This is a genomic window from Peristeroidobacter soli (genome assembly GCF_004138485.1).
Classification (GTDB): Bacteria; Pseudomonadota; Gammaproteobacteria; order Steroidobacterales; family Steroidobacteraceae; genus Steroidobacter; species Steroidobacter soli.
Genome location: NZ_RYEV01000011.1, coordinates 230,687 through 276,326 on the forward strand (window position 1 = coordinate 230,687; position 45,640 = coordinate 276,326).

Consider the following 45,640-nt stretch of genomic DNA (forward strand, 5'->3'; position numbering starts at 1 on the left):
GATCAGCAGAAGAGGGAGCGCAGCGGCGGCAAAGCGTAGTGCGCCCAGGAGCATTGGGCCGATGTCATGCAGGCCGATCTTCATTACCACGAAGTTCAAACCCCAGATCACTACGACTGCCAGCGCGCGTAGAAGGTCGCCGCGAGACAGAGGCGAAGCATTCATAAGTGTCTTGATCGTTCAGCTGATGGGAACTAGTATTCGAATATAGGCACATCGTACGCATTATTGAAGCATACTCGTGCCAAAATACATCGCGCTGGGGATCGCGGCGCTGTTCGCGAAAGTCGCCAAAGGATAAATGAAGACATGTCGGGTCGCAGATTTCCACGCGTGGCGAGAGTCTCGGTTGCGACCCTCTGTGCGGTTGCCTTCGCGGGGAATGTAATGGCCAAGCCCAAACCATTGCGCCTTGGAACTCCGACGCCAGCGAGCGTTTATTCCGCAAATCTCATCGCCGCGCTCGAGCTCGGATATTTCCTGGAAGAGGGCATCGATCTGAAGCTCCAGCAGTTCCCGACCACGGTTCCCGTGATGCAAGCGGTGGCTGCGCGGACCATCGACATCGGTGGCGGGGGCGTGTTTCCTCTGGTCGTTGCCAATCAGCCCGGCAAGGATCACATGCTGCTGCGGTTCTTTTACAACTCGTTGCGGAAGTTCTCGTTCGAGATCGTCACCCGCCCGGACCGCCCATTCAATAGTATTGCCGACTTGAAAGGGAAGAAGCTGGGCGTGCTGTCATTAACCGCTCCATACACGCCGATCACCCGAGTGGTGTTGAAAGAGAACGGTCTGAAGCCGACCGATATTCAGCTGGTGGCCGTCGGCGAGAATCGCAATGCTTTCGCGCTGCTGGAGCGCGGCGAGATCGATGCCTATGAGACATTCATAGGTAACAGTGCGCTGTTCGAAGGCGAGGGCGGAAAGCTCAAAAGACTGCCGTACAGCGACCGTATCAACAATCTGCTGACGTATAGCTACTACGCTCACGAAGAGACGCTGAAGCAGGATCCTGCTGTGCTGGCTCGCTTCGGACGAGCGGTTGCCAAAGGCGTGCTTACTTGCAATATCGCGCCTGAGTGGTGTGTGAAGACTGTCTGGAAACACTATCCGCACCTGAAGCCCGCGCCGGAGGCATGGGACACGGAGATGACGCGTCAAGTCCGTCTGCTCCGGACGAACATGGCGGCGTATATGGCGTTCCCGTCCGATCAGCCGCGCCGATTCGGCGAGTATCCCCAGGATGCTTTCCAAAACCTGATCGATATCCTCAAGGAAGGTGGCGAACTGCCCGCGGCGGATATCGATCCGAACCTGTTCTATACCAATAGTCTGGTGGCTCAGATCAATGACTTCGATCCTGCTCGCATCGAGGCCAAGGCCCGCGATCTGAACTAGCGGGCATGCGCTAACCGGAGGCGATGTCAGTGTGCGGGCTCGCCGTCCGCAAAATGGGTGCCGGTCACCTTGAGTACCAATTTCAGCATGACCGTGTTGGCGCACAGGGTGGTCAGCTCCACGCAGATCGCGCGATCGAAACGAGCCGCCATACTGTCGAACACGTTATCCGTGACCCTTCCTGTCTTCAACAGCTGCGAGCAGAAGTCGTAGACGATCGCTTCGTCCTGCGTCATGCCCGTGGGGCGTCGGCCTTCCAATAAGGCCTTGATCTTGTCGTTCGTCAGTCCGCTGTCACGAACGTTGTCGCCGCGGAGAAAGATTTCAGCGTCGGCTGCTTTGTGGCGCGCGGCGGTCATCACCACCGCCATCAGTCGCAGCGGTTCCGGTAAGCGCAGGTTGAAGCGAAGATATTCCCACAACGGTTGTAGCAGCCGGGCTACGTCAGGCGAATAGAGCAGGGCGGCGTAAGGATCGCTGAGGCCCCCCGCCCGTTGCTTCGCAATTTCTTCTGCCACCTCGTGCTGACGCGGAGTCATCTGCACGGGCGTAAGGCGCGGATAGCGCATGAAGATGCTCCCTTACTCGGCCTGGTCTGGAAATGGGCGGCTTGCCACTGGCGCCGCGCTCACATTGAACACCCAACCGAGCGTTCCGTAGTGAGCGTAGATCGCGATCAGATCGATGATCACGGATTTTCCGAAGCGTTGTTCCACGCGATCGAAAATCGCATCCGAGACCTCGCCGGTATCGTTGAACTCGGTGAAGAAGTCATAGATGAGAGCTTCGTCGTCGTCGAGCTTCGGTGGTCTGCGCCGGTTGGCCAGCGCCTCCATCGACTCCTTGGCGATGCCGTTGGCGGGTTTGCCCCAGCGTGCCTCATCTCTTTTTGCGCTGCCGCCTGCCTCGGCAAGACGGGCATGAGCGCTGAAGACGCCAGGAGAGTTCATGTGACGTGCCGCGATAGCAATCGTCCATTCCCGCAGTTTTGGCGGAACGTTGGTGCTGTATCGGCAATGCTCACCCAGCATCTGCTGTCGATCGAGGATGCCGGGCGCATAGGACAGAGGCACGAAAGGCCCCACCAGTCCGCCATCCCGACGCTCGTTGACCGCTTCAGCGACTCGCCGCTGCTCGAAGTACATTTCTTCGGGCTTCAGCTTGGGAAAGCGCGGCTCAGCAGAATTCCCGGCGGGCTGGCTCGGGCTGCCTTGCGCACTACTGTCGGGAGCCGAAAGCGAAAGTCCGGCGAGTGCCGTTCCTGAAGCAATGAGTGCGTCGCGTCGCGAGAGGGACATGCGGCTCCACCTTGATCCGAGTTGCAGACACATGAACCAGATTTATAAATGAGAACGCGGTTCACATATGGGAGCATAAGCCGAGGGGGAGCTTTGGGCAAGGCCGCGATTGGACGGTCATCGATTCTGAGCCGCGGGTGCATGACTCGCGTCGAGTTCTACATATCTTCTGAGCTGCGAGAAAGGAGAGACACTGTGTCAAGGCGTGGTACTTCTGGTCGAGCGAAGGGTGTGGTGGCTGTTCTGTGTTCGGTTGCAATTGCCGCCCGGTAGCCGCGGCACAAAACATTACGTGTCGGACGCCCACACCAACCGGCGTCGGTACGGCCAGAATGACCGCCGGCATGGAGCTCAATGACTTGCGGAGGAGGGCTCGTGCTCCAGCTGCACGCATTCCCAACCACCGTGCCTGTAATGCAGGCAGTCATCGACAAGAAGATAGATATCGGTGGCGGTGGAGTGGCGGCGCGGGCCAGCAGCGGCCCCTCTGGAGTTCTCTACAATCACATTCGCGAGTTTGATTTTGAGATCGTGGTGCCTCCCGAGAGTCCGTTGAAAAGTATTTCGGACTTGAAGGGCAGTAAGCTCGGCATTCTCTCTGGCTGCTCCCTATGCTCCGATCACTCGCGTGGTGCTGAAGGAGAGCGGTCTGACGCCCGCCGATGTCCAGCTCGTTCCGGTCGGGGAGAATCGAGGCAGGTTCGATCGGTTCATGGAAGGCCAGATCGATGCCTATGAGACATTCGCAGGAAGCAGCGCCCGCTACGAGGCTGAGGGGAAGAAGCTGAAGCGGCTACCTTACAGCGAGCGCGTGGCAACCTTCTGACTTACAGCTATTACGCGCACGACGATACATTCAAACAGGAGCCGCAAGTGCTGGTCGGCTTCGGCCGAGCGATTGCAAAGAGTCTCCTCACCTGCAGCCTCGCGCCGCATTGGTGTATCCAGACGCTGTGGAAATGCTATCCGCATCTCAAGCCGAAGCCCGAAGAGATGGAGGTTCAGTTCGCCCGCCAGGTGTACATGCTGCAGTCGACGATTGGGGATACTTCTCCTTTGCGCCGGGCCAGCCCAGGCGCTTCGGTGAGTATCCGGACGATGTGTTCCAGAAGTTGATCGTCCTTCTTCACGAAGGCGGCGAGATCGCCGGCGCCGATATCGATCAAGGTGCCTTCTACACCAATCAGTTTGTCGGCGAGATCAATGATTTCGACGCCGCGGCCGTCGAGTCCAGAGCCGAGCGCTCGAATAATCAGGTTCTCAGTCCCCCATCGATGCAGGAGGAAATCCTTCTGCATCGAGGCCGCACGCATTACGTTTGTCGCGGCAGTGTGCCGGGCCGCGTGTGCGGGGCGGGCGGCGCGACTCGGCAACTCTCCGACAAATCGTAGCCATGATTGAGACGTGAGACCGTCCGGTCCCACTGACATCCTTACTCGCGTGATCCGCGGCAAGTTCAGGCACACGCCGATCCTTTTGCGCGGCGCTAGCTGCACTGGCCGCCTGTTGCGCGATCGTCATTTGTCATGTCATTTGAGACCGGCGCTTGCTTGTCGCCGGGTTTCCGTTCTAGGATCGAATATGTGAACGCGGTGCGCAATTGAGTAAATTCGCATATGCGAATGTGTTGTGGATAATTAGACGGGGAGATGCGTGATGCCTGTTCGAAAGCACGATGAGTTGGCCGCAAAGCGCAGACAGCGCAGCGCTGCGATGACCACGACCGCGATTTCAGGCACCTTGTTGCTGTGCGCTGCAGCAGGTGTCGCAAATGCGTCGGAGGCATCCGAGACCGCTGAGCCCGCGGCAGCGTCTAGTCTCGACGAGGTGGTCGTGACCGGTACGCGTATCGTTCGCGACGGATTCGAAGCGCCGACGCCGGTGACCGTACTCAACGCCGAGGACATTCATCGCGACGCCCCGCAGAACATCGCGGATTTCCTGAATAAGCAGCCAGCGTTCGCCAACAGCGTCAGCAACCGATTCAGCAGCAGGGGCGGCGTCAGCGGCGCCGGATCGGGCGTCAGCAACGTGAACCTGCGCGGTATCGGTGCAAATCGGACACTGGTGCTCCTCGATGGTGTCCGTATCGTGGCGGGCTCGATCGGTGGTTTCTACAGCAACGGTGGTGCTGTCAACACTAATGTGATTCCCGACTCGTTGATCGAGCGCATCGATGTGGTCACCGGCGGTGCTTCGGCGCCTTACGGCTCGGACGCGGTGGCCGGCATCGTAAACTTCATTCTCGACAAGGATTTCACCGGTCTCAAGGGCTCGGCTCAGGGCGGCGCGACCTCCGAGGGCGATGACGAGCAGTACTCGGCGTCTTTGGCAGGCGGTATGCCGTTTGCCGATGGCCGCGGCCACGTTCTGGTCAGTGCTGCCTACGACAAGATCGACGGCATCGAGGACGGCGCAGCTCGCGACTGGATGCGTGAGGGTTGGGGGCGAATGGTCAATCCGGCCTACACGGCGACGAATGGGCAGCCGTACTATTTGCTTCGGCCCAATGTGGGTAGTGCCACTGCCGCGGCCGGCGGACTGATTCCGTCTGGTCCGCTCCGAGGGACTACCTTCGGCGCGGGTGGCGTGCCTCGGGCCTTTAACTACGGGATGAGCGATGGCTCGCTGATGTCGGGCGGTGACTGGGAGTTGGGGTCTCAGGGTTTCGCCGATGCGAGCCTGGACTTGGAGCTCGAGCGTCGGACCTTGTTCACGCGCGTGAGCTACCAGGTCACTGACGATGCCGAAGTCTATCTGCAGATCATGGATGCCGATGCGGATTCCTCGGGTGCCTGTTGCGCGATGACGCGCCGGAACATCACCATCTCCAATCAGAATCCCTTCATACCGGCCAGTGTGCTCAGCCAGATGCAAGCAGCGGGCGTCACCTCCTTTCCGCTCAGCATATACATGAAAGAGCAGGGACCGACCGGCGTCGACATCAGCCGCGCCTTTAGTCAGTACGTATTGGGCACGCGCGGCAGCTTCGGCATGTTTGGGTCGTCGTGGTCCTGGGACGTGTATGCGACCGAGAGCACGTCCAGATCCACCGCCAAGCCCGAGAACGACATCATCAACGGCAATCTGACCCTGGCCCTGGATGCCGTACGGGATCCGGTCAGTGGCAGCCCGATCTGTCGCTCGACACTGACCAATCCCGGTAACGGTTGCGTGCCCTGGAACCCGATGGGCATCGGCATGAATTCGCAGGCCGCGATCGATTACGTTTATCAGGATCGCAGCTGGATGCGCCAAGACCTTACGCAGCGTGTGGCGGCAGCCTCGATTCACGGCGAGCCATTCTCGACCTGGGCGGGGCCGGTGTCGCTCGCGTTAGGTGCCGAGTACCGTCGGGAGGAAGTTGAGACTTGGACGACCGCGCTCGATGAGGCGTCGGCGTTCTACGTCGGTAACTACAAAGCGACCAACGGACATTACAACATCAAGGAAGCCTTCCTGGAGACGGTCGTGCCCCTGGCAAAAGACACGGCCTGGGCGCGGTCTCTGGACTTCAACGGCGCCGTACGTGCCACGGATTACAGCACATCGGGGTCGGTCGTTACCTGGAAGTTGGGTGCGACCTACAAACCCATCGACGACATCCGCTTCCGTGTGACTCGTTCGTTGGATATTCGCTCTCCCAACATGGGCGAGCTGTTCAATGCCGGATTGACGGCGGTCACCAACGGCCAGCGCGATCCTTTCCAGGGCAATCAGACCGTGACGGTCCTTTCGACACAGATCGGCAATCCCGAGCTGAAGCCGGAAGAGGCGGACACCTTCGGTATCGGTGTCGTGTTGCAGCCGAGATTCCTGCCGAACCTGTCCGCGTCGATCGACTACTATTCCATCGATCTTGAAGGAGCAATTACCTCGGTCACGACTCAGGACTTGCTGGACCTGTGCTACGCGGGCAATCAGGAGCTGTGCGGTTTCATTCAGCGCGATCCGAATGGCACCGTTCGCGCCACTTTGAAGCCGATCAATGCCGCCGCCTTGAAGACCGAGGGCATCGACACTGAAATCAGCTACGTGCAGCCGCTCTCTGAGCTGTTCCAAGGCTGGACGGGTAGTTTGACGGCGCGCGCGCTGGTTACACGAGTGATGGATCTGACCACTATCAGGCCTGATGGCACCAAGCTGCAGGGTGCCGGCGTCACGGGTGGTGCGATGTACCCGATCGTGATTGCACCGGATTGGCGTTACTCGTTGACGCTTGCCTACAACACCGATGCGTTGTCCATTTCGGCGACCGGTCGTGGTTTCAGCGATGGCGAGATGAACTCGCAGTGGATCGAATGCACTTCCGGCTGCCCGGCCGCAGTGATCCCGAACTACACGATCGACAACAACACGCTTCCTGGTGCGATCTATCTGGACTTGTCGATGAGTTATCGTCCGCAGACTTTTGCGAGCGCCTTCTCTCCGGAGATCTTCCTGGCGATCGACAACGTCAATGACAAGAATCCGATCGGCTATGAGGTCCTGGATTACGCGCCGGGCTTCCACGAAACCCTGGGTCGGGTGTACCGCGCGGGTATCCGGTTCAAGATGTAGTTGACGCGTTTTCGGAACAAACGGTTGAATGCGCGACATGGCAGGCATGTCGCGCGAGCTATAATAGAGAACGAACTATGGCGATGCAGATGAGCGGTGAGGTTGCGCTTCCGGCGACACGCGAAACCGTGTGGGAAAAGCTCAACGATCCTGAGGTGCTGAAAGCGTGCATCCCGGGCTGCGAGGAACTCGACGTAGTGTCGGAGACCGAGTTCGTCGCCGTCGCGACCAATAAGATCGGCCCGATCAAGGCCCGCTTCAAGGGGCGGGTACATCTGAGCGACATGAACCCGCCGTTCGGCTATCGTCTCGCGGGGGAGGGAGAGGGGGGCATCGCCGGATTTGCCAGGATGAGTGCGAACGTCAAGCTGGACGAAGCAGAGACTGGCACGGTGCTCTGTTACGACGTCGATGCGCAGTTCGGCGGACGTATGGCCCAGTTGGGCTCGCGGCTGGTCCAGAGTGCTGCCAAGAAGCTGGCCGATGATTTCTTCAATCGGTTTGCGGCCGTCATTCGAGACGGTGGTATCGAGGTGGTGAACGGGTAGTGAGCCGCCGTGCAGGAACACTATTCGCAACGTATCACCGCAGCGATGCACGCCTTGAGTCAGGACATGACGCGGCCAGTGCGAATGGACACATTGGCTCGCGCGACCGGGATGTCGTTGACGAACTTCTACAAGTACTTCAAGGCGGTGACCCTGGTCACTCCGTTGCAGTACCAGAAGCGATTGCGATTGATCGAAGCTCGTCAACTGTTGATGGCGGGGGCGACCACGGTGGAAAGCGTGGCTCTCAAAATGGGCTACAAGAGTCCTTCGCAGTTCAGCCGCGAGTACTCGCGGATGTTCGGCGCCCCGCCGAAGCGAGACGTCACCCAAAGCAGGGACGACTGCGATGAGGTAGCAGGCGTTGAAGCGTCCAGTTGAAGCGAGCTTCACCCGATGGGCCTGATGCAATGGAGCGTAGCGTCGCCGCCCGACATTCATGAGCTGAACTAATAAGGGCTATTGCAAATTGCCCGCTAGTGGCCGCGAGCTTCGCCGACTATAGTCATTCATCCCTGGATGGCCGTGCCGATGGATTGTGCTGAAGTTCATCCTCTGCCCCATTTGGAGATGGCCATGCAAAAGCGAAGACTCGGCAATTCGGGACTGGAAGTGTCGGCGATCGGCTTGGGGTGTATGGGGCTGAGCCACGGTTATGGTCCTGCCACTGACAAGCAGCAGGCTATTGCGTTGTTGCGTGCCGCAGTCGACCGGGGCGTGACGTTGTTCGACACCGCTCAGGCCTACGGTCCGTACACCAATGAGGAACTCGTCGGTGAGGCGCTGGCTCCCGTACGTCACCGCGTCGTCATTGCAACGAAGTTCGGCTTTACCTTTGGAGATGACGGTAAGCAGCAGGTGCTCGACAGCACGCCAGAGCAAATCAAGCGAAGCGTCGAGGCCTCCCTAAAAAGATTGAAGACGGACGTGATCGATCTGCTGTACCAGCACCGCGTCGATCCCGACGTCCCGATCGAAGAGGTGGCCGGCGCGGTACGCGAGCTTATCTACGAAGGAAAGGTACGTCACTTCGGCTTGTCCGAGGCAGGTGTGCAGACGATCCGTCGAGCACATGCGGTCCAGCCCGTGACGGCGCTACAGAGTGAATACTCGCTGTGGTGGAGAGAACCTGAAAGCGAGGTCCTGCCGACGATCGAGGAGCTCGGCATCGGTTTTGTTCCTTTTAGCCCTCTGGGTAAGGGCTTTCTGACCGGTGCCATCGATCAGAATACGCAGTTTGACAGCTCCGACTTTCGCAACGTCGTGCCACGCTTTGCGGCGGAGGCGCGCAGGGCAAATCAGGCGCTGGTCGATAGGCTTGGCGAGATCGCGAAACAACGGCACGCCACCTCGGCGCAAATCGCCATCGCCTGGCTGCTTGCACAGAAACCATGGATCGTACCCATTCCCGGTACCACGAAGCTGCGGCGCCTCGAGGAGAACCTTATCGCTGCGCAGATCGAGCTGACGGCGGGCGACTTGAGAGATATCGCAGAGGTACTCGGCACAATTCCAGTGCAGGGAGCTCGCTATCCCGCGCACCTTCAGGCTAGAGTCGGTCGTTAAGTTTGCTGGCGCGTTGTCGCCTGCTTCGGTGGCAGGCTGCTGCGCCGATGCCTTCTGGGGAAGGCACGACTCATGGTGCGAACTTGTGCGTGGCGAAATGCCGATCACGCGGCAGTCGGCGTGTGGAAGAGGCCGGAGCAGTCCAATCGCCATGCAAAGTGATTGAGATTCGCGGGCTGATCTGCAATCGTGCCGCATTGCTCGACAGGCGTCCGACCATTCAGTCCAGCATGAACGCGTCGCTGGTTGTAATAGAGGGCGAAACAATCCAGCTTGCGATGGAGGTCGAGGCCGTTCCAGAAGAAGGTTTGGTCGAGATATTCGCGCCGGAGGGTTCCGATGAGGCGTTCGATAAACGGCTGAGAGCGAGGCGCGAAGGGGACAGATTTGAGTTCCTCGATGTCGAGCACCCGCAGGTTGGCTCGCCAGCGATGAAATCGAAACAGCGGGTCATGATCGGAGCTGAGTTGCTTGGGAAGTGGCTGACCGCACCGGGCCTCATTGAACATGTGACAGACGCTGATGCCAGCGATATGCGCGGGTTCGACGCCGAATCCGACGATACGACGCGAGAAGACGTCCATCACGACCATCACCCAGAAGCTCTTGAGCAGGATCGACTCGCAGCGAAACAGGTCGACGCTCCATAGGCTGTCGCGGGCTTCAGCGATAACAGAGAGCCACGACGGACCGTTGCCTCCAGACTTTGGAGTAGGGTGCGTCGCCAGAATCCGGCGCACCACGTCCTTGTCGATTTCCAGGCCGAAGGCGTGCGAAATCTGCTGGGCAATGCGCGGACAGCCGAAGCGTGGATTGAGGCGCTTGATCTCAAGGATGACGGCGATCAGTTCGTTGGGCGGTCCCTTGGGGCCGGGCCGACGCCGGGCGCTCGCTGAAAACAGCCATTGATACTTGCGCCGGATCAGCGCTCGGTGAAAGCGCAACAGTGTCGCGGGCCTGTGTGTGGCGAATTCGAATTTATCGCATAGGTACCGCGACGATCCAAGTCTTGCGCCGCCGACTCGGATCGCTAGCATGGTTGGATGCGTGACCTGGCTATTCTCGCCATTCATCTCATCGCGACGATCGCCAGGCTGCTGCTGCCCGGCGGTGCGCGATCGATCGTCTCGGAATCGCTGTTGCTGAAACACCAGCTCTTGATTCTGAATCGGTCAGGTGCCCGAGCACCGAATCTGCGACCGATCGACCGCATCATCGCCAGTCTCTGCGCGGGCCTGATGCGTCCCTCTCGTCTGCTGCGCTCGGCCATTGTGCTGAAGCCATCGACGCTCATGGCGTTCCACCGCGCCTTGGTGAATCGAAAATACCGCCTGCTCTTTGCGCCAAGACGGCGACGCAAGCCCGGCCCGAAAGGGCCGAGCTCAGAACTGATCGCAGCGATCGTCGAAATGAAGCGGCGGAACCCATGCTTCGGCTGCCGGCGCATCGCTCAACAGATCGCCTTCGTATTCGGTGTCGAGATCGACAAGGATGTGGTGCGACGTGTACTCGCCAAACACAGTCGACCGACCCGCGGCTCTAACGGCCCGTCCTGGCTTACCCTGCTCGGACATACCAAGGACAGCCTCTGGAGCGTGGATCTCTTTCGTTGTGAATCTCTGAGCGTGAAAACGCACTGGGTGATGGTCGTGATGGATCAGTTTACTCGCCGCATCGTCGGCTTCGCCGTGCAACCCGGCGTGGTCGATGGTCCGGCCTTGTGCCGAATGTTCAATCAGGTCATCGCGGGCGCACCCACACTGCCACAATGTCTCAGCAGCGACCACGATCCGCTATTTCAGTTTCATCGCTGGCGGGCCAATTTGCGCAAACTTGAGGTAAGCGAGATCAAGACCGTGCCGCATGTGCCACTATCGCATCCATTTGTTGAGCGAGTGATCGGAACGGTGCGTCGAGAGCTGCTGGATCGGGAGCCCGAGATCTCGAACGGAAGCTGCGGCACTTCCGTGATTACTACAATCACGGCCGGGTTCATGCGTCATTGAAGGGCGTCACTCCGATCTGCTCAACCGATCGCAACGTGATCGCTCTCGACGATTACCAATGGCGATCACACTGTCGCGGGTTGTATCAGCTGCCTGCGGCCGCGTGACGATTAATTCGCCACACACAGGCTACGGAATCGCCTGCTGAAGTGTTCCGCTGGCCCTATCAATCCAAGCGGTCGAGTGGCGCGCCGGGAGAGACTTGGCGGAATGCTCAGCTTCTATCATCGCGAAGCGGCTGACGGAGTTTTTAGATACTACGTGTCTCGAGACCGTGCCGAGGATCGGCACTCGGCCGCACGGGCATCCGAACCGATCGAAAGATGGGGCGATGCAGCCGCATTCCGCGCTACTTATGGCGCATGACATCGATTCCTACGACGCGGCCCTCGCCGGCCTGGCTGCCGCTTGACTCGGATCGCGGCTTTCAAGAGCTGGTGGGGCCGATTTTTCGCGACTCCAGCCTGACGCCGGACGACCCCGAGCCGCTGCGCCTTGGCTTCAGGGTGGCTGCAAAGCACTGCAATTCCGCCGGCGTTTGTCACGGAGGCATGCTTGCGACCTTCATGGATCAGGCGCTGGGGATGTCGATCGCCGCATCGATCGACGCTCCACCCTTTACGCCGACCCTCAATCTCAGTATCGATTTCATCCAGGCTGCGTACGTCGATCAGTGGCTGGAGAGTCGAGTGCGGATCATTCATCGGACCAAGGGAACGGGCTATTGCGATTGCACCGTCGATGGGCCGCAAGGGCTGATTGCGCGAGCGCACGCGGTGTTCCGGCTGTCAAGGACCGCATCGAGTGAGCGTTGATCGGCAGGTTGTTAGCCAAAGGATTGGGGTCAGCGCCCGCGGGGCTAAGTATAACGAAACCGCTGCTTGACAAAGGTTCGCCGGCCGAGAGCCGGCGAAGATCGATAAGAACTGAAGTCCGAAGTGAGGCGTTGGAGGGGATGATGACCAGTCGAGTATCCAAGAGACTCTCGTTGCAGGGTCTGCGCAGGGCGCTGCTGGCGACCACTGTGCCCGCGGTTGCACTGTCATCGGGCCACGCCGTGGCTCAGGAAGCACAAGTCACGGCACCGCCGCTCGAAGAAGTGGTGGTTTCGGCTCGCATGCGCAGTGAAACCTTGATCTCCGTCCCCGTCGCCGTGACCGCGCTCAGCGCCGAGGACCTCGCCCGTTATGGGGCCACATCGCTCAGCCACATGGCCGAACAAGCGCCCACCGTCTTCATTTCGAAGACCGGCAGCGGGACGGGCGGCATCGTCAGCATTCGAGGCATAGGCACCACACCGAACAACGGCGGCTTCGAGTCGTCCGTGTCGGTCAATATCGATGGGGTGCAGGTCAGCCGCGGGCGAATCGCCACGCAGAGTTTCTTCGATCTGCAACAGGTCGAAATCCTGAAGGGACCGCAGGCGCTGTTCTTTGGCAAGAACAGTCCGGCCGGCGTCATCTCGCTGGTCAGCAACGGTCCGACCGACACCTGGGAAGGTTACGGCAAGGTTGGCTATGAGTTCGTCGGGGACGAAAGCTCGGTTGAAGGCGCCGTTTCGGGCCCGCTGTCGGATACGTTGGGACTGCGCGTCGCCGCGCGCGTGCGCGAGATGGATGGCTATCTGCGCAACCGAGCGCAACCCGTGGCCAGCAACCCCTTTCCAGCCGATCCAAGTCCATTGCCGGGCGCATCGTTCGAACGGCCAGGAGAGCAGGAGGCGCTGGGCCGGGTCACGCTCAAATGGCGACCGGGCGACCGCGTCGATGCGGCGCTCAAGTTGTATGTCAGCCGTTATCGCGACGATGGTCCCGCGGCCGCGGGCGGGCAACTTGTTTCCTGCGGAACCTCGGCCGCGCCCGAGACCGGTGGACAGTTCGATCCGTACGGGGATTGCAAACCGGACGACCGGACGTCCAACGGAACGTTGCCGGCGCAGGCGAGTGCCGGATTCCCATTGGCACGACGCGAAGACGGTAAACCATATGGTCTGTACAACGGTACGCTCGTCTCGGTACCGGTCAATATCCAGCTCACCGATGCGCTGACACTGAATTCCGTCACGGGCTACTACGACGGCAACGCCCAGTATTTCGACAACTATGGCGCCGACGTGTGGGCGCAAAAGGGCTCCGCCGAATCCGATCACTATCGTACGTTCAGCCAGGAGCTGCGCTTGAGCTCGGACTGGGACGGCTTCTTCAACTTCATGGTCGGTGCCTACTACCAGGACACGGCACTGGATTTCAGAAATGTTTCCAAAGTGTTTGCGGTTGGGGCCGATCCGGTCACCGGCACTTACTACAACTGGGACAAAGTCGCCACCACCGACGGTGAAACGCTGTCTGCATTCGGGCAGGTGAGGCTGAATCTCACGGAGCAGTTGGAATTGTCCGGCGGCGTGCGCTGGACCGATGAGAAGAAGGATTCGACGGTGCATTTCGCCTACGCGCATCCGGTGCTGCTGGCGCGAAATGTGCTGTCCCTGAATACCGTCGAACCGAAGTTCAGCGACACCAACTTCTCGCCGGAGGCGACGTTGGCTTTCCACCCCAGCACCGAATCGACCGTCTATGTCGCCTACAAGACCGGCTATAAGTCGGGCGGGGCGAACTTGAGCGCGCTCGTTACACCCGCCACGACAGATGCCTCGATGGTGTTTGGTCCGGAGGAGGTCAAGGGCGTCGAATTCGGGGCCAAGGGCCAGCTCTTCGAGCGGCGCTTGCTGCTCGAACTGTCGGCCTACCGGTATGATTACGAAGATCTGCAAGTGAACGTGTACGACACCATCGCGAGCACGTTTGTAGTGACCAACGCGGCACGCGTGAATCAGAAGGGCGTCGAGACGAAGGCGCGCTGGACGGTGAGCGATGAGTTCTCGCTGCGTGGCGCGGTTTCCTATAACAAGAATCGCTTCACGGACTATCAGGCGCAGTGCTACGCGCAACAGACGGCCGCTCAGGGATGCGTCGGCGGCGTGCGGCAGAATCTCGCCGGCCGGGCGACGGCCCGCTCGCCGGACTGGTCGGGCAACGTGGGAGCGACGCTCGATGTGCCGATGGGCAATGCTCTGAGCTTTGGCCTCGCCGCCGATGCCTATTACACCGGCAAGTACTACAGCTCGGAAACGCAAGCCCCTGGAGCGTTGCAAGAATCCTTCTGGCGATTCGACGCATCGGCGCGGGTCGTGGCGGACGCCTGGGAGCTGGCGTTGTTGGGCCGAAATCTCTCGAACGAGTTCTACATCGTGTATGCGACCGACAAACCAGGCACCAGTACCAGTCAACAGTACGGGACGGTGTCCCGGGGTCGGGAAGTCTGGCTGGAAGCGACCTACCGCTTCTGAGCAGCGAGGAGAAGGTTCGTTGACCGACACAAGCGAGCTGCGGGAGGTTGAAGTCGTCGCGCACAGGTTCTTCGACGCGCTAGCGCTCGGCAAGCTGGCGCTCGTGGAGCAATGCTTGTGCGAGGACTTCACCGCTTGGCACAACTTCGACGACATCAAGCAGACGCGCGGCGAGCATCTGAAGACGCTCGCGTGGCTCTGCCGATCGATTCATGAGTTGAGATTCGAAGACGTGCACAGGTCCGTCTACGGCGGCGGCTTTTCGCAACGGCATGTGCTGCGCGGGCAATTGCATGGCCAGCCGTTTCAGCTGTTCGCATGCATCGTCGGTGAGGTCGAAGGAGGACTCATCAAACGGACGTTCGAGTACGTCGATTCGGCGCAACTGGCGCCGATGTTTCAGCGGCGGACAAAGCAGGAACAGACGTCATGAGTCGAGTGGAAGCGACAGCCTATACGCGTCTTCCTTACCTGGTCGTTTACCAGGAGGCCGTCCCCGGTGCGGTCAAGGACGTCTACGGATCGGTAGGGGAGCACATCGCATTGCAAGCGCAGCTGATGCGCGGTGAAGCCGACTCCGACACGGTCGTCATCTCCATGCATCAGATCGGTTCGCAGGCTTACCTGCCGATTTTCTCGGGGCTCGCGCGGCAAGGGCACCACGTGATCTGCTGCGCGAATCGTTACACCAACGGTGACTTTGCGTTGCAGACCGAGAATGTGTTGGCGGACCTCGCGGCCTGCGTTCGGGATGCGAAGCAGCGCATGGGTTACAAGAAGGTCGTGCTCGCCGGCTGGAGCGGCGGAGGCAGTCTGATCGCCGGCTATCAAGCGGAAGCGACCGATCGCAGAATCACGGCCAATGCCGCGGGCGAGCCTTGCTCGTTGGCGCAAGCGGAGCTGCCCAAGGCGGATGCGGTCATGCTGCTCGCTCCGCATCGAAGCCGGCACCACTTGCTGACCGAGTTTCTGGATCCTTCGATCGTCGATGAGCAGGATCCCGGAATGCGCGATCCGGAGTTGTATCTTTTCGATCCGGCACGCTCGCCCAAGCCGCCCTTCGATCCGGCGTTCGTGGCGCGCTACCGCTCGGCTCAAGTGGCGCGCAATCGCAAGATCACCGCCTGGGTCCAGGAGCAGCTCACAGCCTTGCGCGCCAAGGGACAGCCGCGAGCGGAACGAGCATTCATCGTTCACGGCACGATGGCCGATCCGCGCTGGCTGGACCTGACGATGGATCCCAATGAACGTGCGCTCGGTTCATACATCGGTCCGCCTCATCAGGCGAACGATGGACTGGCCGCGTTGGCGCGTTACACATCGCTGCGCAGCTGGCTCTCGCAATGGAGTCTCGATCATGCGCAGGTCGACGCGGTGGATGCCGCCGCACGCATCGACGTGCCGACGCTGGTCATTGTCAACGGCGCCGATGACGCCTGTCCGACCACACACACGGACGCAATATTCAATGCCATTCGTCATCGGCAGAAACAACGGCACGTCATTGCTGGTGCGAACCACTACTACAGCGGCTCGGGCCAGAAGCCCTGCCTCGCCAAAGCTCTCGAACACATCGGCGCCTGGCTGCGGCCGCAGGGGCTCGCTTCGGCACACCGATCGGATACAGCATCATGATTCATCACCTTGCCATTGCTCCTCGCGACTTCAAGGTTGCGCACAAGTTCTACACCGAAGCCATGGGCTTCAAGCTGGCGAAGGTCGTCAAGCGCCAGGCGCTCGGCGGCGCGGCCGCCGGATGGACCAAACATGTCTTCTACGAGACCGGGCGAGGCGGATTGTTCGCGCTCTGGGATCTGCATCTGGCGGAACTCGAGGGCAAGTCGTGGAAAGCTTCGTGGTCGTCCGGCTTGGGGCTGCCGACCTGGATCAACCATGTCGCGTTTCTGGTGGATAGTCCCGCGGAGCTCGAGGCAAAGAAGCAGCGCTGGCTGGACTACGGTCTGCGGGTCAGCCAGGTGAAACACGAATTCATCACGTCGATCTACACGTTGGACCCGGACAAGAACCTGGTCGAGTTCACCGTGGCCACCGGTCCGATCACGGAGGAGGATCGCGCCGAAGCGCTCCGCTTGCTCGAGGACGATTCACCCGCGACCATCCCGGAGTATCCCTCCGAGATGTTCGAGCCGTCGGCGAGGTAGTCATGAGCACCGAGCGCATCGAGGGCGGCTTGCTGGATGCCGCCACCCAACAATGTCCCTATCGCTTCTATGCGCAGTTGCGTGCGCAAGCGCCCGTCTATTTCGACCCGGATGTGAATGCCTACATTGTTTCGTCGTACGCGCTGATCACGCGAGTGCTGGCCGATAGCAAAACGTTCTCGAACCTGCCGCAGTCGGAGGAGGCGGCGCAGCGCGCGAACTCGCCGATCGTCAGCAAGATTCTCAAGGAGGAGGGGTATGGCCGCTTCAAGCGAACCATCGTCAATAACGATCCGCCCAGTCACACGCGCTACCGGAAATTGGTGAACACGGCGTTTCTGCCGTCGCGAATCCGGTCGATGGAGGCGTACATCGGCACGGTGGTGGACCAGCTGATTGGCCGCCTCGATGGCGGCGAGGTCCGCGATGTCGTGACCGAATTCGCCATCCCGATGCCGCTGTACATCATCTCCGATCAGTTGGGCGTGCCGCGGCAGGAGTTCGATCGTTTCAAGTCGTGGAGCGATGCCTGGTTGGCCAGCCTCGGCCTGCTCGGCGACGAGGATGAGCTGGTCAGGGCCGCGCGACTCGTGGTCGAGATGCAGCACTACATGGTAGCCCGCATCCAGGAGCGCCGCGTGGAGCCGCGCGATGACATGCTGAGCGATCTGGTGAGTGCGTCGTTCGAGGAAGAAGGCAGCGAGCCGCGATCGCTGACGGATCGCGAGGTACTGTCCATCGTCGAGCAGATCCTGATCGCTGGCAACGAGTCGACGACCAATGCAATTGCCGGGGGGCTGCTGCTGCTGGCGCGGGACGTCGATCTGCAATCACGCCTGCGCGCTTCCCCGGAGTTGATTCCGGCCTTCGTCGAGGAATGTCTCCGCGTGGAATCGCCTGTTCAGGGGCTGTATCGGCACGTGACCGCGGACACTACGCTGGGCGGGGTCGAGCTCGAAAAGGGTGCCGTGATCATGGTGCGCTATGCCTCCGGCAATCGTGACGAGGCCAAGTTCGGCAATGCCGATGCCGTCGATCTCGACCGATCGAACCGGCGCGCCCACATCGCGTTCGGTTCGGGAGTGCACTATTGCGTCGGGCAGGATCTTGCCCGGGCCGAGCTCAGGATCGCCTTCGCGGCACTGCTGAAACGCTTCCAGCGCATGGAGCTGGCGGTGCCGGCCGCCGAGATCCAGTATCAACGCAGCGTCGCGCTCCGAGGGCCGGCTGCTCTCCCCATGCGCTTCAATCAGGTCACTGGCCCGGGCCGATAACGTTCGCTTGCAAGCGCCGGCCTACAGCGCGGCGGGCCTACCACCCATCCCATTCTTCAGCTACGTTCATGCCCATCGAAAGTATGGCCCATTCTTGTGATTGGCCCGCCACGATGAGCGGCATGGCAAGCGTGGTGATGATCGATGGGGATTTGACGCCAGTTGACTCGACACCTGGCGCACCGGTGGCTTGCTCGATGCGATTGTTCAGTTCGATAGTTCGCGAACGGTTACTACGACGGTTCGACGATGCCCGGGTCTCGCTGATCGTCGGCCCGCCCATGTCCGGCAAAACGGAACTGCTGCGGCAGCTGGCCGGCCACGGCGAAGCGTCGGGCGAGACGGTGTCGTGGTATGACGAATCGGCGCGGCGCCTGTACGGCGACGCGCAGCGGTGGATGGCCTCGCAATCGTCGGCGGCTGCAGGCACGGCGGGCCTGTTGTTGCTCATCGATGATTTCAACTCGATCGAGAGCACGACCGGGATCGAGCCGCTCGTCAAAGCAGCCTGCGGCCATGGCAGCCGTTGCCGACTGGTGCTGGCGGGGCGCCGACAGCCGCGCCGCTGGATGGCGGGCGCCCGGCTCAAGGGCCTGCTCGCGGAAATCGACAGCGACGATCTGGCATTCGATCAACAGGAAGCGGCGGCCTTCCTCGGGCTGGGCGAAGCGGAACGGAACTCGGCCGCTTTCAGATCGGTGCTGCGCAAGACCGACGGCTGGATCGGCGGGTTGTGTTATGTCGGGCAGATGATGGAGCGTGGCCTGGATCTGTCCGAAACGGCGCGGCAACTGGATGGGCGCGACGAGGTGTTTCGTTCCTTCCTCGAAGAAGAAGTGCTGCCCGATCTGGACGCGCAGCAGATCGAGTTTCTACAACGAATCGCGCCGTTTCCCATGTTGACGAGGAAACTCGCCGACTCGGTGATCGACGTGCCCAATGCCGGCGCCTATCTGGTCGACATCGCGCGCAACTGCGGCTTTGTCCGGCCTTTGAACGGCCGGCTCGGCGTCTACCGGATCAATCCTTTGATACGCAGCTGCTTCGAGGCGACGCTGCGGGAAGAGCGGCCCGAGCTGTGGACCAGCGAGCTATCCGCGGCCGCGGCTCGCCATCTCACCGAGCACGACGAGCTGGCAGCCGCGGAATGTTTGCTCAAGCTCGGCGAGTACGAGGCGGCGGCAACGATTCTGGGGCGATGTGCCGACCAGGCATTCTCGATGCAAGGTCAAACGCAACGTTTCTTCGCGCTGGTGCGCCAGCTGCCGCCGGACGAACATCCGAGTTTCGATCGCACCTTCTGGATGGCCCGAGGCGCGGCGGTTGCGGGCGCTTTCGACTTCGCGTCGCGCCTGATCTCGCAGCTGGACCCCGCCAGCGAAACCGTGCACGGGCGTTCCGATCGCATGGACGTGCTGCGAATTCTCGTGGCACTGGGCTTCGATGATTTCGAAGAGGTCTGCCGTCGTGCGCAGCCTCTGTTGCGCAGTGTCTCGCGCGGCACGCCGTTGGACCGGGTGATGGTGGCTATTTCGCTGGCGCAGGCGAGTGCGGCGATGCTCGATTGGAAAGGTAGCGTGCAGGCGCTCAGCACCGCACGTGCCGAGACTCAGCGCGTCGAAGCTGTCTACTGCCGCACCTGGGTCTCGGTAATGTTCGCGCTGCGTTATTTGCAGGAAGGCCAACTCAGTGACGCCGTGACGGAACTCGAGAACACGCTGGGATCGGAGCAGGTGACGGGACCGATTCGTCGCACCTGTGAGCTCGTCATGGCGGAATGCCGGCGTCTGCAGGGCGATCTGCCGGAGGCGCAGCGGCTGGTCGATCGCAGCTTGCAACTCGGCGCTCGCCACGGCGTGCCGGAAACGGCGATCGTCGCCGCCGAAGTGAGTTCCCGCCTGGTGTTTCATCGCCACGGAGCGCTCGATGCGATCGAGCATCTACGCAAGTTCGAGAAAGCGCTGGCTCCCTCGTTCGGCGAGCGAGCCCGGCGCATGGTGCGATTGCTGAGAGTGCAGATGATGCTGCGGGCGGCAACGGCCGAGGACCTGCGTCTGGTCGAGCGCGAATTGCGGGAGATCGAAACGGAGCGTGCCACGGGGCGGTCCTGGTGCCGACAGATGGACGAGAAGCAACGACTGTTGCAGAGCCGATATCTCATTCAGTGCGACGACGCCAAGGCGGCCGTTGCCTTGCTACAGCCGATTATTTCCTCCGCCAGGCAAGTCGGGCGGCTGCCGGTCTGGGGCGAAGCGTCGTTGCTCAAGGCGGTCGCTCTGGCGAAAGAGGGCAAGAGCGACGCTGCGTTGAAAGCCGTCATCAACGTCGTCGAAGTGCTCGAGCCCACGGGATGCCGGCAGATCGTGTCGGATGAAGCGGCGTTGTTGACCACGCTGTCAGCCGCGCTGTCGCGGTACTTGAGCAATGCAGGCACCGGGCTCGACGCGGGAGTGCGTGCGGCGCTCGAGAGGTTGCTGGGCGCCATGGGCGTCTCGGTCGGTGAACTCGTTGCTCAGCCGATCGTCGCCGAGCAGACGAGCGTCAACATCGAACTGACCGAAACCGAGGCGCGCGTGCTGAAGCTCGCGGCATCGGGACTGCGGAACGCGGAAATCGCCAAGCGGATGGTGACGTCGCTGCACACGATCAAGTGGCACCTGCATAACGTGTTCTCAAAAATGGGCGTAAACAATCGAACCATGGCCATCAAGCGGGCGAACGACTTGCGCCTGCTGTAACTACGGTGGTTCCGCTGGAGAGGAATGTGGACTTCAAATACATACAAGTGCAGGTCGACGAGGCTGGCATTCTCAACGCAGTGATGAATCGTCCGCCGGTCAACGGCGTGCATCGCGAGATGTACCTCGAGCTGGCCGAAGTCTTTGCACATCCGGATCGCATCGATCCCGGCGTCCGGGTCGTCGTGTTGTCCGGCGCGGGGACGCATTTTTGCGCGGGCAACGACCTGGACGAGTTCGCTTCGATGACCCCGGAGAATGGCGTCGAACGAATGTGGCGCGTGCGAGAAGCGTTCTTCGCGATCCAGGAGTGCCCGGTGCCGGTCATCGGCGCGGTTCACGGTGTTGCATTGGGCACGGGCCTGGCGATCGCGGCATCCTGCGATTTCGTGATCGCAGCCAAAGACGCTCGATTCGGGCTGCCCGAGCTGACGGTGGGCGTGATGGGGGGAGCGCGCCATCTCGCACGCATCGCGCCTCAACCATTGGTACGTCGCATGTTCTTCACGGGCGATCATCTGCGCGCTGCCGATCTGGCCGCCGCTGGAGGTTCACTCGTGGTTTGCGAGCCCGAGCAACTGTTGGCCGAAGCGCAGCGCTACGCGCACCGCATCGCTCGCCTCAGTCCCACGGCTGTGCGGCTGGGAAAGCAGATCTTGAATCGCATCGAAACGATGGACATTCGCTCGGGCTATGAGTTCGAACAGTCGTTCACCGTCCGCATGAGCGGCCATCCGGACTCGAAGGAAGCACTGAGCGCGTTCCGCGAGAAGCGGTCGCCGCGGTATGTCGAGCGGTCCGCCGCTTGGGTCATCGACGCTTGATCGGCGCTGCCAAGAGCATGGGATGTCCCGCCGCTCACAGCGCCACCCGTTCCTATACTTTGGAGCGGGGACGGGGTGCGGTGGAGCACGCATGATCCGAGCAGGTTCCGGACGCACGGATCACTGACGGATACGGCGAAGTGAAAGCACTGGTTGTCAACAAAGTGGGCGTCGATCCGACGATGGGCTGGGCATGCAGGCCTGTGCCCACCCCGGGCGAGGGTGAGTTGTTGGTGGAAGTGCACGCCGTCACCTTGTCATGGGGCGACGTGATTCAGGCGGGCGGTGCCTATGTCGGTGGACCGGTGCCGCCGTTCACTCCGGGGCACGACTTCTCAGGCAAGGTTGTCGGCGTGGGTGCCCAGGTCGACGCAGATAGGCTCGGCACTCGAGTGTTCGGTCTGTTGCCGGCCGGCGGATCGCTGGCGGAGTTCATCGTGGTGCCAGCGGCCGACGTCGATGAAATTCCCGGCGCGCTCGACTATGTGGGCGCGGCGGCGATTCCCGCCTCGTTTCTAACTGCCGACGCTGCGTTGAATATGACGAAGCCGCTATCGAGCGATGACGTGGTGATCGTCCATGCGGGCGCCGGCGGGCTCGGCAGCGCCGCGTTGCAGTTGTGTAGAGCCGCGCGTGTGAAGCTGCTGATTGCAACCGCCGGCACCGGTGAGCGAGGGCAGTTTGCTCGCGAACTGGGTGCCGATCATGTCGCCACCTATGAAAATTTCGCGGAGGTCGTCGGCGATCTGACTGGCGGGCGCGGTGCGGACCTCATCCTGGATTCAATTGGCGGCACCGTCTTCGATCGCAGCATCGCCGCGCTGGCGCCATTCGGTCGATTGGTCAGCGTTGGCGCCACCTCGGCGGAGGCAGCGGGTCGGTTGCGCCTTTCGGAGTTGTGGCGCAAGTCGATCACTGTCGCGGGGCTGCATCTATCGCGCTGGGCGGCCGAGCGCCCGGCGCGCGTGATCGAAATTCGTCAGCGCATCCTGAATCTCCTGCAGCGAAATGAAATTCGGCCGCTGGTCGGTGAGGTCTACGGCGCCGAGCGTTTTCAGGATGCGTACCGCGCGCTCGCGTCGCGTCAGGTTCGTGGCCGCGCGGCTATCTTGATGAGGCAACAATGACACCGTTGGAAGAAATAGCGATCGACCGCGAACGGCTGATCGAGATGGCACGACACAATATCGCGCACGTGAAAGCGGACAGCATCGAGCAGGCCGAGGAGATCGCCAAGGTCCCGTCGGATCACTACACGGATGCCGCGCGCTGGAATGCCGAGCGTGATCGCGTGTTCAAGGAACTTCCCCTGGTGCTCGCTCTGTCCACGGAGTTGGCGAATCCCGGTGACTATCGGGCGTTGAATGTGCTCGAGGTTCCGGTGCTGTTGGTTCGTGACGCGGACGGCGTCGCTCGCGCCTTCGTGAACATGTGCTCGCATCGTGGCGCCCGCCTGGTCGAGGAGGGCGCAGGGAACGCCACGCGATTTTCGTGCCCGTATCACGGTTGGACCTACACTCGCGCCGGCGATTTGTTCGGGGTCGCTTCCCCGAAGGATTTCGGCGTCATCGACAAGCGCTGTTATGGCCTGACGCGACTGCCGACCTTCGAGCGCGCCGGCCTGATCTGGGTGGTGCTGAATCCAGCCTCGACGCTCGACTTCGATGGCTTTCTGAGTGGTTACGCTGCCTCGCTCGGTGCTTTCGGCTTCGAGCACTGGCACGTGTTCGGTCGCAAGCAGCTGAGCAGCGCCAATTGGAAGCTCACCTATGACGGCTATCTGGATTTCTATCATCTGCCGGTGCTGCACAAGCTGACGTTCAAGGCGAAGTTCTCGAATCGCGCGTTGTCGTACCAGTGGGGGCCGCATCAGCGCGTGGTCACACCGGATCCGACCTTGCTGAAGCTGGAGACAGCCGCGCCGGAGGCGTGGGATCTGAAACATATGCTGAAGGGCGTCTGGACGATCTTTCCGAACGTGGCGTTCATTTCGGTGGATGGACGTGGCACCGCGATGATGATGTCGCAGATCTTCCCCGGCGGCAGCGTTGGGGAATCCTTCAGCCAACATACGTTCATCACCGAGCGCGAACTCACGACCGAGGAGGAGCGCCGAGCGGCGGAGGAGCAATTCTCGTTTCTGGTGAAGGTCCTGCGCGAAGAAGACTATCCGGCGTGTCGCGGCATCCAGGCGAACTTGCTCAGCGGCGCCCGCGATCACGTGTTGTTCGGTCGTAACGAGATGGCGGGCCAGGTGTTCCACCGCTGGCTCGACCGGTTGGTGCAAGCCGATGGCGGCGAGGCGCGCAATGCACTGTTCCGTTGAGAGAACGCGGCGATGTCACTAATTCTCGATGAGGAGCAGCAGCTACTGCAAACGAGCGCGCGTGGTTTCTTTTCGGCTCGCGCTCCGATCTCGCAGCTGCGCGCCCTGCGAGACGAGAACGTTACCGACTGCTTCGACCGGGCGACCTGGTCGCAAATGGTGGAACTCGGCTGGGCTGGCATTCCGTGGCCCGAGCGCTTCGGCGGCCTCGCGTTCGGCTTCAAGGGACTGGGTGTCATCACGGAACAGTCCGGGCGTTGCCTGACCGCGAGCCCGCTCATCTCATCGATCTGGCTGTGTGGCGCGGCGATTTTGCTCGCGGGTTCGGAGACACAAAAGCTCCACTATCTGCCCTCGATCGCCAATGGCCGACACCTGTTGGCGATGGCATTCGAAGAGCGCTTGCGGCATGCCCCCGGCGAGATCGATCTGCTCGCCCGTCGGACGTCGCATGGCTTCGTGCTCAGCGGTGGCAAGCGCTTCGTCCTCGACGGCATCTCGGCGGACACGATCATCGTCGCGGCGCGGATCTGCAATAGTGCTTGCGACACCGGCGGAATCAGTTTGTTTCTGGTTCCTCGCGACACGCCCGGAGTGACGGCTGTTAGCACTCGCATCCTGGATTCGAGAAACGTGGCGAGCATCGACTTCATCGATGTCCAAGTGCCGGACTCGGCCTTGCTCGGTGCGGTGGGACAGGGTCCGGAGCTGCTGGATGCAGCCCTGGATATCGCCAGGATCGGCCTCGCGGCGGAGATGTTGGGCAGTGCGCAGGAGTGCTTCGAGCGAACGGTTCAGCATTTGAAGGACCGGCGTCAGTTCGGCGTCGCGCTCGGCAGCTTTCAGAGTCTGAAACATCGGGCGGCACAGATGTTCTGTCAGCTGGAGTTGTCCCGCTCGGTGGTGCTGGAGGCGCTCACGGCGCTCGATGAGGATCGAGGTCGCCCGGAGATCGCCAAGCTCGCCAGTCTGGCGAAGGCGCGGTTGGGCGCTACGTTTCATCGGGTTACCCGTGAGGCGGTGCAGATGCACGGCGGAATTGCGATGACCGATGAGTTCGACATCGGTCTGTTCATCAAGCGCGCCGCCGTGGCAGATCAAACATTCGGGGATGTGGATTATCACGTGCGGCGCTACGCGGAGCTGGAAGGATACTGAGGATGAACGAAGCGAAGGAGTTTGTTCCATCCGAAGCATCCGCGGAGAGCCCAGCCTCGGCGGAAGAATTCAGAAGCAGCGTGCGACGCTGGCTGGAGGAGAATTGTCCCCAGGCATTGCGAGGCGGCGGCGTGATGTATCACGGCGGTCGAAAGGAGTCTGTCGATCCGCTGGTGCTGCAATGGTTCGATGCCTGTTATTCGCGCGGCTGGACCGTGCCGACCTGGCCACGCGCGTATGGCGGCGCTGGCCTCGATGCGGAACACGCACGCATTCTGCGCGAAGAAATGGATTCGATCGGTGCACCGCTGCCATTGAACGGGCAGGGCGTGACGGTGATCGGGCCGGCGATCCTGGAGATAGGAACACCGGAACAGAAGCTCCGTCATCTGCCGCGAATCGCCCGCGGCGAGGCTCGGTGGTGCCAGGGATTCTCTGAGCCCAACGCAGGCTCGGATCTTGCGGCGCTGACGACGTCCGCGAGACTCGACGGCGATGACTACATCGTGAACGGTTCGAAGACCTGGACCACGCACGGGGAGTTGTCCGACTGGATGTTCTGCCTGGTGCGCACCGACGCCACCGCGCCGAAGCGCAACGGCATCAGCGTGTTGTTGCTGTCCATGGATGCAGCGGGTGTGAGCACCAAGCCGATCGTGCTCATCTCGGGCCGGTCGGTGTTCTGTGAATGTTTCTTTACCGATGTCAGGGTTGCCGCGGCGGATCTGCTCGGGCGTCGCAATGAAGGCTGGACGACAGCGAGGCGAATTCTCGAACATGAGCGCTCTTCGGAGTCGCGCCCGGGAGGGATCATCGGTTCGGGGCCGGGCAGCGGCTCGGGTGGGGATGGCCGCACTCTATCGATGCTGGCCAGGGAGTATGGCGCCGGACCCGACGGACGCATGAGAGATCCTCTGGTGCGGCAACGGATCGCCGAGGTTGAGATGGAGCAGCGCGCGCTCGCGCTGACGCAGCGACGTGCCGACGAAGAGCGGGCTCGCTCCGGCAAAGGCGTGCCGAGCGAAGAAACGTCGATGTTCAAATATCTGTCCACGGAGCTGACTTCGCGCCGCATGGAGACCTATCTGAACATCATGGGTTTCCAGGGGCTCGGCTGGGAAGGCGACTCGTACACGCCGCAGGAGTTGCAGGCCACCCGCTATTGGCTGTACTCGAAGGCGTTTACCATCGCTGGCGGTTGCTCGGAGGTGCAGCTGGACATCATCGCCAATCGCATCCTGGGACTGCCCAAGTGAGCGACGAGTTCGATTACATCATCGTGGGAGCGGGCTCCGCCGGCTGCGCGCTGGCCAGCCGTCTCTCGGAGAATCCAGACCACCGTGTGCTGCTCATCGAAGCGGGACCCAAAGACAGCAGTCCGCTCATTTCGATGCCCAAGGGGCTGGGCAAGCTGCTCGCCGATCCCAGCTATGCCTGGCATTTCAAAGCGCGGCGACCCGCGCCGGAAGGAAAGCCTGTTGCGGAGATCTGGGCGAAAGGCAAGACACTCGGCGGATCGAGCGCGGTCAACGCGATGGTTTATACGCGCGGTCATCCCGACGACTACGCAGCTTGGGCTGACGCGACGGGCGGCGCCTGGACGTGGAACGACATGCGTACCGCGTTCATGGCGATCGAAGACCATCAGCTGGGTCCGGGCGCCTCGCGCGGTGTCGGAGGACCGGTGCGCATTGAAGCAGGCAGCTCCAATGACGAAGTCGTCGAGGCGATGATTCGCGCCGGCGAGATGCTCGGCTTGCGGCGCAAGCAGGATCTCAACGACGAGCAACAGGAAGGTGTGGGCTATTACTGCCACACGATTCGACGCGGTCGGCGAGTGAGCGCCGCGCATGCTTTCCTCAAGCGGGCGAGGGGGCGCGCCAATCTCGCGATCGTTACAGACACTCAGGTCGAGAAGGTGCTGTTGCAGGATCGTCGTGCCGTCGGCGTCGTTGCGAGAAGAGACGGAGAGGAAGTTCACTATCGCTGTCGCGCGGAAGTGATCCTCGCGGCGGGGATCGTCATGACGCCCGTACTACTGCAAGTCTCGGGCATCGGGCCCGCTGAAACATTGCGCCGGGCAGGGGTCGGTGTGCTGGTCGACTCGCCCTCGGTCGGCAGACGATTGCAGGATCATGTCGGCATGAGCCTGCAGTATCGGCTGGAGAATAGTTTCGGATTGAACCGGCAACTGCACGGCCTGCGGCTGGCCGGCGCAGTCATCCAATACTATCTGAGCCGTACCGGCGTACTTTCCAAAGGGCTCTATGAAGTCGGCGCGTTTGCTCGCACCGATGCCCGCGCAAACCGGCCCGACGCACAAATCTACTTGAGCCCGTTCACGTTCGAGCGCGACAGCAAGGGACTGCCGGCGCCCGTGAAAGGCTTGGAGCGCGAGCCGGGCTTGACGATCTATGGTCAATTCCTTCAGCCCACTTCAGAAGGCAGCATCGAGATCACTGCGCCGGAAGCGAGCGCGTCGCCCTCGATCGAGATCGATTGGTTCGCGACCGAGCACGACGTGCGTGGCATGATTCGTGTTCTCGACTATATGCAACGGTTCGTCCGGCAGCCTGCCCTACAACGCTACGTCGGCGCGCAGCTGTCACCGAACATTCCAGCGCGCGAGCCCGATCAAGCACTGAACTTCCTGCGTCGGATTGCTTCGTGCGGTCAGCACGCCGTGGGTGCTTGCCGGATGGGAACCGATGCGAGCGCCGTGCTGGATCCGCAGCTTCGAGTGCGAGGCGTGGAGCGTTTGCGAGTCGTCGATTGTTCAGCGATGCCGGGCGTGGTGTCGAGCAATACCAATGGGGCTGCGATGGCGTTCGGCTGGCGCAGCGCGCGGATCATCGAGAAGGGACTTTGAAACGCCGCCTCGAGGCGGCGTGTGCAAAGTTCTCGAACGGGGGAACAGAGATGAAGTTGACCAATGCCTGGACGTTTCGGGCGATGCCCGCGGAACTACGCCAGCGCTATCTGCGGGACGGCTGGTGGGATGAGAGCACGCTCGGCGAGCTGCTGTTGGAATGGCTTGCCGCCGAACCCGAGCTGAGCTTTAACGTCTGGTCCACGCGGCAATCGAGCAGTATCCGCTTTGGGGAGATGCGCGATCGGGTGCTGCGCCTGGCGAGTGGTCTGCGACGGCAAGGCGTTGGGCGAGGCGATGCCATCTGCGTCTACCTACCAAACTCCGTCGACGCGGCCGTCAGTGTCATGGCGGTGATCGTGGCAGGCGCCATCGTCGTGCCGATCGCACCGTTCTACGGCCTGTTGGAACTCAAATACATCTTGGGTCGATCCGCGGCGCGGATGCTCATCACCACCGAAGCGCCCGTTGGCGGACGGCTCGATGCGATTCAAGAGATGAGGGCCGACTTTCCGGCGCTGATCGATGTGCGCGTGATCGGAGAGACCGTGCCGCCAGGCATGAATTCGTATGAAGCGCTGTTCGATCCGATGCCGCCCGCCGTGATCTCGAAGGCAGATCCGGACGACGTGGTCATCATCGGCTTCACGTCCGGAACGACCGCGAGCCCGAAGGGGGTCGTCCATTGTCACCGCTCGCTATGCTCTGAACTGCGCCACCATCTGGATCGACTTCCCTGGCCGAGCGGTGCGCAACTGGTCGGAGGCCCGATCGCCCATTTCACGGGCATGCTGTGCGGCATGTTTCTTCCCATGTTCAAGCGCCGCTCGGTGCATCTGATCGATGGTTGGGACGCCGGGCTCGTGCTGGATGTCATGCGCAAGCACAAGGTGGGGACGGGCACAGGCACGCCGTTCTTCCTGACATCCATCATGAATCATCCGCAGTTCGTTCCGGAGGACGTGCGCAATGTCGGAGCGGTTTTTCTGGGCGCGGCCACCGTGCCCGCGTCGTTCGCCGAAGGGCTCGGCGCAATGGGCGTGGTTGCCGCACGCACCTATGGGTCGACCGAACAACCCACAATTTTTGGCGGCATGCCGACCGATCCCGCCGACAAGCGGCATCGAACCGATGGTGCCTTGCTGGCCGGCGTCGAGGTCAAGTTGCTGGACGAGCTGGGCAACGAAGTGCCCGTTGGAGCAGAGGGGGAAGTCGTGTGCCGCGGCCCGGACCTGTGCGCCGGGTATATCGATGAGGAAATGAATCGGACGCAGTTCGATGACGAAGGTTGGTTTCGCACCGGCGACGTGGCGGTGCGAGACGCCGATGGCTTCTACACCATTACCGATCGAATCAAGGATGTGATCATTCGCAACGGCGTCAAGATCGGTGCCTCTGAAGTGGAACAAGTGCTGCTGCGGTTTCCAGGACTGATCGAGTGCGCTGTCGTGGCCGCACCGGATGAGCGGACTGGCGAGCGCGGTCACGCGTTCTTGCGACTGAAGCCGGGTGCCGAGGCACCGAGCCTCGAGAACTTGCGCGTTCTTCTGGAGCAGTCGGGCCTGGCGCGGCAGAAATGGCCGGAGAACATCGAGGTGGTCGAAAACTTTCCTCGGACGCCCGCCGGCAAAGTCAAGAAGGCGGAGCTTCGTGACGAACTGCGGCGGCGTCATGCAGAGCGGACCGCGGTGAAGACTGCGTAAGGAGTCGGTGTTACGAGTTGACGCGCTCGAGCGCGTCTCGAAAGGGGGCCAACGCAAACACCAGTAGAGCCGCGGCCATGGGTCCCAACACGGCCGCTCCCACGCAAAGCGAATACCGAATGCCCTGTTGTTCAGCGCCGAACAGCCGATCGGTCATGAGTGCTATCACCAGCGGCCCGAGGCCCAGCCCGACGACCACGGCGATGAAGTGATATAGCGCCGAGATCAGTCCGCGCATGCGATTCGGCGTGATGATCTGTATCGAGGCGCTGACGATTCCCCAAGGACTTCCGATGAACAGGGAACACAGCCCGGCAAGAAACAACGCCCACTCGGCTGAATCGGTCAGCATAGCCGCCGCGCCGGTCAGGCCGCCGAGCAAGGCACAGGCGAGGGTGATGCGTAGCACGGCATCGGTATACCCGCGACTTTGCAGGACTTCGGCAAGTCGAGCGGTCGCCCAGTAGCCGATGCTCATGAATACGATGATGGCCAACCCGAACCTGAGCCCGACCTCGCCAGGCTGCCAATCGTGAACTCGAATGAAGAAGACAGGGATCCATGACAGCCACGCATTGAGCAATGCCGACAGTGCCGACAATCCGGCGAAGTAGAGCACGAAGAATCGACGTCGTTGTGCGAGAAATCGTATCGCCCGGCGTAGCGGAGGTGGGGCGTCGGATTTGCTCGCGCCGTGACGCGCGGGCTCGCGAACGGTGGTTTTAAGCAGGATCGCAATTGGGATGCCCGGCAGCCCGACGAGCAGCAGTACGCATTGCCACGGTTGCAGCTCTCCGAACAGGGGCAGCACCACAGTGTGCGATTGTGAGATCAGACCGATGACATAGCCACCGAAGATCATCGCCAGCCCGCTCCCCATGGAAACGCCGAGGTAATAAACGCTGATTGCCCTGCCGATGCGCTCTTCGGGGAAGCTGTCCGAAAGCAGAGAATACGCGGCGGGCGATAGCGTCGCCTCGCCGATGCCCACGCCGAGCCGCGCGAGAAACAACTGGCCGTAGGTGCTGGCTAGAGCGCACAGAGCCGTCATCGTGCTCCAGACGGCCACGCCCGCGGATGCGATGTTGGTCCGCGAATACGTATCGACGAGTCTACCGAACGGGATGCCGAACACCGTGTAGAGAGTTACGAAGGCGAGCCCGTGAAGCAGGCTGAACTGGGTGTCCGTGATCGAAAAATGAGCTCGGATCGGTTCGACCAGCAGGCTCATGATTTGACGATCCACGAAAGAGGACGTGTAGGCCAGCAGCAGCACGAAGACCGTCCACCATCCGCGAGCCGGACTCGGCCACGCCGGCGAGCCGATCTGCTCCGAAAACTTCGTCGCGTTGGACACCGCGGTGTTGGGTTCTGCGCTTACAAGGCCGGTCTTCTGCTGCAACGTCAGTTCCCCTGGTGGTCCCGTCACCCATTCCTAAGTCTTCTTATATTGACCTGCGCTGCGCGCAGAGGACCGACCGAAAGCATGGGGCGTATCGGCGTCGCTTGCGTAGCATTGCCACGAGTTGTTCAGGATCTTGTTTGGTTTCGAACTACACCCATGACCCTCCCGACCGCAGCGATACCCAACTCACCGACGCTTTTCATCACGACCCGGGCGGGGGACATAAGATCCGTGAGAGGCATGATCGGCCATTCCGTGATGGAGAGCATTCGGGACGCGCAGATCGAAGAAATCCAGGCGATCTGCGGTGGGGCCTGCGCCTGCTGTACGTGCCATGTGCTGGTGGATGCCGAGCAGGTCGAACTGCTGCCACCCTTGTCCGCGGAGGAGGATGCCTTGCTCGATGGATCCAGTGTGCGCACCCTGATGTCGCGCTTGTCGTGTCAGCTCGAGGTGACGGAGAAACTCGATGGGCTGCGATTGACCATTGCGCCGGAGGAGTGAGACGTCATGCAGGCGCTGGACGTTCTCATCGTGGGCTCCGGTCATGCGGGCGCTCAGACAGCGATTGCCTTGCGCAATGAAGGCTTTGCTGGAACCGTCGGCATTCTCGGCAAGGAGTTGGATCTGCCCTATGAGCGTCCGCCGCTGTCCAAGGAGTATCTGCTAGGAAACAAAGAGCGCGACCGACTGCTGATTCGACCCGCCAGCTACTGGCAGCAACAGCGTGTGGAAATGATATTGGGCAGGCGGGTAGATTGCGTCCGCCCCGATGAGCGTTACCTCTGCGATAGCGACGGACGCAAGATACGATACCAGCGACTCGTCTGGGCTGCCGGGGGTGTGCCTCGAACTCTGAGCTGTCCTGGAGCGGAACTGTCAGGTGTTCACGTCGTGCGAAGCCGTGCGGACGTCGACGGAATTCGCGACGCGCTGGCATCGACATCGAAGGTCGTCGTGGCGGGCGGCGGTTATATCGGGCTCGAGGTTGCGGCCTCGCTGGTCAAGCTCGGTAAGCAGGTGGTAGTGATCGAAGCGACAGAGCGCGTCCTGGCTCGCGTGGCCGGACCCAAACTCTCGTCCTTCTTCGAGGCAGCGCATCGTTCTTGCGGTGTGGAGATCCGCACTCGCTCTCAGATTGTGGCGGTCGCCGGCGAGAACGGGCGCGTGAGCGGCGTCCATTTACACAATGGAGATATCATTGCCGCGCAGATGTTGATCGTCGGCATCGGTATCGTGCCCGCCGTCGCTCCGCTACTGGATTGTGGGGCGGAGGGAGGCAACGGCGTTGCAGTCGATGAGCACTGTAGAACCAGTCTGCCGGACATCTATGCAGTGGGCGATTGCGCTCTGCACGTGAATCGTCATGCTCGCAACACGGCGTTGCGTATTGAGTCTGTGCAGAACGCCGTGGATCAGGCCAACGTGGCGGCGAAAGCGATCGTGGGCAAGCCGGTGGCTTACGACGCGACACCCTGGTTCTGGTCCAATCAGTATGAGCTTCGATTGCAAACGATCGGCTTGTCCGCGGGCCATGATGCAGAAGTGGTGCGGGGCGACCCCGCCACGAGCACTTTTTCAGTAGTCTATCTGCGTCAGGGAAAAGTGATTGCGCTGGATTGTGTGAACGCGCCCAGGGATTACGTGCAAGGTCGCAAGCTCGTTGCTGAAGGCATCGCGTGCGACCAGGCCTTGCTCGGCGACGCCAGTGTGTCATTGAAGTCCTTCTGCGCATGACACCGCCGCAAGGAGATTGTGTGACTGATAGCAAGCCGACGAACGCGACCCCGCTGCCGTTGCAAGGCGTGAGGGTGCTGGAACTGGGATCTCTGATCGCCGGTCCGTATGCGTCGGCGCTGTTTGCGCAGTTCGGCGCGGATGTGATCAAGATCGAGCCGCCGGGGCACGGCGATCCATTGCGCAAATGGCGCAAGCTGCATCGGGGCACGTCGTTGTGGTGGTACGTGCAAAGCCGGAACAAGAAGTCCGTGGTGCTCGACCTCAAGAGTGACGAGGGACGCGAGATCGTGCGCAAGCTCGCGGCGGAGGCCGACATCCTGGTCGAGAATTTTCGGCCGGGCACATTGGAGAAATGGGGCCTCGGTTGGGAGACGTTGTCGGCCGGCAATCCCGGACTGATCATGCTGCGCATCTCAGGCTATGGCCAAACCGGTCCGCGGCGGGATTTGCCGGGATTCGCCGCCATCGCCGAGGCCATGGGCGGCCTGCGATTCGTTACTGGATTTGCCGATCGTCCGCCGGTGCGATCGGGCGTCAGCATCGGCGATACGTTGGCGTCGATGTACGGCGCGCTCGGTGCGCTGATGGCGCTTCACCATCGAAATATCAACGGCGGTAAAGGGCAGGTGGTCGATGTGGCGTTGTACGAAGCTGTCTTCGGCGTCATGGAGAGCCTGCTGCCGGAATACTCGGCGCAAGGTTTCGTGAGACAGCGTTCCGGTGCCAGCCTGCCGGGCATTTCGCCCTCGAATACTTACGAATGCAGCGATGGTCAGCACGTCGTGATCGCCGGCAACGGTGACGCGTTGTTCCGTCGGCTGATGCAAGCCATCGGGCGCGACGATCTCGCGACCGATCCCGGGCTGGCTCACAACGATGGCCGCGTGCAACGTAACGATGAGTTGGATGCCGCCATCGGCGCGTGGACGGCACGACACGATATCGATGAAGTCGTGCGCGTACTCGAACGCGCCGAGGTTCCGGTCGGCAAGATCTATTCGGCAGCCGATATCGCCGCCGACGAGCACTATCGAGCGCGCGAGATGTTGGAGGAGCACGTGCTGGCGGACGGACAGCGAGTCACGCTGCCGGGCATCGTTCCCAAACTCAGCGCCACTCCGGGACGGACCCGTTGGCTCGGCCCTGCGCTGGGTGAGCACACCTCGGCAGTGCTGGGGAGTCTCGCCGCCGGTAAGAAGGAGCGCTCGAAGTGAATACGACCGATCGCCAGCGTCTGTTCATCCAGGACGTGGCCGTACGCGATGGCTTTCAGATCGAGCCGCGTTTCGTGCCCACCGAGCAAAAGATCGCGCTCATCGATCGGCTCGGCCGTTGCGGGCTCGCCAAGATCGAAGTCACTTCGTTCTCTTCGCCGAAAGCGATCCCTATGCTCGCCGACGCTGAGGTTGTCATGCGAGGGATTGCGCGTATCGAGGGTGTCGAGTACGCCGCGCTGGTTCCGAACTTACGCGGCTGCGAGCGGGCACTGGCGTGCAACGTCGATGAGATCAACTTGGTGATGTCGGCGAGTGAAAGCCACAACCGCGCGAATCTCGGCATGAGTTGCGAGGATTCGCTTCGGCAATTCGCCAAGATCCTCCCCCTTGCTCATGGAGCCACGGCAATCAATGCGTCGTTGTCGACGGCGTTTGGTTGTCCCTTCGAAGGCAGCGTGCCGGCGGGGAGGGTGATGGATCTTATCGCGCGCTTGACGGACATGGGGATTGCGCGAGTCAGTCTGTGCGATACCACTGGAATGGCGAATCCAGCGCAGGTCGAGGATATCTTCGGTTCCGTCCTGCGCATGTGGCCGACGTTGCAGGTCACAGCGCACTTCCACAACACGCGGGGCATGGGATTGGCCAATGCAGTCGCGGCGCTGAATGCAGGCGTGCGGCATTTCGACGCGTCGCTGGGCGGGCTTGGCGGATGTCCGTTTGCGCCGGGCGCGACGGGCAACGTTTGCACGGAAGATCTCGTGCACATGTTCGACAGCATGGGATGGAACACCGGAGTGGATCTCACCGAGCTGCTCGAAGTGGCGGCCGCGCTGCCCATCATCGTCGGGCATGACGTGCCGGGGCAGGTCCTCAAGGCCGGACCTTGGACCCGGCGCCATGCTTTGCCGCCGACGCAAGGCTCGCCGGCGATGAGTCCATCGAATGTTTGCGCCGGAGTCCGCGCCTGACCGGCACCACGCTGTTCGAGACACCTGTACGTGGCGAATTTGTCTCGCCTTGGCGCGATGTCAGGCGGGTTGGGCAAGCGCACGATCGACGGCCGTCACGAGGCGCGGATCGTCGGCAGCAATATCCGGCTCGAAACGTTCGATAACACGGCCATCCCGGCCGATCGGAAATTTCTCGAAATTCCACAGTACCTCTGGCGCCGAATTGGGCTCGATGCCGCAATTGCGGAGCCGATCGCGGGTGCGCCCGCGATGACCTGATTGAATATTCGGCACAAAGCCGGACCATCGACCACCGGGTTGCACGGCGAGCCGACGATGCGGCGAGTCAGCTGCCTGCGGCTGCGTGACGCTCGATTCGCCACACGCAGGCAACTGGAGCGATTGCTGGGTAATAAGACGGCGGAGTGCGAGATTCTGCGTGAGGCGCTGGAGCGGGGTTGAGCGGCTCGTTTGTTTAACCGGCCTGGCGGGCAGGCTCATGCCCCTCGCTGCTCCGTTCATTGCTCTCCGAGCCCAGTGCGGACTGCGCATCGAAGGTCCCATCGAGTTCTCGAGCGAGATGCTCGCTCAGCGCGATGAGTTCATGCGGTCCGCTGGGCACGAGCGCACGCGCCGGGTGATCCCCAACCCGAACAGTGTTCGAGCGGGCGGCACCGGAGTGAGGCGAGCACTCGCGGATGTCGGCCGCATTCGAACTGAAGAATCAGCGAGGCCCCGTCCGACCCGTCGAGTTTCCAGTTGACCATCGTCACCGCGGCGACCAGGCCGAGGTAGTCACGCTGAGCTACCGTGGAACCGCGTGATGGCGCGGTGATCGCCACAGCGAGCGGCAACTCCAACTCTGTTCCGCAGGCTCGCGCTTGCAAAATTGTTGCGTCGACCGGCCGCCGAACTCGTTTTTGCCGAAACGAATTTTATAGAGGCGGGAATTTCGTAGTCGCGCCGAGCTCGTAACTCGGCGAATTCAAACGGAAAAAGTGGTGGGCCGCATAGGACTCGAACCTATAACCAACTGATTAAGAGTCACCTCCGGCGAGCCGGGAAATCAAGCATTTAAGCGCAGGAATTTTATAGAAACATGCCCAAAGAGCCCGTAAGATGGGCGGATTTGATGATTCATTTTATAGAAGCTGCGGGGCTCGCTGATCGAGGCTCGGTCCGATAGCGAGGGCTGAGTTTCGCCGAATTGACGGCGATATAGCTCGCTCGACGGTAGACGGAGTTTCGCCGCCCATCAGCCAGCCGTAAGTCAGGCCGCAGGGACTCTTCTCCGATGTCGTCACGATAATCGGATAGCTCGACGCTTCGAGCGGCAAAACGCATTCGTGTCTCTTCAGTAGTGTCGCCTTCCTTGCGCACCAGCCACCCATCAGGATCAAGATGCAGGTTCACTCCAATGGAGAGAACGTTTGCACCCCCGGCTCAGCGGAGCCCCAGACACTCTTCGGTTTCCGCGCAACATTCGTCAGTGACAGTTACAGAAATTCGGGCTATGCATTCACGCACGCCAGGCCATCAGGACTTGCTGCGCAGGCGTATGCCAGTCTCGATAACGTTGCCAGCGCGGTGAGGGCGGCCAATCAGAAAAGGGTTTTACCAGGCGAAACTAGGGTTACGCCCCCACCGGCTGTTCAATGTGAAAAAAGTTTATCGGCATCAAACGGCACATCGTCGCGGAGGATGTAATAACAGGCACGCGCCAACTTATGTGCGATTGCTCGTATCGCCACGATGCGGCTGCGCTGGCGGCTCTTGCACTCATAGTAGTGACGGGCCTGCGGTAGATAGCGCACGGCGAAGTGTGCCGCTTCGTGAAATGCCCAAGACAGATAGGCATTGCCGTTCTTGCGGTTGCCGTCTCCCTTCTTCTTTCCGTTGCTCAGCGCGCAGCTCTGCACGCATCGACAGTACGAGGCAAACTGGCCCACCCGCGTAAAACGACGGATATCACCAACCTCGAGGCCAATGGTCCATGCCAGGATCGGTCCGATGCCATTCACTGTTTGGAGGCGCCTGTACGCCGGGGCGTCCTTCAGCTCCTGCCTCACCATCGTCTCAATGCGCCAGATCTGCTGCGTCAACGCTTCAATGATCACGCGATGCGCATCGATGACCAGCGCAATCTGCGGCTCGGTGACCACCGGCCAGGGCTGTTGCTTCGTGCCGATCATCACCGCGCTCGATACCTTTATGTTCAACTCGCGCGCATAACAGCTCTTCGCGGCCAGCACATTCATCGTTCGCTGCCTCACTAGTCGGCAGCGATGCCGCAGCAAATCTCGAACTGCTCGCTGGCTCCTTGGGTAGATATAGCCACAGGGCAAGATGCCCAAGCGCAACTGCGCTAGATGAAATGCATCATCGCAGTCGTCCCGGTGTTTCAGCCCCTCGTACTGGCGTACCGCCGAGGTATTGACCAGCTTGACGCGGTAGCCTGCCTGCATCAGGCCGTCCACCAGCCAATACCAGTTGAAGGTCGACTCCACCGCAATCGCCGCCAGCGCTTCCCGATACGGCGCCAGAACCGCCAAGGTTACCGACAGATCGTTCGCCAGCCGCTGCTCTACCAGACGCTCGTCATGCTCATTGATGAGCGTCAACCAATGATTGTTGGAGTGCAGATCGATACCGCAGTACAGTTTCATCGTCAGCTCCTCCAGGTGCTGGAAACACCTGCTTGCCTACTCACGCTTGCCGAGATCGAAGCTACCACTTCGGTCTCGGAGAGGAGCTGGCTGGAGGAGCATCAGAATGGCGGCGAAACTCAATGCGATCGGATTCTTGATGAGATGGACTCCTCCTGCTGGCAGTACGGCATCGATATGCCAAGCTGATGGTTGCGTTTCCCAGCTGAAGCTCAACAGAAGGAGTCCGCCATGTATGCTACGACGGTAGGTGTGGACCTGGCAAAGAACCGCTTCGAAGTTGCCGTTGCCGACGAGCAGTTCCGAGTGGGACGACGTGAACGACTGACACGGGCTCGGTTTTCTCAGTTCTTTAGCAATCATCCACCCAGCCTGATTGTGATGGAGGCGTGCGGTTCCGCGCACTACTGGGCGCGCACTTTCCAAGCGCGCGGTCATGAAGTTCGGCTGCTGCCGGCACAGTATGTACGCGCCTACGTCCGGCGCAATAAAACCGATGCAGCCGATGCAGCCGCACTGATCGAAGCGTCAAGATGTACCGAATTCGCCCCGTGCCCATCAAGTCGATCGATCAGCAGGTGCTGCAACAGTTACACCGCATTCGCGAGCAGTGGAAACACACTCGCACGGCGCGGATCAATCAACTGCGCGGCTGCCTGCGCGAGTTCGGCCTCGCCATCCCGGTCGGTGCTCGTCGTGGCATCGCCGCCGTGCGCGAGGCACTGGAATGCGCCGACAATGCGCTGCCCGATGTGCTCCGACCGGTGGTGCTCGAGCTACTGCAGGAGATTGCGGAACTCGAACAGCGTCTGAAGCAGATCGAGCGCCTGCTCAGTGATCTGACACACGAGGATCCGGTCGTGCGCGAGTTGTTGAAGATCCCCGGCATCGGGCTATTGAGCGCGACCGCATTGCGTGGTGCTCTCAACAGCGTACAACGCTTTCCTTCCGGCCGGCATTTCGCTTCTTGGCTAGGCGTTACGGCTCGTGAGCATTCCTCAGGGGAACGACGACGTTTGGGCGCGATCAGCAAGCGGGGCGACGTATACCTACGAACTTTGCTCATCCACGGAGCGCGCTCGGTGCTGCAGGCCGCGAAACAATCCGTCCAGGCAGGGCGGTCCTTGGATCGACTGCGCACCTGGGCACTGGATACCGAGCGGCGCTGCGGTCATAACAAGGCGATCGTTGCTCTAGCGAACAAGATGGCCCGCATCATCTGGGCGACCTGGAAGCATCAGCGATCTTACGATGGCAACTGGCAACTTCGATCCAGTGCACGGAGCTAATTGATTCAAGATTTCCCAACTTCAACGCGAGGCTGCACTTGATGCGATTGCATTCATGATCAAGCGGATCGGCAGCTGGCGCGACAAAGTCGATAATGTCCATGGCCCATTACGAGGCCTTGTTTTTGATTGGCTCCGCGCCGGCGACTTTCATGATGTCCAGGGCGATCCAACGTCGAACGTGTTCCGCCCATCAACAGGACGAATACACGGTTGCAGCCGATGTCCGCTTTCTGATCAAAGCTCCATCAAGAAGGCTTGCATCTGGAGTCCAGACATGCACATTAAGGTTCGCGTTCGTGTCCTCTGTGTGATTGTTACATCGGTTGGGCCACGGCGAGTGGGGTAAGCTGGAGACGCACCTGCTTCCGCAACCAAAGCACATTGAGAGCGACGTGCACGATCGTGGCAGCAATCGATAGATACCATATGTGCTCGAGCTTGTAGCCGGGTTGTGAAGTGAGCCAAATTGCCGGCACGGCGTACACGATAAGACGCATGGCCGAACTCAGCAGGGAAGGCAGCGTGTTGCCCAGCGCCTGAAAGACGCCCGAGCAAACCAATGACACGGCGTTTAGCACGCAGTTCCACGAAATGAATTGCAAGAATTGAGCGCCAACGCGCACGACTTCGGGCTCGGGTGAGAAGAAGCGCACCATCGCTTCAGGCCGCCATTGACACAACAGCATCGCAGCCAACATGAGAGCTATCGATTGGATGAAGGCGACGCGGAACGTTTCTCGCACTCGTGCTATCTGTCGCGCGCCGAAATTCTGGCCGGCCACCGGTGCAACGGCGACGGCTATCGCCATCGCAGGCAAGAATATTCCCCCCATGATACGCGAGCCGATGCCGAAGCCAGCCTGCGCTGCCGGACCGAAGTCTCTGATTGCCCACAACGTAGTGCTGACATAGCCAAAGATCAGCAAGAGATCGCCACCCGCAGGCAACCCGATGGTGAGTATGCGCTTCCACACAGCGAAGCGCGGCTGCCACCGTTCCGGATGAAACGACACATATCTCCCCATCCGATTGAAGTACACCCAGAGCAATACCACACCGCTGAGCACGGCAATTGAACTGGCGAGCCCCGCCCCAGCCACACCCATCGCGTAGCTCGTACCCCAGCCGGCGATCAGTACTGGCGCCAGAACTGCGTTCAGGAGCACCGTAGCTACTTGCACGATCATTGCAGGCTTCACGATGCCCGTTCCGATCAACGCCGAGCGTATCGAGACCAGCGCGAACTGCAGCGCCAGGCCCGGCAGGAACCAGAACAAATATTTGCGACCTTGCATGACGGTCGCCTCGTCCGCAGCCATCGAGCTCAAATACGGAACCGCGAGTGTGTACCCAAGCAGCAATGCCAAAGCTCCGAGAATCGCGGCGACCAGCAACGACTGATTGAAGATTAGATTGGCATCCTGCTGGTCCTTGCGTCCGGCCGCGTGTGAAATCAATGCCACGGTACCGACGCCCAGAGCCTGGGTCAGCGCAAGGGTGATCAACATGATGTTGCTTGCGGCACTGACCCCAGCAACGGCGGCATCGCCCAGCCCGGCGACGAAATACAGATCGACGAAGACATACAGCGTTTGGAACAGCATACTCGCGCCCATGGGCACCGCCATGGAGATGATATGACGAGCGATTGAGCCCTGAGTGAGATCCTTCATGTGATGAATCGTACGAAGTTCACCTGCGGCGACCGCAGCGGGGGCGTTCACCGGAAAGGATGTTGGTGCGTGAAGCTTTTGGCTCCTGAGCTCAAGTGGAGCCCTGATTGAAGCGGCCGCGGGCTCGTATGTGACCCACTTTCAGAGCATGAGCAATCCCGCATCTCACCTGACAACGCGATTCTCTATCGTGCAGGTTATGGCCGGCCAGCTGATCCGGCGGCAAACGACCTTGCATGTGCACGACAGAACTGAAGGGCCGTCTGCTGGAGCAAGAGATAGGCCCCTCAATGAGCTCGTATCTCGCAGGGATCTACCTCGATCTTGGACTTCGGGCGCCCTGGTGCGGCCTGCCGCCATGGCGCCGCACTTCGAGGATGCGGCATCACGTCAGCCGCAGAAAGAAGCGCGCTTCGCCGCTCGGTGAATTCCGACGAAAATACCTGCACTGTCTTCGCGTATTGATATTCGTTGCATCCAGTTCCCTTTGATCGACCTCAGACAGAGAGCGGAAAATGTCGCGACAGTATCGGTGCCCGGTAGAAATTTCTCTTGACCCTCGTTTCGTTAGCGGTTCGCCAGGCTCAGACGCTCTTGCTGGCAGAACACCTCCTCGAACTGCCCGCTGGTTTCGATCTTCCGACCATCGCGACCAAGCATCTGCCGCCCAGTCGTTGTCGCTTCATCGTCTGTATCGCTTACTCCAGTGGTGGCTGATTTGGAGCGGCATTGTCCGCGCGCGGATAGATCGGAAGGACGCGTCGGGGCTTACCTCTGAGCGGCCCCGTCTCGCTTCTTTTGGGCGCTGCTGAGCGTGCCTAGAACCCTCCTGCAGCGGCAGCTCAGTGGGAGTGACGACCTGCAGCCGAGCCATCCGCCGCTGCAGGGGCAACAAGCTCTTGTTTGCCGGTCACTCCATCGAGTTATTCACTCTCGACGGGCTCATCGTTGGGTCTGAATGTCGTGTGACCTGCTGGCGCTTTCTCATCCTTCCGAAATGGGCGAGTTCGCTGGTGCCGATGCAGAAAACGTCGAGAGCCCGCGCTAGCGCCGAGTTCGCTGCAGCGAGTTGACGGACGGCAGCCAGCGTCGCTGGCTTTCCCTAAGAGTCATCCGTGATAGGCAACGACATCCCCGAGCTCCGATCCCACGGCGCGATGAAACTGGAAACTCCAAAAAACCATGTCAAATAACGAAGAAAAATCGCACGTTCCATCCGACCAGGGGCGCCGGAATTTCGTCAGGGGAGTTGCACTTGCCGCGGCGACTACGCCAGCGATCCTCATGCTGCCGGCGCTTGGTGCCGCGGCGATGCAGCAGCCTGCTTCGGGTTGTACCGATGTCTCGCCGCCCATGAAGGACGTTAGAGGCAAAGTGGCTTTCATCACGGGAGGGTCGAGTGGCGTTGGTCTTGGCGTTGCGAGGGCCTTCGCAGAGGCGGGAATGCACGTCGCAATTGGTTATCGAACCAAGGAACACCTTGACGATGCCATGAGCTACCTTGAGGAAACTCGTAGCCGCATCCACGCGATCCGGGTCGACGTTACTGATCGTCCAGGGATGGAACAGGCTGCAGCGGAAACGGTGCGAGTCTTTGGGAAGATACATGTCCTGGTCAACAACGCAGGCGTGAACTTGCCCATTCCATTCAAAAAAATTACCTACAATGACTGGGACTGGGTGATGGGAGTCAACTTGACTGGCGTCTTCAATGGTCTACATGCCTTCCTCCCGTACATCCAGGCTCACGCTGATGGCGGTCAAATCATCACGACCTCGTCTTTGTTTGGGCTCATCAGTGCGGCCAATCAATGTGCCTATTCCGCCTCCAAGTACGCCGTGGTGGGCCTGATGGAAGCATTGCGGTCCGAGTTCATCGGGTCTAATGTCGGCGTGTCCGTGTTCTGCCCTGGGCTTGTCACTTCAAATGTATTTGAGTCAGCCCGCAATCGTCCAAGCAGTCTGTCGGATACGGGGTTCTCACCCGATCAAGAAACGAAGGACCGCCAGCAAAAGATGCGGCACGATCCGGAGTACGCCATGCCGGCGTTGGAGGCGGGGCAGTTGGTGTTGCGCGGCATGCGTCGCAACGATCTTTATATTCTGACGCATCCCGAATACGAGCGGGTCTTGCGCGACAGGAGCGAAGCACTCATCGCCTCAATACCCAAAGACTTGAGACCGACACAGACAAGGCTGATGGCGGCACGTTCGGGCTTCGAGCAGTCAGTCTACACTGTCGAGCGGGATCGGATGCTCTGTGGGAAGTCGGAGCGAAACGAATGAGTTCATCGAAAGTCTTCTCAAAACAACGACTGTTGTTCTCATTTGGGATTTCTTTGCTGTTGACGTCCATCCACCCGGTGATCTCGCAGGCCAGTTCAACGGCCATTCCCCGAGCGGTTTGTGGTCCTCGAGATCGGACCGAGAGCGTACAGGGCCAAACGACGTTAGCTGAGCGCTTCAGCCCCGGGCCAGCCAAACCCTATAGCTGTAACCTGGAACTCGTTGGTCAGTATGAGGGTGAAGGTGCCGGGTTTGACCTTGAGGTTTTGGGACATTGCGCTTACTACGCGACCGCTCCCAGTTCTCAGCTGCGCAGTCCTGGCGTCGTTGTCTTGGACGTCTCCGACTCTGGCCATCCGAAGATGGCCACCCACCTGACCAGTCCCGCCATGTTGGATGCTGGCGAATCTCTGGTGATCAATCACGCACGCCAGTTTCTCCTCGCGAGCACGCCACCCAGAACCACCAATGCGCCGTTTGAGATCTACGATCTATCCGCCGATTGCAGTCATCCTGTCTTGAAGAGCACCGTTGCTCTTCCAAACCTGTTTGCTCATGTAGGACAGTTCGATGCCGAGGGCCGAACGTTTTACGGGGTAAAAGGACTATATGGTGTTCCAGCCGACAAGAAGGTGCCTGCTCCATCCGCAGTCTTCGCCCTAGATGCTGAGGATCCTGAAAAACTGGCCGTACTATCGGTTTGGACACCGGAGGACGGTTCTTGGCAGACACACGGCGTCAATATCAGTAAGAATGGTCGTCGGGCATATGTGACTCTACAGCGCCAGACTCGCGCAGCTCAGATTCCGAATGGGTTGCTCATTATGGACACCAGCGAAATTCAGGATCGAAAGCCGCATCCACAGTTTCGACTTCTCGGGTCACTATTCTGGGAAGACACCCACTTTGCGCAGTTTGCATTGCCGATCACCGTCGCAGGTAAGCCCCATTTGATCTACACCGATCTCTTGGGTCGCCTTGAGGGATCTGGGTCTTCAGAAAAAACCAACGCCTGCGGTTCAGACGAGCCGAGCTATGGCGTTGCACGAATCATCGACATCAGCGATGAAAGAAATCCAAAACTGGTCTCGAAGCTTCTGCTCGAAGTGCACGACCCAAAAAACTGCTCGAACGTCATGAACGATCCGACGAGCGCTCTTGGATACGGTAGTTTAGGTTGTGACGCCGATGATCCTGAGAATGCCAAGCTATTGGTTTGCGGCTATAACGAAGCCGGCTTGAGGGTTTTCGACATCCGCAACCCGACGCACCCTCGCGAAGTCGCCTACTACAAACCGCCCGCTAGAAGAACACAGAGCCGCCCCGGCTCACTGCTGCGCTTCAAAGCGGGATTGGATTACACCGCCGATCAAGTGGTCGTTCCAAAATTTCGAAGCGGCACGCAGGAGATTTGGTTCCTCAGCTTCGATAACGGCTTCCAGGTCGTGCGCTTCACGGACGCTTTCAAGGCTGCAAACAAAGAACTCTTTCAGAACTAGCAATTGATCGCTGCTAAAACGGTAACAACCATGGCAGGCGCGCAGTCCGAGTACGACGCCGTCATCGTCGGCTCCGGTGCTGGCGGAGGTATCGCCAGCTACGTGCTCACGCGGCGTGGATTGAAAGTGCTCCTACTCGAAGCTGGACGCGATTACACGGCCGAATCAGAAACGCCGATGTTTCAAGTCGAAGCTGACGCGCCCCTAAACGGCGCCTCGACGCCAGACAAGCCGCTCGGCTTCTTCGATGCCGCCATCGGCGGTGGATGGGATCTCCCCGACGAACCCTACACGGTCGCGCCGCGAACTCAATTTCACTGGTGGCGTTCGCGCATGGTTGGAGGACGCACCAACCATTGGGGTCGTGTCACGCTGCGCTATGGACCGTATGACTTTCAGACTCACCGCCGGACGGGTCTCGGTGTCGACTGGCCGATCGGCTACGAAGACCTGGCCCCCTACTACGACCGTGTCGAGAAGCTGATCGGCGTCTTCGGAGAACGTGAAAACATCGAGAACAGTCCAGATTCCTCGCCAGGCGTGCTGCTGCCCCCCCTGCGATGCACGCGCACGAGGTCTGGGTACAGAGCGTCCTGGCGAAGCGCTTCGGAATTCGAACCGTACCGATTCATAGTGCCGTCCTGACGCGGCCTCTGAACGGCCGCCCGGCCTGCCTGTATGCAACGCCGTGCCGTAGGGGTTGCGCCATCGGCGCTTTCTTTCAAACGCCGACCGTGCTGCTGCCGCCCGCCCTCGCTACGGGGCGATTGGAGATTCGCACACATTCCATGGTCTACGAGGTTCCTCTTGATCAGCACGGTCGGGCCACCGGCGTGCGTTACATTGACAAGACCAATGGCAGTCGGCACCTCGTTCGCGCACGCGCCGTGGTCCTGGCCGCCAGCAGTTGTGAGACCGCGCGTATTCTGCTGAATTCGACATCCAACGCATTTCCGGACGGACTCGCGAACAGCTCCGGCCAAGTTGGACGTCATCTGACTGATACTGCGCGATTTCCCAGTTGAGGACCACCCGATTTCCCGAGTTGGGGACCACCTTGTGAGGTCACTGGCGGAGCAGAAGTGGGCGATTCTTACGCGACGTGTTTCTTGCTGGCAAGTTTCCGGGCCTTG

General features: G+C 60.8%; 39 protein-coding genes and 1 pseudogene (1 of these 40 only partly in view). 30 read left to right on the plus strand and 10 right to left on the minus strand.

Going from position 1 to position 45,640, the window contains the following annotated elements; translation table 11 throughout:
• A protein-coding gene (locus EKO19_RS36995; RefSeq protein WP_129782460.1) for an EamA family transporter crosses the window boundary here: on the minus strand, positions 1-165 show its 5' portion. The gene continues 762 nt to the left of window position 1, outside the view; 165 of the gene's 927 nt are visible here — the first part of the coding sequence; the start codon lies at positions 163-165; the stop codon falls past the left edge of the window.
• Positions 166-387: 222 nt separating this feature from the next.
• On the opposite strand from EKO19_RS36995, the gene EKO19_RS37000 reads away from it, so the two are divergent.
• Positions 388-1,398 (plus strand): ABC transporter substrate-binding protein, encoded by a 1,011-nt coding sequence (locus tag EKO19_RS37000; protein WP_157995625.1) that lies wholly within the window; start codon positions 388-390, stop codon positions 1,396-1,398.
• Between the two features lie 26 nt (positions 1,399-1,424).
• Here EKO19_RS37000 and EKO19_RS37005 read toward each other — a convergent pair whose 3' ends face one another.
• Both EKO19_RS37005 and EKO19_RS37010 read right to left on the minus strand, forming a co-directional pair.
• The gene (locus EKO19_RS37005) at positions 1,425-1,967 is read right to left on the minus strand and encodes a carboxymuconolactone decarboxylase family protein (RefSeq protein WP_129782462.1); all 543 of its coding nucleotides are present in this window, start codon (positions 1,965-1,967) and stop codon (positions 1,425-1,427) included.
• Positions 1,968-1,979: 12 nt separating this feature from the next.
• Positions 1,980-2,696, minus strand: coding sequence for a carboxymuconolactone decarboxylase family protein (locus tag EKO19_RS37010; protein ID WP_129782463.1), 717 nt, complete (start codon positions 2,694-2,696; stop codon positions 1,980-1,982).
• Between the two features lie 628 nt (positions 2,697-3,324).
• Here EKO19_RS37010 and EKO19_RS37015 point away from each other — a divergent pair.
• Positions 3,325-3,522, plus strand: coding sequence for a hypothetical protein (locus EKO19_RS37015; protein WP_129782464.1), 198 nt, complete (start codon positions 3,325-3,327; stop codon positions 3,520-3,522).
• Positions 3,523-3,697: 175 nt separating this feature from the next.
• Here EKO19_RS37015 and EKO19_RS37020 read toward each other — a convergent pair whose 3' ends face one another.
• On the minus strand, positions 3,698-3,994 hold the full coding sequence (locus EKO19_RS37020; RefSeq protein WP_129782465.1) for a hypothetical protein: 297 nt from the start codon (positions 3,992-3,994) through the stop codon (positions 3,698-3,700).
• A 358-nt stretch (positions 3,995-4,352) separates the two neighbouring features.
• Between EKO19_RS37020 and EKO19_RS37025 the strand changes: the two genes are divergently transcribed.
• The 4 genes from EKO19_RS37025 (at position 4,353) to EKO19_RS37040 (ending at position 9,370) form a co-directional block, all read left to right on the plus strand.
• Positions 4,353-7,256: a TonB-dependent receptor plug domain-containing protein gene (locus tag EKO19_RS37025; protein WP_129782466.1), complete on the plus strand. Its 2,904-nt coding sequence runs from the start codon at positions 4,353-4,355 to the stop codon at positions 7,254-7,256.
• A gap of 77 nt (positions 7,257-7,333) precedes the next feature.
• Positions 7,334-7,804, plus strand: a complete 471-nt coding sequence (locus EKO19_RS37030) for a CoxG family protein (RefSeq protein ID WP_129782467.1) — start codon at positions 7,334-7,336, stop codon at positions 7,802-7,804.
• Between the two features lie 9 nt (positions 7,805-7,813).
• The gene (locus EKO19_RS37035; protein ID WP_217705838.1) at positions 7,814-8,185 is read left to right on the plus strand and encodes a helix-turn-helix domain-containing protein; all 372 of its coding nucleotides are present in this window, start codon (positions 7,814-7,816) and stop codon (positions 8,183-8,185) included.
• 195 nt (positions 8,186-8,380) lie between these two features.
• Entirely contained in the window at positions 8,381-9,370 is a 990-nt protein-coding gene (locus tag EKO19_RS37040; protein ID WP_129782468.1) for an aldo/keto reductase, read from the plus strand.
• A gap of 104 nt (positions 9,371-9,474) precedes the next feature.
• Here the strand turns inward: EKO19_RS37040 and EKO19_RS37045 are convergent, their stop codons facing one another.
• Positions 9,475-10,443: an integrase core domain-containing protein gene (locus tag EKO19_RS37045; protein ID WP_129782469.1), complete on the minus strand. Its 969-nt coding sequence runs from the start codon at positions 10,441-10,443 to the stop codon at positions 9,475-9,477.
• Between EKO19_RS37045 and EKO19_RS37050 the strand changes: the two genes are divergently transcribed.
• The 15 genes from EKO19_RS37050 (at position 10,414) to EKO19_RS37120 (ending at position 29,776) form a co-directional block, all read left to right on the plus strand.
• Positions 10,414-11,376, plus strand: coding sequence for a DDE-type integrase/transposase/recombinase (locus tag EKO19_RS37050; protein WP_129782470.1), 963 nt, complete (start codon positions 10,414-10,416; stop codon positions 11,374-11,376). The genes EKO19_RS37045 and EKO19_RS37050 overlap by 30 nt on opposite strands.
• A gap of 362 nt (positions 11,377-11,738) precedes the next feature.
• Positions 11,739-12,191, plus strand: a complete 453-nt coding sequence (locus tag EKO19_RS37055; protein WP_157995626.1) for a PaaI family thioesterase — start codon at positions 11,739-11,741, stop codon at positions 12,189-12,191.
• Between the two features lie 143 nt (positions 12,192-12,334).
• Positions 12,335-14,722, plus strand: a complete 2,388-nt coding sequence (locus tag EKO19_RS37060) for a TonB-dependent receptor (protein ID WP_175597340.1) — start codon at positions 12,335-12,337, stop codon at positions 14,720-14,722.
• Positions 14,723-14,741: 19 nt separating this feature from the next.
• Complete coding sequence (locus tag EKO19_RS37065; protein ID WP_129782473.1) at positions 14,742-15,155, plus strand: nuclear transport factor 2 family protein; 414 nt, start codon at positions 14,742-14,744, stop codon at positions 15,153-15,155.
• The gene (locus tag EKO19_RS37070; RefSeq protein ID WP_129782474.1) at positions 15,152-16,357 is read left to right on the plus strand and encodes an alpha/beta hydrolase family protein; all 1,206 of its coding nucleotides are present in this window, start codon (positions 15,152-15,154) and stop codon (positions 16,355-16,357) included. Before EKO19_RS37065 ends, EKO19_RS37070 begins: the two co-directional genes overlap by 4 nt.
• Positions 16,354-16,884 (plus strand): VOC family protein, encoded by a 531-nt coding sequence (locus EKO19_RS37075; protein ID WP_217705839.1) that lies wholly within the window; start codon positions 16,354-16,356, stop codon positions 16,882-16,884. The genes EKO19_RS37070 and EKO19_RS37075 overlap by 4 nt, the downstream gene beginning before the upstream one ends.
• 2 nt (positions 16,885-16,886) lie before the next feature.
• Positions 16,887-18,158 carry a cytochrome P450 gene (locus tag EKO19_RS37080; protein ID WP_129782475.1) on the plus strand — a complete coding sequence of 424 codons (1,272 nt, stop codon included), beginning with the start codon at positions 16,887-16,889 and terminating at the stop codon, positions 18,156-18,158.
• 197 nt (positions 18,159-18,355) lie between these two features.
• The gene (locus EKO19_RS37085; RefSeq protein ID WP_175597341.1) at positions 18,356-20,896 is read left to right on the plus strand and encodes a LuxR C-terminal-related transcriptional regulator; all 2,541 of its coding nucleotides are present in this window, start codon (positions 18,356-18,358) and stop codon (positions 20,894-20,896) included.
• Positions 20,897-20,922: 26 nt separating this feature from the next.
• Positions 20,923-21,720, plus strand: a complete 798-nt coding sequence (locus EKO19_RS37090; protein WP_217705840.1) for an enoyl-CoA hydratase-related protein — start codon at positions 20,923-20,925, stop codon at positions 21,718-21,720.
• Positions 21,721-21,860: 140 nt separating this feature from the next.
• Complete coding sequence (locus EKO19_RS37095) at positions 21,861-22,847, plus strand: quinone oxidoreductase family protein (RefSeq protein WP_129782477.1); 987 nt, start codon at positions 21,861-21,863, stop codon at positions 22,845-22,847.
• Complete coding sequence (locus EKO19_RS37100) at positions 22,844-24,046, plus strand: aromatic ring-hydroxylating oxygenase subunit alpha (RefSeq protein WP_129782478.1); 1,203 nt, start codon at positions 22,844-22,846, stop codon at positions 24,044-24,046. Before EKO19_RS37095 ends, EKO19_RS37100 begins: the two co-directional genes overlap by 4 nt.
• A gap of 12 nt (positions 24,047-24,058) precedes the next feature.
• Positions 24,059-25,204 carry an acyl-CoA dehydrogenase family protein gene (locus EKO19_RS37105; protein WP_129782479.1) on the plus strand — a complete coding sequence of 382 codons (1,146 nt, stop codon included), beginning with the start codon at positions 24,059-24,061 and terminating at the stop codon, positions 25,202-25,204.
• A 2-nt stretch (positions 25,205-25,206) separates the two neighbouring features.
• Entirely contained in the window at positions 25,207-26,460 is a 1,254-nt protein-coding gene (locus tag EKO19_RS37110) for an acyl-CoA dehydrogenase family protein (RefSeq protein WP_129782480.1), read from the plus strand.
• Positions 26,457-28,073 (plus strand): GMC family oxidoreductase, encoded by a 1,617-nt coding sequence (locus tag EKO19_RS37115; protein WP_217705841.1) that lies wholly within the window; start codon positions 26,457-26,459, stop codon positions 28,071-28,073. The genes EKO19_RS37110 and EKO19_RS37115 overlap by 4 nt, the downstream gene beginning before the upstream one ends.
• A gap of 50 nt (positions 28,074-28,123) precedes the next feature.
• Positions 28,124-29,776: an AMP-binding protein gene (locus tag EKO19_RS37120; protein ID WP_129782481.1), complete on the plus strand. Its 1,653-nt coding sequence runs from the start codon at positions 28,124-28,126 to the stop codon at positions 29,774-29,776.
• A 10-nt stretch (positions 29,777-29,786) separates the two neighbouring features.
• Here EKO19_RS37120 and EKO19_RS37125 read toward each other — a convergent pair whose 3' ends face one another.
• Entirely contained in the window at positions 29,787-31,178 is a 1,392-nt protein-coding gene (locus EKO19_RS37125; RefSeq protein WP_129782482.1) for a spinster family MFS transporter, read from the minus strand.
• A 243-nt stretch (positions 31,179-31,421) separates the two neighbouring features.
• On the opposite strand from EKO19_RS37125, the gene EKO19_RS37130 reads away from it, so the two are divergent.
• The 4 genes from EKO19_RS37130 to EKO19_RS37145 are packed head-to-tail and all read left to right on the plus strand — an operon-like array spanning position 31,422 to position 35,109.
• Positions 31,422-31,685: a 2Fe-2S iron-sulfur cluster-binding protein gene (locus EKO19_RS37130; protein WP_217705842.1), complete on the plus strand. Its 264-nt coding sequence runs from the start codon at positions 31,422-31,424 to the stop codon at positions 31,683-31,685.
• A 6-nt stretch (positions 31,686-31,691) separates the two neighbouring features.
• Positions 31,692-32,918 carry an NAD(P)/FAD-dependent oxidoreductase gene (locus tag EKO19_RS37135; RefSeq protein ID WP_129782484.1) on the plus strand — a complete coding sequence of 409 codons (1,227 nt, stop codon included), beginning with the start codon at positions 31,692-31,694 and terminating at the stop codon, positions 32,916-32,918.
• Positions 32,915-34,135, plus strand: a complete 1,221-nt coding sequence (locus EKO19_RS37140; RefSeq protein ID WP_129782485.1) for a CaiB/BaiF CoA transferase family protein — start codon at positions 32,915-32,917, stop codon at positions 34,133-34,135. Before EKO19_RS37135 ends, EKO19_RS37140 begins: the two co-directional genes overlap by 4 nt.
• The gene (locus EKO19_RS37145; RefSeq protein WP_129782486.1) at positions 34,132-35,109 is read left to right on the plus strand and encodes a hydroxymethylglutaryl-CoA lyase; all 978 of its coding nucleotides are present in this window, start codon (positions 34,132-34,134) and stop codon (positions 35,107-35,109) included. Before EKO19_RS37140 ends, EKO19_RS37145 begins: the two co-directional genes overlap by 4 nt.
• A gap of 60 nt (positions 35,110-35,169) precedes the next feature.
• On the opposite strand, the gene EKO19_RS37150 is transcribed toward EKO19_RS37145, so the two are convergent.
• From EKO19_RS37150 to EKO19_RS39400, 3 genes are all read right to left on the minus strand, one after another.
• Positions 35,170-35,592: a thioredoxin domain-containing protein gene (locus EKO19_RS37150; RefSeq protein WP_129782487.1), complete on the minus strand. Its 423-nt coding sequence runs from the start codon at positions 35,590-35,592 to the stop codon at positions 35,170-35,172.
• 1,151 nt (positions 35,593-36,743) lie between these two features.
• Entirely contained in the window at positions 36,744-37,757 is a 1,014-nt protein-coding gene (locus tag EKO19_RS37155; RefSeq protein ID WP_129782488.1) for an IS110 family RNA-guided transposase, read from the minus strand.
• Positions 37,758-37,793: 36 nt separating this feature from the next.
• Positions 37,794-38,120, minus strand: coding sequence for a hypothetical protein (locus EKO19_RS39400; protein ID WP_246039048.1), 327 nt, complete (start codon positions 38,118-38,120; stop codon positions 37,794-37,796).
• Between EKO19_RS39400 and EKO19_RS37160 the strand changes: the two are divergent.
• Positions 38,010-39,046 (plus strand): annotated as a pseudogene (locus EKO19_RS37160) (IS110 family RNA-guided transposase). The gene EKO19_RS39400 and the pseudogene EKO19_RS37160 sit on opposite strands and share 111 nt — an antisense overlap.
• 317 nt (positions 39,047-39,363) lie before the next feature.
• Here the strand turns inward: EKO19_RS37160 and EKO19_RS37165 are convergent.
• A complete protein-coding gene (locus tag EKO19_RS37165) occupies positions 39,364-40,722 on the minus strand; it encodes an MATE family efflux transporter (RefSeq protein WP_129782489.1) in 1,359 nt (452 codons plus the stop codon).
• Between the two features lie 1,182 nt (positions 40,723-41,904).
• Between EKO19_RS37165 and EKO19_RS37170 the strand changes: the two genes are divergently transcribed.
• From EKO19_RS37170 to EKO19_RS40135, 4 genes are read left to right on the plus strand one after another with little or no spacing between them, the layout of a single operon-like run.
• A complete protein-coding gene (locus EKO19_RS37170; protein ID WP_129782490.1) occupies positions 41,905-43,008 on the plus strand; it encodes an SDR family oxidoreductase in 1,104 nt (367 codons plus the stop codon).
• Positions 43,005-44,507, plus strand: coding sequence for an LVIVD repeat-containing protein (locus EKO19_RS37175; RefSeq protein ID WP_129782491.1), 1,503 nt, complete (start codon positions 43,005-43,007; stop codon positions 44,505-44,507). Before EKO19_RS37170 ends, EKO19_RS37175 begins: the two co-directional genes overlap by 4 nt.
• Positions 44,508-44,537: 30 nt before the next feature.
• A complete protein-coding gene (locus EKO19_RS38995) occupies positions 44,538-45,152 on the plus strand; it encodes an NAD(P)-binding protein (protein ID WP_217705843.1) in 615 nt (204 codons plus the stop codon).
• A complete protein-coding gene (locus tag EKO19_RS40135) occupies positions 45,068-45,532 on the plus strand; it encodes a GMC family oxidoreductase N-terminal domain-containing protein (RefSeq protein ID WP_217705844.1) in 465 nt (154 codons plus the stop codon). Before EKO19_RS38995 ends, EKO19_RS40135 begins: the two co-directional genes overlap by 85 nt.
• Positions 45,533-45,640 lie beyond the last annotated feature (108 nt).

Coding starts and splice junctions, on each gene's coding strand:
- EKO19_RS37000 (WP_157995625.1), top strand. CDS start 388: ATGGCCAAGCCCAAACCATTGCGCCTTGGAACTCCGACGCCAGCGAGC.
- EKO19_RS37005 (WP_129782462.1), bottom strand. CDS start 1,967: ATGCGCTATCCGCGCCTTACGCCCGTGCAGATGACTCCGCGTCAGCAC.
- EKO19_RS37010 (WP_129782463.1), bottom strand. CDS start 2,696: ATGTCCCTCTCGCGACGCGACGCACTCATTGCTTCAGGAACGGCACTC.
- EKO19_RS37020 (WP_129782465.1), bottom strand. CDS start 3,994: ATGCAGAAGGATTTCCTCCTGCATCGATGGGGGACTGAGAACCTGATT.
- EKO19_RS37025 (WP_129782466.1), top strand. CDS start 4,353: ATGCCTGTTCGAAAGCACGATGAGTTGGCCGCAAAGCGCAGACAGCGC.
- EKO19_RS37030 (WP_129782467.1), top strand. CDS start 7,334: ATGGCGATGCAGATGAGCGGTGAGGTTGCGCTTCCGGCGACACGCGAA.
- EKO19_RS37040 (WP_129782468.1), top strand. CDS start 8,381: ATGCAAAAGCGAAGACTCGGCAATTCGGGACTGGAAGTGTCGGCGATC.
- EKO19_RS37050 (WP_129782470.1), top strand. CDS start 10,414: ATGCGTGACCTGGCTATTCTCGCCATTCATCTCATCGCGACGATCGCC.
- EKO19_RS37045 (WP_129782469.1), bottom strand. CDS start 10,443: ATGAATGGCGAGAATAGCCAGGTCACGCATCCAACCATGCTAGCGATC.
- EKO19_RS37055 (WP_157995626.1), top strand. CDS start 11,739: ATGACATCGATTCCTACGACGCGGCCCTCGCCGGCCTGGCTGCCGCTT.
- EKO19_RS37060 (WP_175597340.1), top strand. CDS start 12,335: ATGACCAGTCGAGTATCCAAGAGACTCTCGTTGCAGGGTCTGCGCAGG.
- EKO19_RS37070 (WP_129782474.1), top strand. CDS start 15,152: ATGAGTCGAGTGGAAGCGACAGCCTATACGCGTCTTCCTTACCTGGTC.
- EKO19_RS37075 (WP_217705839.1), top strand. CDS start 16,354: ATGATTCATCACCTTGCCATTGCTCCTCGCGACTTCAAGGTTGCGCAC.
- EKO19_RS37080 (WP_129782475.1), top strand. CDS start 16,887: ATGAGCACCGAGCGCATCGAGGGCGGCTTGCTGGATGCCGCCACCCAA.
- EKO19_RS37085 (WP_175597341.1), top strand. CDS start 18,356: ATGCGATTGTTCAGTTCGATAGTTCGCGAACGGTTACTACGACGGTTC.
- EKO19_RS37100 (WP_129782478.1), top strand. CDS start 22,844: ATGACACCGTTGGAAGAAATAGCGATCGACCGCGAACGGCTGATCGAG.
- EKO19_RS37105 (WP_129782479.1), top strand. CDS start 24,059: ATGTCACTAATTCTCGATGAGGAGCAGCAGCTACTGCAAACGAGCGCG.
- EKO19_RS37110 (WP_129782480.1), top strand. CDS start 25,207: ATGAACGAAGCGAAGGAGTTTGTTCCATCCGAAGCATCCGCGGAGAGC.
- EKO19_RS37120 (WP_129782481.1), top strand. CDS start 28,124: ATGAAGTTGACCAATGCCTGGACGTTTCGGGCGATGCCCGCGGAACTA.
- EKO19_RS37130 (WP_217705842.1), top strand. CDS start 31,422: ATGATCGGCCATTCCGTGATGGAGAGCATTCGGGACGCGCAGATCGAA.
- EKO19_RS37135 (WP_129782484.1), top strand. CDS start 31,692: ATGCAGGCGCTGGACGTTCTCATCGTGGGCTCCGGTCATGCGGGCGCT.
- EKO19_RS37140 (WP_129782485.1), top strand. CDS start 32,915: ATGACACCGCCGCAAGGAGATTGTGTGACTGATAGCAAGCCGACGAAC.
- EKO19_RS37150 (WP_129782487.1), bottom strand. CDS start 35,592: ATGAGCCTGCCCGCCAGGCCGGTTAAACAAACGAGCCGCTCAACCCCG.
- EKO19_RS37155 (WP_129782488.1), bottom strand. CDS start 37,757: ATGAAACTGTACTGCGGTATCGATCTGCACTCCAACAATCATTGGTTG.
- EKO19_RS39400 (WP_246039048.1), bottom strand. CDS start 38,120: ATGATTGCTAAAGAACTGAGAAAACCGAGCCCGTGTCAGTCGTTCACG.
- EKO19_RS37165 (WP_129782489.1), bottom strand. CDS start 40,722: ATGAAGGATCTCACTCAGGGCTCAATCGCTCGTCATATCATCTCCATG.
- EKO19_RS37170 (WP_129782490.1), top strand. CDS start 41,905: ATGTCAAATAACGAAGAAAAATCGCACGTTCCATCCGACCAGGGGCGC.
- EKO19_RS37175 (WP_129782491.1), top strand. CDS start 43,005: ATGAGTTCATCGAAAGTCTTCTCAAAACAACGACTGTTGTTCTCATTT.
- EKO19_RS38995 (WP_217705843.1), top strand. CDS start 44,538: ATGGCAGGCGCGCAGTCCGAGTACGACGCCGTCATCGTCGGCTCCGGT.
- EKO19_RS40135 (WP_217705844.1), top strand. CDS start 45,068: ATGCACGCGCACGAGGTCTGGGTACAGAGCGTCCTGGCGAAGCGCTTC.